At 41.2% G+C, this 57,061-nt stretch carries 50 protein-coding genes (1 of these 50 cut by a window edge); 25 read left to right on the forward strand and 25 right to left on the reverse strand.

The window, feature by feature from the left end; genetic code table 11:
* The 6 genes from adeK to sdsA all read right to left on the reverse strand — a co-directional run.
* On the reverse strand, positions 1 to 190 hold the 5' end (the start) of the coding sequence (adeK, locus tag MMO42_RS10625) for a multidrug efflux RND transporter AdeIJK outer membrane channel subunit AdeK (protein ID WP_241320543.1). 1,271 nt of this gene lie to the left of the window's left edge; the window shows 190 of its 1,461 coding nt (coding positions 1-190); it begins with the start codon at positions 188 to 190; the stop codon falls past the left edge of the window.
* 5 nt (positions 191 to 195) lie between these two features.
* Positions 196 to 3,369, reverse strand: coding sequence for an efflux RND transporter permease subunit (locus tag MMO42_RS10630; RefSeq protein ID WP_241320506.1), 3,174 nt, complete (start codon positions 3,367 to 3,369; stop codon positions 196 to 198).
* 12 nt (positions 3,370 to 3,381) lie between these two features.
* Complete coding sequence (locus tag MMO42_RS10635) at positions 3,382 to 4,635, reverse strand: efflux RND transporter periplasmic adaptor subunit (RefSeq protein WP_241320507.1); 1,254 nt, start codon at positions 4,633 to 4,635, stop codon at positions 3,382 to 3,384.
* Entirely contained in the window at positions 4,622 to 5,272 is a 651-nt protein-coding gene (locus tag MMO42_RS10640) for a phosphatase PAP2 family protein (protein WP_241320508.1), read from the reverse strand. Before MMO42_RS10640 ends, MMO42_RS10635 begins: the two co-directional genes overlap by 14 nt.
* Positions 5,273 to 5,432: 160 nt before the next feature.
* Positions 5,433 to 7,475 carry a site-specific recombinase gene (locus tag MMO42_RS10645; protein ID WP_241320509.1) on the reverse strand — a complete coding sequence of 681 codons (2,043 nt, stop codon included), beginning with the start codon at positions 7,473 to 7,475 and terminating at the stop codon, positions 5,433 to 5,435.
* Positions 7,476 to 7,489: 14 nt separating this feature from the next.
* On the reverse strand, positions 7,490 to 8,467 hold the full coding sequence (sdsA, locus tag MMO42_RS10650; protein ID WP_241320510.1) for an All-trans-nonaprenyl-diphosphate synthase: 978 nt from the start codon (positions 8,465 to 8,467) through the stop codon (positions 7,490 to 7,492).
* A gap of 450 nt (positions 8,468 to 8,917) precedes the next feature.
* Here sdsA and rplU point away from each other — a divergent pair, with 450 nt between their 5' ends.
* Positions 8,918 to 9,229 carry a 50S ribosomal protein L21 gene (gene rplU, locus MMO42_RS10655; protein WP_004674966.1) on the forward strand — a complete coding sequence of 104 codons (312 nt, stop codon included), beginning with the start codon at positions 8,918 to 8,920 and terminating at the stop codon, positions 9,227 to 9,229.
* Positions 9,230 to 9,247: 18 nt separating this feature from the next.
* The gene (gene rpmA / locus MMO42_RS10660) at positions 9,248 to 9,502 is read left to right on the forward strand and encodes a 50S ribosomal protein L27 (RefSeq protein WP_005296333.1); all 255 of its coding nucleotides are present in this window, start codon (positions 9,248 to 9,250) and stop codon (positions 9,500 to 9,502) included.
* A gap of 71 nt (positions 9,503 to 9,573) precedes the next feature.
* On the opposite strand, the gene MMO42_RS10665 is transcribed toward rpmA, so the two are convergent.
* Complete coding sequence (locus tag MMO42_RS10665; RefSeq protein WP_241320511.1) at positions 9,574 to 10,437, reverse strand: pirin family protein; 864 nt, start codon at positions 10,435 to 10,437, stop codon at positions 9,574 to 9,576.
* A gap of 289 nt (positions 10,438 to 10,726) precedes the next feature.
* Here MMO42_RS10665 and lolA point away from each other — a divergent pair, with 289 nt between their 5' ends.
* The 5 genes from lolA (at position 10,727) to MMO42_RS10690 (ending at position 15,692) form a co-directional block, all read left to right on the forward strand.
* Entirely contained in the window at positions 10,727 to 11,431 is a 705-nt protein-coding gene (lolA, locus tag MMO42_RS10670; protein ID WP_241320512.1) for an outer membrane lipoprotein chaperone LolA, read from the forward strand.
* A gap of 123 nt (positions 11,432 to 11,554) precedes the next feature.
* A complete protein-coding gene (locus MMO42_RS10675; protein WP_241320513.1) occupies positions 11,555 to 12,319 on the forward strand; it encodes an RsiV family protein in 765 nt (254 codons plus the stop codon).
* Positions 12,320 to 12,426: 107 nt separating this feature from the next.
* Positions 12,427 to 13,698: a serine--tRNA ligase gene (serS, locus tag MMO42_RS10680; RefSeq protein WP_005205904.1), complete on the forward strand. Its 1,272-nt coding sequence runs from the start codon at positions 12,427 to 12,429 to the stop codon at positions 13,696 to 13,698.
* A gap of 67 nt (positions 13,699 to 13,765) precedes the next feature.
* Positions 13,766 to 15,157, forward strand: a complete 1,392-nt coding sequence (cysG, locus tag MMO42_RS10685) for a siroheme synthase CysG (RefSeq protein ID WP_241320514.1) — start codon at positions 13,766 to 13,768, stop codon at positions 15,155 to 15,157.
* 64 nt (positions 15,158 to 15,221) lie between these two features.
* A complete protein-coding gene (locus MMO42_RS10690) occupies positions 15,222 to 15,692 on the forward strand; it encodes a tRNA (cytidine(34)-2'-O)-methyltransferase (protein ID WP_004652223.1) in 471 nt (156 codons plus the stop codon).
* Between the two features lie 9 nt (positions 15,693 to 15,701).
* Here the strand turns inward: MMO42_RS10690 and MMO42_RS10695 are convergent, their stop codons facing one another.
* Together MMO42_RS10695 and MMO42_RS10700 are read right to left on the reverse strand one after the other, a co-directional pair.
* On the reverse strand, positions 15,702 to 16,082 hold the full coding sequence (locus tag MMO42_RS10695; RefSeq protein ID WP_241320515.1) for a VOC family protein: 381 nt from the start codon (positions 16,080 to 16,082) through the stop codon (positions 15,702 to 15,704).
* A 24-nt stretch (positions 16,083 to 16,106) separates the two neighbouring features.
* A complete protein-coding gene (locus tag MMO42_RS10700) occupies positions 16,107 to 16,481 on the reverse strand; it encodes a helix-turn-helix domain-containing protein (protein ID WP_241320516.1) in 375 nt (124 codons plus the stop codon).
* Positions 16,482 to 16,598: 117 nt separating this feature from the next.
* Between MMO42_RS10700 and MMO42_RS10705 the strand changes: the two genes are divergently transcribed.
* Positions 16,599 to 17,153 carry a flavodoxin family protein gene (locus MMO42_RS10705; protein ID WP_241320517.1) on the forward strand — a complete coding sequence of 185 codons (555 nt, stop codon included), beginning with the start codon at positions 16,599 to 16,601 and terminating at the stop codon, positions 17,151 to 17,153.
* Positions 17,154 to 17,207: 54 nt separating this feature from the next.
* Here the strand turns inward: MMO42_RS10705 and MMO42_RS10710 are convergent, their stop codons facing one another.
* The 7 genes from MMO42_RS10710 to rpoD all read right to left on the reverse strand — a co-directional run bounded on the left by MMO42_RS10710 (position 17,208) and on the right by rpoD (position 24,049).
* Positions 17,208 to 18,617 (reverse strand): APC family permease, encoded by a 1,410-nt coding sequence (locus MMO42_RS10710; RefSeq protein WP_171069638.1) that lies wholly within the window; start codon positions 18,615 to 18,617, stop codon positions 17,208 to 17,210.
* A 270-nt stretch (positions 18,618 to 18,887) separates the two neighbouring features.
* Positions 18,888 to 19,076, reverse strand: coding sequence for a hypothetical protein (locus tag MMO42_RS10715; RefSeq protein ID WP_241320518.1), 189 nt, complete (start codon positions 19,074 to 19,076; stop codon positions 18,888 to 18,890).
* Positions 19,077 to 19,141: 65 nt separating this feature from the next.
* Positions 19,142 to 20,326 (reverse strand): iron-containing alcohol dehydrogenase, encoded by a 1,185-nt coding sequence (locus tag MMO42_RS10720; protein WP_005296306.1) that lies wholly within the window; start codon positions 20,324 to 20,326, stop codon positions 19,142 to 19,144.
* A 1-nt stretch (position 20,327) separates the two neighbouring features.
* Positions 20,328 to 20,861 carry a hypothetical protein gene (locus MMO42_RS10725; RefSeq protein WP_241320519.1) on the reverse strand — a complete coding sequence of 178 codons (534 nt, stop codon included), beginning with the start codon at positions 20,859 to 20,861 and terminating at the stop codon, positions 20,328 to 20,330.
* A gap of 81 nt (positions 20,862 to 20,942) precedes the next feature.
* Positions 20,943 to 21,596 (reverse strand): lipoyl(octanoyl) transferase LipB, encoded by a 654-nt coding sequence (gene lipB, locus MMO42_RS10730; protein WP_241320520.1) that lies wholly within the window; start codon positions 21,594 to 21,596, stop codon positions 20,943 to 20,945.
* Positions 21,597 to 21,745: 149 nt separating this feature from the next.
* The gene (locus MMO42_RS10735) at positions 21,746 to 22,033 is read right to left on the reverse strand and encodes a DUF493 domain-containing protein (RefSeq protein ID WP_004669225.1); all 288 of its coding nucleotides are present in this window, start codon (positions 22,031 to 22,033) and stop codon (positions 21,746 to 21,748) included.
* A gap of 129 nt (positions 22,034 to 22,162) precedes the next feature.
* Positions 22,163 to 24,049: an RNA polymerase sigma factor RpoD gene (gene rpoD, locus MMO42_RS10740; RefSeq protein WP_241320521.1), complete on the reverse strand. Its 1,887-nt coding sequence runs from the start codon at positions 24,047 to 24,049 to the stop codon at positions 22,163 to 22,165.
* A gap of 348 nt (positions 24,050 to 24,397) precedes the next feature.
* On the opposite strand from rpoD, the gene MMO42_RS10745 reads away from it, so the two are divergent.
* Together MMO42_RS10745 and MMO42_RS10750 are read left to right on the forward strand one after the other, a co-directional pair.
* Positions 24,398 to 24,604, forward strand: coding sequence for a hypothetical protein (locus tag MMO42_RS10745; RefSeq protein WP_005150329.1), 207 nt, complete (start codon positions 24,398 to 24,400; stop codon positions 24,602 to 24,604).
* Between the two features lie 71 nt (positions 24,605 to 24,675).
* Entirely contained in the window at positions 24,676 to 25,200 is a 525-nt protein-coding gene (locus MMO42_RS10750) for a YecA family protein (protein WP_005150330.1), read from the forward strand.
* Positions 25,201 to 25,325: 125 nt separating this feature from the next.
* Here the strand turns inward: MMO42_RS10750 and MMO42_RS10755 are convergent, their stop codons facing one another.
* Entirely contained in the window at positions 25,326 to 25,931 is a 606-nt protein-coding gene (locus MMO42_RS10755; protein WP_241320522.1) for a LysE family translocator, read from the reverse strand.
* A gap of 102 nt (positions 25,932 to 26,033) precedes the next feature.
* Between MMO42_RS10755 and MMO42_RS10760 the strand changes: the two genes are divergently transcribed.
* On the forward strand, positions 26,034 to 26,903 hold the full coding sequence (locus MMO42_RS10760) for a LysR family transcriptional regulator (protein ID WP_241320523.1): 870 nt from the start codon (positions 26,034 to 26,036) through the stop codon (positions 26,901 to 26,903).
* A 51-nt stretch (positions 26,904 to 26,954) separates the two neighbouring features.
* On the opposite strand, the gene MMO42_RS10765 is transcribed toward MMO42_RS10760, so the two are convergent.
* Both MMO42_RS10765 and MMO42_RS10770 read right to left on the reverse strand, forming a co-directional pair.
* Positions 26,955 to 27,575, reverse strand: a complete 621-nt coding sequence (locus tag MMO42_RS10765) for a DedA family protein (protein WP_241320524.1) — start codon at positions 27,573 to 27,575, stop codon at positions 26,955 to 26,957.
* Between the two features lie 147 nt (positions 27,576 to 27,722).
* Positions 27,723 to 28,655: a rhodanese-related sulfurtransferase gene (locus MMO42_RS10770; protein ID WP_005296294.1), complete on the reverse strand. Its 933-nt coding sequence runs from the start codon at positions 28,653 to 28,655 to the stop codon at positions 27,723 to 27,725.
* A 109-nt stretch (positions 28,656 to 28,764) separates the two neighbouring features.
* Between MMO42_RS10770 and MMO42_RS10775 the strand changes: the two genes are divergently transcribed.
* On the forward strand, positions 28,765 to 29,262 hold the full coding sequence (locus MMO42_RS10775) for a DUF1289 domain-containing protein (protein WP_241320525.1): 498 nt from the start codon (positions 28,765 to 28,767) through the stop codon (positions 29,260 to 29,262).
* Positions 29,263 to 29,329: 67 nt separating this feature from the next.
* Here MMO42_RS10775 and MMO42_RS10780 read toward each other — a convergent pair whose 3' ends face one another.
* Positions 29,330 to 31,111 carry a DKNYY domain-containing protein gene (locus MMO42_RS10780; RefSeq protein ID WP_241320526.1) on the reverse strand — a complete coding sequence of 594 codons (1,782 nt, stop codon included), beginning with the start codon at positions 31,109 to 31,111 and terminating at the stop codon, positions 29,330 to 29,332.
* Between the two features lie 116 nt (positions 31,112 to 31,227).
* Positions 31,228 to 32,502, reverse strand: coding sequence for a citrate synthase (gene gltA, locus MMO42_RS10785; protein ID WP_005208483.1), 1,275 nt, complete (start codon positions 32,500 to 32,502; stop codon positions 31,228 to 31,230).
* Positions 32,503 to 33,401: 899 nt separating this feature from the next.
* Between gltA and sdhC the strand changes: the two genes are divergently transcribed.
* From sdhC to sucD, 9 genes are all read left to right on the forward strand, one after another.
* Entirely contained in the window at positions 33,402 to 33,803 is a 402-nt protein-coding gene (sdhC, locus tag MMO42_RS10790; protein ID WP_050560056.1) for a succinate dehydrogenase, cytochrome b556 subunit, read from the forward strand.
* Positions 33,803 to 34,168, forward strand: coding sequence for a succinate dehydrogenase, hydrophobic membrane anchor protein (gene sdhD, locus MMO42_RS10795; protein ID WP_005296285.1), 366 nt, complete (start codon positions 33,803 to 33,805; stop codon positions 34,166 to 34,168). The genes sdhC and sdhD overlap by 1 nt, the downstream gene beginning before the upstream one ends.
* 12 nt (positions 34,169 to 34,180) lie before the next feature.
* Positions 34,181 to 36,076 carry a succinate dehydrogenase flavoprotein subunit gene (gene sdhA, locus MMO42_RS10800; protein WP_005296283.1) on the forward strand — a complete coding sequence of 632 codons (1,896 nt, stop codon included), beginning with the start codon at positions 34,181 to 34,183 and terminating at the stop codon, positions 36,074 to 36,076.
* 14 nt (positions 36,077 to 36,090) lie between these two features.
* The gene (locus MMO42_RS10805) at positions 36,091 to 36,801 is read left to right on the forward strand and encodes a succinate dehydrogenase iron-sulfur subunit (protein WP_005296281.1); all 711 of its coding nucleotides are present in this window, start codon (positions 36,091 to 36,093) and stop codon (positions 36,799 to 36,801) included.
* A 740-nt stretch (positions 36,802 to 37,541) separates the two neighbouring features.
* Entirely contained in the window at positions 37,542 to 40,382 is a 2,841-nt protein-coding gene (locus MMO42_RS10815) for a 2-oxoglutarate dehydrogenase E1 component (protein ID WP_241320527.1), read from the forward strand.
* Entirely contained in the window at positions 40,382 to 41,575 is a 1,194-nt protein-coding gene (odhB, locus tag MMO42_RS10820) for a 2-oxoglutarate dehydrogenase complex dihydrolipoyllysine-residue succinyltransferase (RefSeq protein WP_005296275.1), read from the forward strand. The genes MMO42_RS10815 and odhB overlap by 1 nt, the downstream gene beginning before the upstream one ends.
* A gap of 134 nt (positions 41,576 to 41,709) precedes the next feature.
* Positions 41,710 to 43,143 carry a dihydrolipoyl dehydrogenase gene (lpdA, locus tag MMO42_RS10825; RefSeq protein WP_241320528.1) on the forward strand — a complete coding sequence of 478 codons (1,434 nt, stop codon included), beginning with the start codon at positions 41,710 to 41,712 and terminating at the stop codon, positions 43,141 to 43,143.
* 137 nt (positions 43,144 to 43,280) lie between these two features.
* Positions 43,281 to 44,447 carry an ADP-forming succinate--CoA ligase subunit beta gene (gene sucC, locus MMO42_RS10830; RefSeq protein ID WP_003655470.1) on the forward strand — a complete coding sequence of 389 codons (1,167 nt, stop codon included), beginning with the start codon at positions 43,281 to 43,283 and terminating at the stop codon, positions 44,445 to 44,447.
* A 12-nt stretch (positions 44,448 to 44,459) separates the two neighbouring features.
* Positions 44,460 to 45,350, forward strand: a complete 891-nt coding sequence (gene sucD, locus MMO42_RS10835; protein ID WP_003655479.1) for a succinate--CoA ligase subunit alpha — start codon at positions 44,460 to 44,462, stop codon at positions 45,348 to 45,350.
* 94 nt (positions 45,351 to 45,444) lie between these two features.
* On the opposite strand, the gene MMO42_RS10840 is transcribed toward sucD, so the two are convergent.
* From MMO42_RS10840 to trpS, 4 genes are all read right to left on the reverse strand, one after another.
* Complete coding sequence (locus MMO42_RS10840) at positions 45,445 to 47,085, reverse strand: alkaline phosphatase D family protein (RefSeq protein WP_241320529.1); 1,641 nt, start codon at positions 47,083 to 47,085, stop codon at positions 45,445 to 45,447.
* Positions 47,086 to 47,287: 202 nt separating this feature from the next.
* Complete coding sequence (locus tag MMO42_RS10845) at positions 47,288 to 49,000, reverse strand: flotillin family protein (protein WP_241320530.1); 1,713 nt, start codon at positions 48,998 to 49,000, stop codon at positions 47,288 to 47,290.
* A 30-nt stretch (positions 49,001 to 49,030) separates the two neighbouring features.
* Positions 49,031 to 49,675 carry a YqiJ family protein gene (locus tag MMO42_RS10850; RefSeq protein WP_241320531.1) on the reverse strand — a complete coding sequence of 215 codons (645 nt, stop codon included), beginning with the start codon at positions 49,673 to 49,675 and terminating at the stop codon, positions 49,031 to 49,033.
* Positions 49,676 to 50,090: 415 nt separating this feature from the next.
* A complete protein-coding gene (trpS, locus tag MMO42_RS10855; protein ID WP_005150350.1) occupies positions 50,091 to 51,104 on the reverse strand; it encodes a tryptophan--tRNA ligase in 1,014 nt (337 codons plus the stop codon).
* A 164-nt stretch (positions 51,105 to 51,268) separates the two neighbouring features.
* Between trpS and MMO42_RS10860 the strand changes: the two genes are divergently transcribed.
* From MMO42_RS10860 to MMO42_RS10875, 4 genes are all read left to right on the forward strand, one after another.
* Positions 51,269 to 52,195, forward strand: a complete 927-nt coding sequence (locus tag MMO42_RS10860; protein ID WP_241320532.1) for a DUF808 domain-containing protein — start codon at positions 51,269 to 51,271, stop codon at positions 52,193 to 52,195.
* 37 nt (positions 52,196 to 52,232) lie between these two features.
* Positions 52,233 to 53,123 carry a neutral zinc metallopeptidase gene (locus tag MMO42_RS10865; protein ID WP_241320533.1) on the forward strand — a complete coding sequence of 297 codons (891 nt, stop codon included), beginning with the start codon at positions 52,233 to 52,235 and terminating at the stop codon, positions 53,121 to 53,123.
* A gap of 280 nt (positions 53,124 to 53,403) precedes the next feature.
* Positions 53,404 to 54,903, forward strand: a complete 1,500-nt coding sequence (locus tag MMO42_RS10870) for a cation:proton antiporter (protein WP_005296257.1) — start codon at positions 53,404 to 53,406, stop codon at positions 54,901 to 54,903.
* Between the two features lie 458 nt (positions 54,904 to 55,361).
* The coding region (locus MMO42_RS10875) for an Ig-like domain-containing protein (RefSeq protein ID WP_241320534.1) at positions 55,362 to 57,061 on the forward strand (1,700 nt) is incomplete at its 3' end.

The raw sequence follows: 57,061 nt of genomic DNA on the forward strand, positions 1-57,061 counted from the left end.
CAGCAAAGAAGTCTTTGTAACCTTGTTCCGCGATTGATTTTCCAGAAGCATTGCCATAAGACGCGAAGCTTTCAGGAACATCTGAGCTTACAACAGGCTCTGGCCCGCGCATGCTTTGGCAGGCAGCCAAAGACAGCGCGAGTGCAGAGATTGCAATGCCACGACTGGAAATAGACCATACAGTTTGCATCACGATCAATGCTCCTGAGTATTTAAAGTTTTAGGTTTGTACTTAAAGATACTACGAATCCACACGAAGAATACAGGGATAAAGAAGATACCTAAAAGAGTTGAAGAAATTACACCACCCAGTACACCATAACCGACCGAGTGTTGGCTACCAGCACCCGCACCGCTTGCCAAGGCTAATGGTAATACACCAAAACCAAATGCAAGTGTGGTCATGATAATTGGACGTAAACGCATTTTCGCAGCATGTAAGGTTGCTTCGAATAACTCTTCACCTTGTTCTTGCAATTCTTTCGCAAATTCAACAATCAAAATCGCATTCTTCGCTGAAAGACCAATCACGGCAACAATCGCAACCTGGAAGTAAATGTTAAAGGATAAGTTTGGATCACCTTTAATCAGCATACCTAACCATGTCAATGCAAATGCACCAACGATACCTAAAGGTACAACCAGTAATACCGAAACCGGCACTGACCAGCTTTCATATAAAGCAGCAAGACATAGGAAGACGATCAATAAAGAAAGAACCAAGAGAGGGGCAGTCTGGCTACCAGAATCACGTTCTTCTAAAGATAGACCTGTCCATTCATAGTCGAAACCTGTTAAGCCCATAGATGGTAACTTACCAATGATTTCTTCCATAGCCAACATTGCATCACCAGAGCTCACGCCAGGTGCAGGTGTACCTTGAATGTTGACAGATGATACGCCGTTATAACGCTCTAGACGAGGTGAACCATAGGTCCATTCACCTTTGGCAAAGCCAGAGAAAGGAACCATTTCGCCTTTGCTGTTACGAACATACCACTTGTTCAAGTCTTCAGGCATCATGCGTGTATCTGCTTCACCTTGGACATAAACTTTCTTCACACGACCACGGTCAACGAAGTCATTGATATAAGAACCACCCCAAGCCATGCTCATGGTGCTATTAATATCGGCAATACTGACACCCATTGCACCTGCTTGCGCTTGATCAATAGTGATCTGGTACTGAGGTGTATCTTCTTGACCATTTGGACGCACACCTGCAAGACGTTTGTCTTGTGATGCCATACCTAAAATCGCATTACGGGCAGCAATCAGTTTTTCATGACCTTGACCGCTTGCATCTTTCAACTGAATATCAAAACCAGAAGCGACACCCAGTTCAGGCATTGCTGGTAACTGTAATGGCATGATGTAAGATGCATCTTTCACGATCATGTTCAATGCCATACCACGTTGAATGATGGCACCAATCTGTGATTCAGGTGAAGTACGTTCGCTCCAGTCTTTTAACTTAATAAAGGCAAGACCTGCGTTTTGACCAACCCCTGTGAATGAGAAACCAGCAACCGTAAAGATTGAATCTACGTTTTCTTTTTCCTTATTCAAGAAATAGCCTGTCATGGTGTCAATGACTTTATCAGTTCGTTCCAAACTTGCGCTCGGTGGTAACTGAACTAAGGTCATGACCACACCTTGGTCTTCTTCTGGTAAGAATGAAGATGGCAACATCTTATAGATACCAACCAAGCCCGCAATCACAATCACATAAAGAGCGAGAGAGAAAAACTTGTGGTGGGTCATACGATTGACACCGCCTTGGTATTTCTCTGAAAGCTTTTCGAAGCTGCGGTTAAACCAACGGAAGAAACGCGCAAAAATATTGTTGCTTTCTTGCTTGTTTGGATCGTGTTGTTTTAACAAGGTCGCACACAGGGCAGGGGTAAAGGTTAACGCCACGATCAAAGACAAGATCATCGCTGTAACCAACGTGATTGAGAACTGACGGTAAATAACACCAGTGGTTCCACTAAAGAACGCCATTGGTACGAATACCGCTGTTAACACACTGGTAATACCGACTAAGGCACCCGAAATCTGACGCATCGACTTTTCAGTCGCAGGAACAGGTTCGAGATGCTCTTCTTGCATCACCCGTTCAACGTTCTCGACCACAACGATGGCATCATCCACCAACAGACCAATGGCAAGTACCATTGCGAACATGGTGAGGGTGTTGATCGAGAAGCCGAAGATATTAATCACGGCAAATGTACCCAGTACCACCACAGGTACAGCCAATGTTGGAATAATCGTTGCGCGCCAGTTCTGTAAGAACAAGAACATCACGATAAATACCAGTACAACTGCTTCAATCAGGGTATGTACAACACTTTCAATCGAAAGACGAATAAATGGTGTAGTGTCATATGCTAGCTTGTCTTTTAGACCGCTTGGATAGTTATGACGTAACTCAGATAAACGCTTTTCAACCGCAGCAGCGGTATCGAGTGCATTGGCACCTGTTGCAAGTTTGATTGCAACACCACCTGCAGGTTTACCATTAAATTTCGAGTCGAATTGGTAGTTATCTGAACCCAGTTCCACACGAGCCACATCACCTAAACGAACTTGAGCACCACCTGAAGTATTTTTCAGGAAGATGTTTTTAAATTGTTCAGGTGTTTGCAACATGGTTTGTGCATTTACTGTCGCGTTGAGTACTTGACCCGCAGTAGATGGCGCACCACCGAGCTGACCGACTGCAACTTGAGAGTTTTGCGCACGAATCGCAGTCGCTACATCATTTGGCGTTAGATTAAAACTAGTAAGCTTTGCAGGATCTAACCAGATACGCATTGCATATGAACCACCAAACACTTGAAGCTCACCTACACCCGCAACACGACTGAGTGGCTCAGAAATATTTGAGTTCACATAGTCTTTAATGTCAGAGGCAGAAAGGCTGTTATCTGGCGAATAAAATGCAATAACTTGCAGGAAGCTTGCACCAGATTTGGTGACCTTTACACCTTGACGTTGTACGTCAGCAGGTAAAAGCGCTGTTGCAGATTGCAGTTTGTTTTGAACCTGAACTTGTGCGATATCTGGATCAATACCTTGTGCGAAATTCAAGTTAATGGATGCTTGACCATTACCCGCACTGTTCGATGAAATGTAACGTAGACCATCCAAACCATTCATTTGTTGTTCAATGATTTGGGTGACAGTATTTTCAACAGTTTGAGCAGATGCCCCAGGGTAAGTTGCAGAAATGGTTACCGTGGGGGGAGCAATTGTCGGATATTGTGCAACTGGCATTTTTGTCAGCGTGATGATACCCGCCAACATAATGACCAGTGCAATCACCCAAGCAAAGATTGGGCGATGGATAAAGAATTGAGCCATGCAATCTACCCCTTAAGCTTCTGAAGTTGCTTTTTGTTCAGCTTTTGGCGAATTGGCTTGCTTTTGTTGTTCAGCGGCTTTTGGAGCTGCATTTTGACCTTCAGCTGCTTTTGGTTGATAAGGTTTAGCAGACACTTCTTGTCCTTCTTTTACCTTGGCAACACCATCAACAACAACCTTATCACCAGTCTGTAAGCCTTCAGTTACAATCCAGTCCTGACCTTTAACACCCACTGTTTTAATTGGGCGTGTTTCAATCGCACCTTTAGCATTCACAACTAAAGCAATTGCTTGTCCAGTCGGTAAACGCGACACCGCAGCTTGTGGAATCAGATAAGCATTTGGCAAAATTCCTTGAGAAATTTTAGCAGTTGCATACATACCTGGTAATAACAAGTGATTTGGATTTGAGAAGACTGCACGTAAAGTAACTGTACCTGTTTCAGGATTTACACTTGCATCAGAGAAAGCAAGCTGTCCTTCAACTGGATATTCTGAACCATCTTCAAGTGTGATTTTGACATGGGTATTGTTACTGTTATTTAAACTGCCTTTGCTCAATTGTTGGCGCAGACGCAATAATTCAGCACTTGATTGATTGATATCAACATAGATTGGATCGAGTTGTTGAATCGTCACCAATGGATCAGCTTGGTTTGCAGTTACCAATGCACCAGGTGTTACCGAAGAACGGCTAGACTGACCTGAAATTGGCGCGCGTACAGTTGAGTAACCCAAAGTAATCTCAGCATTTTTCAGTGCAGCTTCAGATGCAGCAACATCAGCTTCAGCCAATTTTACTTGCGCATTGATATCATCATATTCTTGTTTTGAAACAGCATTTGTTCCAACAAGTTGACGATAACGACCTTCTTTCACACGTAATGAATTTAAGTTCGCTTGTTGACGCAATAACGCTGCACGTGCACTGTCTGCCGTTGCTCGGTTGGTATTGGCATCAATCTGGTAAAGGGCTTGACCCGCCTGAACGTAGCTTCCTTCAGCAAATAATCGTTTTAAGATGACGCCACCTGTTTGTGGGCGTACTTCCGAAATTTGATAGGCAGAGGTTCGTCCTGACAGTTCGACGTTTTGTTCAACGCTTTGTGGTTGAGCAACAATGACACCAACTTCTGGAGGTGGCATTTTTTGAGCAGCAGCAGCTTGCTGTGCATCTTTAGGTTCTTTGCTACAACCAACAAGCGCAATGCTTGTTGCTAATGCGCAAGCAGTTAGGGCAGGAGCCCAAAGCTTAGCCGACATCATTATTCCACCTCAATTTAGATTTCTTATCTAAAAACAAATTGTTGCTGAAATTGCTTTGAAACAGCCAAAACCAAAGCAACGAAGTCCAAATCAACCCAATTCCCCAACCGGCAAGAACGTCAGTTGGGTAGTGAACCCCTGCATAAACTCTAGATATCCCCATGGTAATAAACCATAAAGTAGACACTAAAATGACACTATTGCGATGCTTATGTTGTCGACATAATAACATCGCTAAACTTGCAAGGATTGCAGCATAAAGGCTATGAGCACTTGGGAAGGATGCGCCATAACTTTGAACCAAGTGATAAAACTCTAAAGGTCTTGGCCGATCAATGCTCCATTTCAGAAGCCAACCAATCACAATACTTCCACCCACACTAATTAAGATAAAAGTCACATTCTTATAGTTCTTCATCCATATTTGGTAAATACACAAAAATGTAGTCAAAAATAATAAAAATGGCATCCCACCTAAGCGAGAGAGCAAAATTGTCACATGGTTAAGCGTAAATGAACGGTGCTCAAATAAAGCTTGAACACTAAAAAGGTCTAAAGTTGATGCGTTGGAATTCATTAACCCAATCACACCGGATCCTAAAAAAAAGCAACCAATACAAAGTAGTAGGTATGGCATGCGGAACTCATTATGTGCTTAACCATTGTTCAGGGTTGTCGAGTGTTTGAAAGTGTACTCGCGAGTACACTTTAGGTCAAGTCTTGAAATTTTATGATAATTTCATTTTTATGTTTTTTTAAGCTTTAGTAAAAAAACATAACAAAATTTGATTCGTGTCTCACTTTTTACTCGGCTGTGTTTGTTCGTCCAGCTCCACCGGTTGCTTGGGTGGCCAGAAAAAATCACTTGGTCGAGTTAAGAAGTGTGTGGTGACTAATTTTGCTAAAGGCTTCCATTGTGCAAAACGAACACGGCGTGCGCGTAGTGCAACAATAATCGTCAAGGTAAAGCTCACAAATAAGTTGGTTAAGCCGATCAGCATAACGCCTAAGAATGACACTAAAATTAAACCAATGTCAGGACCACCAATCGTCATTAAACCTTGGATAAAGTTGGCTGAAGCAAAGGCGATATGACGGATATCTAAAGGCAAGCCTAAAATAAATCCAATCGTACCCATACTGCCGAGCATGATTCCGAATAAGAAGTTACCCGCCAAGGCACCAAGATTGGTCTCGATATAAGCTGCAAATTTATCTAGGCGTTGCTGTCCCATCCAACGTTTTAAACGTCGATGTTGCTTGAGACGCGGTCCGACTTTACGGTAAACCGCCAAGTTATCGAAATAACCTGCAATCAATCCAGAAAAGAATAAACAGACACCTGCAATTGCTGCATGCGGAATAGCCAAAGAGGTAAACGGATTGAGACTATGTAACAGTGCTGCTGATTTGGTGTGATTAAGTAGGGGCTCACCTAGGTTGTATTGCCACAGAAAGGTAATTAGGGCAGCTGTAGGAATCGCAATCGAGATGTTTCCCAAGATCGCAATAAATTGGGTGCGGATAATATTAATAATCAGTGCGGCGAGTTCTGCAATTTGCGCAGTCTTGCTGCCTTTTTGCTGTTGTACAGTTGAGGCAAGTGCTGCTGCGGTCATCGCAGGCTGTTTGGTTGCAACAGTAAAATGTAGAACATGAATCAACATGAAACCCAACGCATAGTTCATGCTATATAAAAAGGCATGTCCAAATGGGGCCAACACTAAACGTGCCGTTAAGATTTTCAGCGTTGCCATGGTGGCAATGATCGCACCTGCACCCGCAGCAGCTTTGTACATACCAAAGAAGCCAGATTTGTCGGTACTTACATAGTGTTCGCCTGTTTTACTGGCATTTTCAGTCACCTGTAAGGCAATCAACTCACTGGTCGAGGTCAACAAATGGCGGACACTTTTTTCATTGTAGTGCGCTTTGGTCAGATCTGTAATCAGTTCACCCAATGCGGTATAACGGGCATCACTTTTACTGGCCAAAATAGTGAGTAATAATTCAATGCGGTCAATTGCTTGCTCAAGTAACGAGAGTAAATAGGTCAAACTAATACTGACACCAATCCGTTTGGTGGCGCGACGAATTTTCAAAACTACTTCACGACACTGATCCAACATCACAAATGCTTGTGAGGCATCGGGAGGAGGCAAGACAGCTACAGCATCCTGATCATCAATTTGTTTTTTATATTTTTCAATGAACTCTACAATTTCTCGGTTTTGCACCAGAAAAGGGGATTCATATTCAGTAATGTCGGGTTGAGCATTAATAAATTCAGGATATAGGCCAATACCACTAATCCGATAAGAGAGAACGGTAATGGCTTTAATCAGCTCGTTCTTGGAAATTTGTTTTTCGATGGTATTACTTTGGCTTTCACCGAGTAGATTAAATAACGTAATCCAATCTGAATTCTCAATTAGGTCGAGCCATTCACTATCATTTTCTTGATGAAAGACTTTGCCTACCAATGTTTTGAGCTGTTGTCCATCTTCGACCAAGGGTAAAAAATGCGCACCAAGACGTTGCCCCAATTGGTTCCAAAAACCGTCAAGCGAAAGAATTCCGCTATCCGCATATAAACTAATCTGCTTATATTGGCTGATCAGCTTGAGCAAGAAATTTTGAAGCAATATTGCTGAAGTCGGTGTGAGCAATAATATTTTGATCAGCGCGTGGATGCGCTGTTTGACTTCATCTGCATCATTTGGGTTTTTTGGTCGGATGCGATTGATCAGCTCGATCAGGAGATTTTCATCAAGAACAGCTTGGGGTTGATCCAGCTGTTCCTGCATATTTAAAAAAAGATCAGATAATGTTAAATGCATAAGCAGTCAGAAAATTATTGTAGTCGATGTAAGGCCATTAAAGTCAAATTAACAAGTGCTTGGCGATATTCATTATCTGGTAGCGCTTTTAACGCCTCTAAAGCAGCATCCGTTTCTTGTTGGGCACGTTTTTGACAATAATCTAAGCCACCAGAGTGATGAACAATTTCGATCACTTTATCTAAATGTTCAACACCGCCTGTTGCAATACTGTGACGAATGGTCGCGTGATCTTCACCTGTTGAATGTGCCAATGCTGAAATTAACGGTAAAGTTGGTTTACCTTCCATTAAGTCATCACCGATATTTTTACCTAATGTTTCTGCATCAGAGGTGTAATCTAAAATATCATCGATAATTTGAAAGGCGTTGCCAAAATGACCTGCAAAACGACGTAACGGTTCACGATACTCTTCCGTTCCCGCTAAAATTGCAGCGCCTTCAGTGGCAAGTTCAAATAAACGCGAGGTTTTCCCGTGAATAATTCGAAGATAAGTTTCTTCAGTGGTGTCTGGCTGATGCTGCGATTGAAGCTGTAATACTTCACCTTCAGCAATTTCACAGGTTCCTGTTGAGAAGTCCTTCAACAAGGTCATATTATTTAAATCGACCAATAAATCAAAAGCTCTTGAAATCAGAAAATCGCCAACCAAAACCGCAGTTTGATTGTTCCATGTTGCATTTGCGGTTGGGCGCCCACGGCGCAGGCTTGACTCATCCACCACATCATCATGAACCAGTGTTGCGGTATGCAACATTTCAATGACCGCGGCTAAATGCTGTGCTTGTTGCATATTGGTCAAACCACAGGCACGAGCTGCAAGTAAGCACATAATTGGGCGCATGCGTTTGCCGCCTGCTTCAACAACATGTTTACTCACCGACATAACTAAACCAACTTTAGAGCTAATTCCTTCATTGATCAGGTGATCCATCGCAGCAAAATCTGTCGCAACAGGAGAAAGAATGTCTTGCTTAAAATCGATAACCATATGAAGGAAAACCTCGTACAGGTGAGTAATGTTGCCAAGTGTATCAATTAATCTGTGACTAAACAGTTATACAGCCAATGTAATCTGCCATTTAAAACATTTTGATGAGTTCTTTGGTCTTAAATTAGACGGAAGAAAGGAAAGCCCTCATCAAGCGCCATTACTTTACGTATGGTGCTGTAAAATCATAGTTTGTTATTGTCACAATTTGTTTTCAAAAAACTATTTCAAATTTTGATGCAAATCTATCAAAACAGTTCGCCATCAATCTAATTGATTTTACTTGAAAATCCAAGCAAGTTATCATTATGTGTGCATTTGTGCAAAATAACTTGTCGTTTGATCAATTTTCACTTAAAATTTGTCCCCTTGAATAACCCCAGTGGCGTTCGTCTTAAGATCGATATGTCCCTTTATCGGCACGACGACACGGGCAAGTTGGAGTACATTATGTACGCAGTAATCCAAAGCGGTGGTAAACAGCACCGTGTTGTTGAGGGTGAAACCCTTAAAGTAGAATTATTGAAAGCTGAAACTGGCGCGACTATTACGTTTGATGACGTATTAATGGTTGTTAACGGTGACAGCATTCAAATCGGTGCTCCAGTTGTAGCTGGCGCAAAAGTAACTGCAGAAGTAGTTGGCCATGGTCGTCACGACAAAATCCGCATCATCAAAATGCGTCGTCGTAAACATTACCGTAAGCAACAAGGTCACCGTCAATGGTTTACCGAGTTGAAAATTACTGGTATCGCAGGCTAACACGAGGAGTAAATAGACATGGCAACTAAAAAAGCCGGTGGATCGACGAAGAACGGTCGTGATTCGAATCCTAAGATGTTAGGTGTTAAAATTTACGGTGGTCAAACTGTGACTGCTGGTAACATCATCGTTCGTCAACGTGGTACTGAGTTCCACGCTGGTGCAAATGTTGGTATGGGCCGTGACCATACTTTATTTGCTACTGCTGACGGCGTAGTAAAATTTGAAGTGAAGGGTCAATTTGGCCGTCGCTATGTAACTGTTGAAGCTTAAGCTTTAATTGTTCGAAAAACCCGCTTTGAGCGGGTTTTTTTATGCCTAGAGAATTTTATGGTGGGCGAGTACTAAGGTTTTCCAAATTGTCCTGTTTTTAAATCTTCATAGGCTTGTAAAATTTCTTCATAACTGTTCATGACAAAAAAGCCATGCCCGTTGATCGGTTCTTGTAAGGGTGGGGCGGATAAAAATAACAAATCACAATTCTCTAAAGCGGTAATTGCAACATCATTGTCGAAACTAGACATGACAGCCAAGGCTTGTTCTTCCAAAACATCTTCATGCGCTGTGAATTGAAGCTTGCCTTTACGTAAATAAATGAGGGTGCTGTCCCCGTGATTGGCTGGCAGGGTAAGATGCTGTCCTTGATTGAGGTGAACATCAAATACATTCATTGGGCTATAGGTGTGGGCAACGCCCTGTATATTTTGGAACTGACCTGCCACGATACGAACATAACCTGCATTATTTTCTAGTAAGACTTTTGGGATCTTATGATTCAGTAAGCTTTGATAATGTGGAGCGGACATTTTATCTTTTGCTGGCAGGTTGACCCACAATTGCACCATTTCAAAGAATCCACCTTGCTCGCGAAATGCAGGACTAAAATGTTCAATATGTTGTATACCCGATGCTGCTGTCATCCACTGTACATCACCTTGCTGAATGACGCCTCCGCTTCCAGTAGAGTCTTGATGCATTAGTTCACCTGCAAAGACAAAGGTCACGGTTTCAAAGCCGCGATGTGGGTGTTCATTTACACCTTTTTTCGTGCTTTTGGGGGGCAAACGTCCAGGTCCAATATGGTCTAAAAGTAAAAATGGGGAGGTGGTATTGCCAAGTTCCTGATAAGAAAAGACTGAAAGGGCAGGATAAAAATCACCAATCGCAAATCGAGTGTCATTGCGGTGGATAAAGGCAAGGCTTTTCATGGCGGATGCTTTTTAAAATTATTGGTTTTAGGTTATCAAACTCTCATTTTTCGTCTAGATCATTGTTGATGAATAATTTCTCTGATCAGACATTGAAATCCGCAGGAGGTGAATGGTCGAAAAATTGATTTTCATTCTTACAATCTCTACATAAAGGCTGCAACTTCATACATAATGCAGAACTTTGCGACACGAATTACACAAAACCGTTGCTTTTCTTCATTTTTTTAATGATCAAAAACAGTAAGATGTCGTCATACCAGTAGAAATCTGATAGAAGGTTGTTTTTATGAATTTCGTAAAAAAAATGGCTTATGCTGCAACGTTAAGTGCAATGACACTTGCTCCAGTTGTGAGTAGTCAGGTATTCGCTGCACCTGTAGCTGCATCGGCTCAGCAGGCGACCACAAGTTTGGTTCAACAGTTATCTGGCTTGCAACGATTCACCGCAGATTTTGAACAAACGACAAAAGTTGCACCTAGTAATAGTAATAAAGTCGCACAGAAAAAGGGCTTAACTGCTCAACATATGAATCAGACGTTCAAAGGGACTATGAAAGTTGAACGTCCTGGGAAATTCTATTGGGAAACTACCAGTCCTGCTAAACAAACCATTGTGACCACAGGTAAAGTAGTGTGGATTTATGATCCAGACTTACAGCAAGCTGTTCGTCAAAGTTTAGATGATCAAATTGCTAACACGCCTGCATTATTGTTATCAGGCAATACCAATCAGATCATGCAGTCCTATCGTGTGACTCAGCCTGACCGTAGCAAACTGTATTACACTTTATATCCAAAACAGGAAGATGGTGCATTCCAAAGCTTAACCATTAGTTTTGGTGGCAATAAAGCACCAAACTTGATGGTGTTACAAGACTCTTTGGGTCAAACCACTTATGTCCGTTTCAGTAATATTAAAGTGAATCCAGCGATTCCAGCATCGGTGTTTAATTTCACGCCGCCTAAGGGTACGGATATTATTGATCAGTAATTCTTGGTTGAACTTTAAAAAAGCCGCACCTGTTGCGGCTTTTTTATGTGAAGCTTGGATACATTTTTTAATTTCATCTCAAGGCAAGGCTTTGTATAGTGAAGAAAAACATCAGAGACTTGCATGACGATGAAGACTTCACAATTATCAAAAATTATTCCATTTGTTCCTATCCTAACCGCCGTTGCGCTCGTAGGCTGCCAGCCGAAAAAAGATACCGCTGCGACAACTGAAAAAGTGGATATTCCTCTGATTCAAGCCAAAGTCGTAGCCGTCAAAATTCCAAAACAAAAAGTCTGTTTGGAGGATGGCTGTACCAATTATGATTTACAAACGGTTGAAACCAATCAGAAGTGGATTGATGAGTATTTTGTAAATCGGATGAAGAAAGCAGAACCGAATGCGTTTTCGAATGTTGCAGATCAAAAAGTAAAAGTTCCTGCGGATGAACCATCACAGAGTGAAAGCAGTACTTATGTACGCTTTATTGGGCAAAACTATAATCTAGCCACGTTTGCGATCCAGACCTATTCTTATTCTGCTGGTGCGGCACATGGTATGTCACATCAAGAATTTGTGAATTTTGACTTAACCAATAAAAAACACATCACGGTCAGTGAATTGCTTAAACCTGATATGAATACCAAACTGCGTGATGAGCTTTACGCATCTAATCAAAACTGGTTAGAAGATCATAGTATTAAAAAGGAGCAATTACAGGTCAGCGATAACTATTATTATGGTGTAAATGGCATCGTATTTGTCTATCCATTGTATGAGTTAGCTTCTTATGCAGAAGGTATGAGTGAATTGACCCTGCCATATTATGCAGCTAAGCAGTTTGTAAAAGCAGAATATTTACCAAGCTTACCTAAAGATCCGATCTAGTTTGAGGGCAGCATCTATATATCGTCTGTAGATGCTGCGCAAGCGCTGTATTTTTTTGGGTTAAAGCCTTACACTATAGCCAGTTTTTTCTCTATTCATGATTGATTATGATCGACCCAAAATTACTCAGAAATAATATTGAAGCAGTCAATGCTGCTTTGGCAAAACGTGGTATTCAGTTAAATGTACAAGAGTGGGCTGATTTAGAAGCTCGCCGTAAAGATTTGCAATCCAAAGCTGAAAACTTACAAGCAGAGCGTAATGCTGGTGCTAAACAAGTCGGTCAAATCAAAAAGTCGGGTGGAGATGCTTCTGAGATCATGGCGCGTATGGCTGCCATTGGTGATGAGATCAAAGCGGCTGAAGTGGCTTTGGCGGAATTACAAGCTGAGCTTGAACAAAAGTCTCTGGCTATTCCAAACTTGCCTGATGAGTCTGTTCCATTTGGCAAAGATGAAAGCGATAACCTTGAAATCTTAAAATGGGGTACACCACGCCAATTTGATTTCGAGATCAAAGATCATACCGATCTTGGTGAAATGATGGGTGGTCTGGAGTTTGAAACAGCAACCAAATTAACAGGTTCACGTTTCAGCGTATTGAAAGGGCCTTTGGCGCGTTTACAGCGTGCTTTGGCTCAGTTCATGTTGGATACACACACGCTTAAAAATGGTTATACCGAAGCCTACGTGCCGTACTTAGTCAATGCCGACAGTTTACGTGGCACAGGTCAATTGCCTAAGTTTGAGGAAGATCTTTTTAAGCTACAAGGTGAAAAAGAATATTACCTGATTCCAACCGCTGAAGTGCCAGTGACCAACTTCGTACGTGACGAAATTATTGACGCTGATCGTTTACCGTTGAAATATTCTGCACATACGCCATGTTTCCGTAGTGAAGCAGGTTCTTATGGTCGTGATACCCGTGGTTTGATTCGACAACATCAATTCGACAAGGTCGAAATGGTGCAAATCGTGAAGCCAGAGCACTCTATGCAGGCACTTGAAGAATTGACTGCACATGCAGAGGGCATTTTGCAGGCATTGGGCTTACCATACCGTAAAATTTTGCTCTGTGGTGGGGACATGGGCTTTGGCGCTGTCAAAACCTATGATCTAGAAGTCTGGGTGCCAAGCCAAGATACTTATCGTGAAATCTCAAGTTGCTCAAATGTGGGTGATTTCCAAGCACGTCGTATGAAAGCACGCTACCGTGTTGATCAGAAGAAGATCGAATTGGTGCATACCTTGAATGGTTCAGGCTTGGCTGTTGGTCGTACCTTGCTTGCCGTGATGGAAAACTATCAACGCGCTGATGGTTCAATCGAGATTCCTGAAGTTTTACGTCCATATATGGGCGGTGTTAGCTACATCGATTAAACTTTGCATCGATTTTGTGCATAGTTTTTGCTTTAGCTCAATCAGATTGAAAATATAGAGGCGTCACGTGGAAATTTTCCCAATCTCTTTAAAGTTGCAACAGCAACGTTGTCTGATTGTGGGTGGTGGGCATATTGCCTACCGCAAAGCAAACTTGTTGGTCAAAGCAGGTGCAATTGTTGATGTCATTGCGCCTGATATCATTCCTGAATTACGCCAGCTTGTTGAGCAATCGACAGGGCAATATATTCAATCGCCTTTCTCTGAAACCGTTCTGGCAACAGCTTATCGCTTAGTGATTGCTGCAACAGATCAGCCTGCCGTCAATAAAACGGTATTTGAACAGTGTGAACAGCGTAATCTGTTGGTGAACAGTGTGGATGATATTCCACATTGTCGATTCATGGTGCCAGCGATTATTGATCGTTCACCATTGGTGATTTCAGTGGCTTCCAATGGCGCATCACCTGTTTTATCCAGACAATTGCGTACTCAAATCGAAACCATTGTGCCGCATGGTATGGGTAAACTGGCTGAGTTTTCAGGTCAATGGCGCAAGCAAGTCAAAGTTAAAATTGCCAATCCTGATGAACGCCGTATCTTTTGGGAAAATCTGTATGCTAGCCCACTGAAAGAGCAGGTCTTTAATGACAATCTTGATGTGGCTAACGAGCTAATTCAGCAAGCTTTAACTGAATGGACTGCGCCAAAAGGTGAGGTGTATTTGGTCGGTGCAGGGCCAGGTGATCCTGAGCTTTTGACTTTGAAAGCATTGCGTTTGATGCAACAAGCAGATGTGGTGATTTATGATCGCTTGGTGTCTGCGCCAATTTTGGATTTGTGCCGTCGTGATGCTGAAAAGATCTACGTCGGTAAAGCACGTTCCAATCATTCGGTTCCACAAGATGGCATCAATGCCTTATTGGTGGAATATGCGCAACAAGGTAAACGCGTATGTCGCTTAAAAGGTGGTGATCCTTTTATCTTTGGGCGTGGTGGGGAAGAAATTCAGGAATTGGTTGAAGCCAATGTGACTTTTCAGGTTGTACCGGGAATTACCGCAGCTTCAGGCTGTTCAGCGTATGCAGGTATTCCACTAACCCATCGTGATTATGCACAAAGCGTGCGATTCTTGACGGGACATTTAAAAGAAGGCTCACCTGAGCTGCCTTGGAATGAACTGGTTTATGAAAACCAGACCTTGGTGTTGTACATGGGCTTGGTCGGTTTGGAGCGTATTTGTGAGCAATTGATTGCGCATGGTCAACGTGCAAGCATGCCTGTGGCTTTAATTTCTAAAGGTACCACCCCTGATCAAAAAGTGGTGGTGGGTACATTGGCGGATATCGCAACTAAAGTATCTGAACATCAGATCGTAGCACCGACTTTAACCATTATTGGTGAAGTGGTCAGTCTACGTGAACAGTTAAAATGGCAATCCCTCCCAACCTCCCTTTAAAAAGGGAGGAGTCCCCCTCTTTTGGAAAGAGGGGCTAGGGGAGATTTTAAAGTAGAGAAAATTTGTGATTCATGTCGTCCTATACGAGCCTGAGATTCCAGCGAATACAGGTAATATCATTCGTCTATGTGCCAATACAGGTGCACAACTACATTTGGTCAAACCTTTGGGTTTTGAGCTGGATGACAAAAAGTTGAAACGTGCAGGATTGGATTATCACGAGTGGGCAAGAATGCAAATTTGGGACACGATCGAACTTTGCCTTGCTGATTTAAAAGCGAAGGGTGTGGAGCATGTTTTTCCACTGACCACTAAAGGTACAGCAACACCGCATACCGTTGATCTGAATCGTCCTGTGGCCTTGTTAATGGGGCCTGAAACGCGTGGTTTGCCTGAGCAAGTACGCCTGATGTTCCCGCAAGAACAGTGGATCCGTTTGCCGATGGCTGAAAATTCAAGAAGTTTGAATCTTTCTAATGCAACCGCCGTGATTGTCTATGAAGCATGGCGACAACAAGGTTTTAAACAACTCTAGTTTCACCACCTAGAGATCACCATACGGGCTTGCAACCACCAACGTATAGCCATTTAGATCTCTAAACCAGATCTCTCGATGAAGTGCATTGGGATTGTATTTGGGGCCTTCTAAAATTTCGACTTGATGGGTTTGTAAATTCTGTACAATCTCATCAAATCGATTGCTTTCAAACCACAATAAAACCCCATTCCCAATCAGCCGTTTGGGGTCGCCAATATGTGGATGTTCATGTGCTTGCCATTGATGCAACTGCAACACCATGCGCTGTTCAAACTGCAACTGTTCATATTCTTTGCCGCCATGACCACTGTCTAGACCAAGTATTGTCTGGTACCACTGACTGGTTTTCTCAACATCTGCAACTGCAATTAAAGGTTGTGGATACATACGAACCTCACCATATTGTCTAGTTTATTCTTCTTGAATTGAATCAAACCGTTGTTGGGCATAGATCACTTGTTCGATATTACTTTCAGCCCAATCTTTCAGTTGATACGCCATTTCCGCAACTTCTAAGCCGAGTGTTGTGAGTGAATAATCAACTCGAATCGGCGCAGTATCTTGTACTTGTCGTTCAATAAAACCATCACGTTCCAGCATTTTAAGTTTTTGCGAAAGCACTTTAGGGGAAATGCCTTGGATGCTTTTTTTGAGTAAATTGAAGTGTTGGGTCTCTCGGGCAAGGACATTAATAATCAACAAAACCCATTTATCAGCAATTTTTTCAAAAAATAAACGAGCGGGACAATGTTGTTGATAAATATCGTATTTTAATGCCTGATTCATAGCGACAGCCCTTATTTTCTCAATGGGATGTCAGTAGTTACCAGTTGGTAACTAATTGACACCTAGTTTCTAAAATATATCATTAAATCGAACTTTTTAAAAATTTTGGATCATCCCATGACAAAAATTGCGGTTGTATATTTCTCTGGCTACGGCCATACCAAAGTGGTTGCTGAAACTTTTGCGGGTGCAATTGATGCCTATCTGATTGAAATTGATCAGAATGGTGATATTACAGCGCAAGATTGGCAAATTTTAAATGATGCACAAGGTATTGTTTTTGGTGCACCTACCTATATGGCGGCAACACCTTGGCAGTTTAAGAAATTTGCTGATGCATCTTCAAAAGTTTGGTTTACCCGTGGCTGGCAGGATAAAGTCTTTGCAGGTTTTACCAACAGTGCGAGTTTGAATGGTGATAAACAAGTTACCTTGATTCAATTACAAACGTTGGCGTCTCAGCACGGTGGGATTTGGGTGAGTTTAGGTTTATTACCTGCCAATACCAAAGCAGCGAAACGCGAAGATATTAATAACTTAGGTGGTTCAGTAGGGTTGTTGGTGCAATCGCCATCTGATGCAAGTACAGATGAAATTCCAACAGGGGATTTAGAAACAGCGAAACTCTATGCACAACGGGTAAAATCTGTTGTTGAAAAATTGCATGGTTAAGATTTCTAGCAAATAAAAAAGGCGCATTCAGCGCCTTTTTTATTTTTAATCGGTTTAACGATCATCAAATTCATTATGCTGTGGCGCATTGTATTTGAAGCCTTTGGTTTTATACCCAAGGTATAAAATACCAAACATTGCCCACCACAAACCGTATTTCAAGGCGGTATCTTCAATTTCTAGCCACATGGCAAAGACACTAAGGAAACCGAGTAAGGGGATGATGACAAAGTTAAGAATATCTTTGAAATTTTTCGTCCTTCCGTCACGTAAAGCGTAACGTGAAATGACCGAAAGATTTACAAAGGTAAAGGCAATTAACGCACCAAAGCTGATCATTGAGATCACGATATCCAGACTCATTTTTCCAGCAGCGAGAGCGACGATACCGACAATGATAATATTGTAGGAAGGCGTGAAATTTTTAGGACTAATATGACCAAAAATTTTCTTGTTAATGACACCATCACGTCCCATAACATACATCAAGCGAGATACACCAGCGTGAGCTGAGATACCAGATGCCATCACAGTCACAATTGCAAATGCAAGTACATAAGACTGGAATAATGAACCACCGACTAATAACAAAATATCGGGTTGGGTCGCTGCAACATCTTGGAAGTAGCTTTTCGGATCATTCGGAAAGTAAATTTGCATAAAGTAGGTGCTAATAATAAAGATCACACCAGCAAATAAAGCAGTCAGGAAAATCGCTTTTGGCAAGGTTTTTTCTGTGTCTTTGGTTTCTTCTGCAAGTGAACTCAGTGAGTCAAAACCTGTAAATGAGAAGCACAGTAAGGTTGCACCCGTAATTAATGCACCAACAGAGGTGAGTTCATTCCAGAACGGTTGCAAGCTCCAAAGCTGATAACGCGTTTCAGCTGTAATCGGACCTTCAGCGTTGTAACCCATTTGCAATTTGCTATAAACAAGATAAGTAAATACAGCAATTACAATAAGTTGAACTAGAACAATCAAGCTATTGAAGTTCGCGACAAAGCGAGCCCCACGTAAATTAACACCCGTCATAAAGGCCGTCAGTACCACCACCCAAATCCAATGATTTACATTTGGGAATAATGCTTCTAAATAGATGACTGCTAATATGATATTTACCATCGGAGAGAGTAAATAATCGAGCCAAGATGACCAGCCCACCATAAACCCAACATTCGGGTGGATGGATTTCTGAGCGTAGGTGTATGCGGAACCCGAAGAAGGGTAACGACGGATCATGTGTCCATAGCTTAACGACGTGAACAAAATCGCAATAAGTGCCACAATGTAAGACGTTGGAACATGATGATGACTTTCTTCTGATACGAGACCGAAAGTGTCAAATAAGGTCATTGGTTGGATGTATGCCAAACCAATAATAATAATGTGCCAGAGACCAAGTGTTTTTTGCAGTTTAGCTGCCGATTGAGTCCCAGAGATATTTGTCAACGGCGTTATCCTCATTATCGTTGATCAAGGATCAGCTACAGTGTTAAGGATCGTTTGAGACAAAACGATCCCCCCTACAGAACAAAATAAGTGCGCCAATCTATCCTAAAACGCTATAAATTGTCAGTACTTTTATGCTTTTTTTAGCAAGTTTTTTGCCAAAAAGCGAAACAAATCGATGAATAAAGATTCATTTAAAAGAAAAAGACCTTGATAAGCCTACTTATGTGAGGGGGTTGGTGATGGTGATTTTTTGAATGGGGGAGGAGCTGAATTGCGAATGACTTATTTATTATCATGAGAATCAATATCTTGATTGCTCTTGCGACTCCGATAGATGCTAAATAGAGTGGCAGAGATGAGACCAAAAGCAACGCCAATCGCGACTTGATTGAACGCCGCTCCTAGAGCAGCGCCAAAAGCTATACCTAAGGCGATGTACTTGCCAGATCGTTGTGTATTGTTCTCTGCCATGAAAATAACAACCGCCTTAGATATGTTTAATTAAACTCTTGCATCACTTTTGTTTACTGAATGAATTACCACGCTTTTTGTAAAATAGCGCGAATATCTTGCAAACTTGCTTCTTTCGGATTGTAAATGATTGAACCATCATTTAAAGCCTTTTCTGCAACTTCATCCAACTGAGCTTCAGTGATTTTAGCTGTTTCACGTAAAGTTCGTGGTAGTTTGGTCAAACTAAACAAACGATCACGCATTGCAAGAATCGTAGCAATGGCTTTATCGGCACGTAGGTTTGCAGGTGTTTGTGCATAAATATCTGCACCAGCGAGTGGAAGCAGTAATTCACCGATTTTATCGCCATTGATCTCTTTATTATATTCAAGCACGTATGGCAGGAATAAGTTCATGCATAGACCATGGGGAAGATGGGCAACCGCACCAAGCGCATGACCAAGTGAATGCACTAAGCCGACCATTGAGTTCGAGAAGGCAATACCAGCCATGGTTGATGCTTGAGCAAGTTCTAAGCGACCTTGTGCATCACTTGGGTTGTCTAAAACTTTAAATAAGTTTTCGCTAATTTTTTTGATACCTGCACTGGCATAGGCATCGCTCAGAGGATTGGCTGCCAAGCAAGTATAGGCTTCAACACAATGCGTTAGCGCATCCATACCCGTCATTGCAGTCAAATGCGGTGGGAGTGTCTGTGTCATGCGTGGATCAAGAATTGCAGCATGCGGCATCAGGTAATACGATGCAAATGCAAGTTTCACATTCTTTTGTGTATCAGAAACCACAGCAACCATGGTTGCTTCAGATCCTGTACCCGATGTGGTTGGAATTACGAAGAATGGTTTGAGTGGTTTTGGCAGGTTATGCGCACCTGAATATTGCAGGAGGTCGTCACCACCTTCAGACACCAAAATATTGGTTGCTTTAGAGGTGTCGATGACTGAACCACCACCAATCGCAATGATCGCATCACATTTCTGTTTACGGTAAAGCTCTGCCGCTAAGCGAACCACTTCCAAGCTTGAATCTGGTGGAACGTCATCAAAAATCGCGCCAATCACAGCATCAGTGGTGCTGAATGCCGCTTCGATTGGGGCTAGTAAACCATTGGCACGCACACCTTTATCAGTAATGATCATCGGGCGTTTTGCACCAAGTGTCGCAAGTTCAAAAGGGATGTGCTCTAACGCAGCGTTACCAGCAATGACTTTTACTGGACAGAAAAACTCGTAATAAGGCTTAGCCATGTTATGCGCTCCGTTTGAAATATGATTTCGCGACTTTAAGATAGATATTTTTTGCACCCGTGAATTTTTCTTTGAATGTCAATTCGGTTGGGTAACGTTTTACGGCTAGTGAAGCGATCAATTTAGGTAAGATCAAGGCTTCCATTTTATTCAGGCAGCGCACAAGACGGATGGCGCTAGAGACATCACCATCGGCGATCATACGGTCATTGGCGAAGGCTTGTGCCGTACTTTCTTGGAATGAAAAAACCAAGAAGGCATGAGTCAGATGCTTGAAGGTAATGGTTAAATCAGGCTTACCTTTATAATTTGGCAAAAGCTCTAATTGTTTTTCTTCGGTCACTCGAGCAATAAATGCTGGCCCATTTGGAAAAACATTCATTGAAAGGATAAAACCAATAGGAAACTTTGAGACTTCCTGTTGGACTTCACTGTCTACTTGGCTTGCCATGACTAAGCCACGACCCACGACATCCATCATGAGTTTGACATAGGCAAATTGCAAAGTGGGCTTCACTGCTTTGGTCGAAATCACTTGTGTATCCCTTGTTAAAATTATGCAAAAGCTAATTTAGAGTATTTACTCTAATTTATTTTATTAGAATTGAAAAGTAAATTATTCAGATTTGACTACAAGGTCATTAAAGAAGTCGGTATTTTTTAGATAAGCAACGAAATCATGACACAGTTGTTCAAAGCTTGGGTAATCTTGTAGCAAATCTTGTAAGCGCACCATTTCTAAACCTGCGTAGCCGCATGGGTTAATGGTTTGGAAACCTGTTAGGTCACAGTCGATATTGAGCGCAAGACCATGATAACTACGGCCGCGACGGATTTTAAAACCGAGTGAACCAATCTTTCTTCCGTCTACATAAACCCCAGGTGCATCTGGCTTAGCATAAGCATCGATATCGTATTGTTTGAGCAGATCAATCATGGCTTGCTCAGCAAAAGTGACTAAAGTACGGACATGCCACTTCAAGCGATTGAGATCTAATAGGAAATAAGCCACCAACTGACCTTTGCCATGCCAAGTGACTTGACCGCCACGATCTGTATGAACAATCGGAAGATTACTGTGCAGGAGGATATGTTCAGCTTTACCCGCTTGACCTTGAGTCAAAACATCTTGGTGTTGTAATAACCAAACTTCATCAGGTGTGGTTTCATCACGGTGTGTTGTGAAGTCTTTCATTGCTTCAAAACGAGCCGTGTAATCTTGTAGATCATTGAAACAGCGAATGATTAAGGTGGGTTTCGCAGCACTCATTACAGCAGAACTTCCTTTACAGTTTTTAATGGATCAGTGGCTTAATTATGTAATGATTTTGAGAAGATAAATAGCCATTTATCAAAATGTTGGATGTTATTTTTAGTGCAAAAAAAATCCAAAACACTTGCGTATTTTGGACTTCTTTATTAAAGCGCTGTCTTGATTAAAGGACAGGCGGCAAGGTCGGCGTATAAGGCATGAACTTGTTCTAACTCTTCAAAGCGCAATTGTGCAGTTAAAGAGTGGTATTTGCCTGTACGTGACGGCTGAACTTTCACTGTTTCGCCATCAAATTCAGGGAAGTGCTTCTGCAAAATATCAACAACAGCCACTCGAAGTTCATCCCCTGCATTACCAATCAATTTGATTGGATAGTCCATCGGGAAAACCCAAAGATGTTCTTGCAATTCACGAGAAGGAGTGCGGTCTAACATGAGCAACCTCTTAATTTGAAACGCCTGCATCAGTGCAGGCGCTTTTGATCTAATACATAAATGGGGATGAAGTGTTGAACTTCAAGTCTTCACTAAGGGCTTTAACCCTCACTTAAGATTTCCCAAATATTAGTCATTTTCCAAGAATGAACGTAGGTGTTCTGAGCGAGAAGGGTGGCGAAGTTTACGCAACGCTTTCGCTTCAATCTGACGAATACGTTCACGTGTTACGTCAAACTGTTTGCCTACTTCTTCTAAAGTATGATCGGTTGGCATATCAATACCAAAACGCATTTTCAATACTTTCGCTTCACGTTCGGTTAAGTTTTCAAGTACTTCACGAGTGGCTTCTTTTAAGCCTTCTGAAGTTGCAGCATCAATTGGAGACGTGATGTTGCCATCTTCAATGAAGTCACCAAGATGCGAATCTTCATCATCACCAATCGGTGTTTCCATCGAAATTGGTTCTTTTGCGATTTTAAGTACTTTACGAACTTTAACTTCGTCCATTTCCAGACGCTCACCCAATTCCTCAGGAGTAGGTTCACGACCCATTTCTTGAAGAAGTTGACGAGAAACACGGTTGATTTTGTTGATGGTCTCAATCATGTGTACTGGAATACGAATGGTACGTGCTTGGTCTGCAATCGAACGTGTGATCGCCTGACGAATCCACCAAGTTGCATAGGTCGAGAATTTATAACCACGACGGTATTCAAACTTGTCTACGGCCTTCATCAAACCGATGTTACCTTCTTGGATCAGATCGAGGAATTGTAAGCCACGGTTGGTGTATTTCTTCGCAATCGAAATTACCAAACGTAAGTTTGCCTCAACCATCTCTTTCTTGGCACGACGTGCTTTTGCTTCACCAACCGTCATACGTTTAGAGATATCTTTGATATCTTTAACGTTTAGACCAAGATCTTTCTCGATGTCAGCAATCTTTTGTTGGAATGCCAATACATCAGGGCGAACTTTTTCTAAATGACCTTTGGTTTCAGCAGGTGCTTTTGCAATTTGCTCATCTAACCAAGCTAGATTTGATTCTTGCTCAGGGAAGGTGAGACGGAATTGATTGCGATCCATACGACCACGACGTACGGCATAACGCATAATTTCACGTTCGTTTGAACGGATTTGCTCATGTGTACCACGGATCATTTCTGAAATGATTTCAAATAAACGAGGTGTGAATTTGAACATCATGAAGACAGCAGCAAGCGACTCAAGTGCAGCATTCGCTTCAGCACTGTTACGGCCATGTTTTGCGATGATGGCTTTGGTCTCATTCCAAGCGTTTTCTAGCTCGGTGAAACGTGCTTTTGCAATTTCAGGATCTGGACCTGAATCGCCTTCAGAATCATCATCACCTTCAGACTCTTCTTCTTCGTCATCATCATCCAGTTTGACATCTTTTGCTTTAGCTGGAGATTTTTCATCTTCCTCTTCAAGCTCAGTTTCTTCTTCAAGAACTTCAGGAATTTCTTCATCAGATTCTGGATCTAAATAGCCAGATAGAATATCGGCAAGACGACGCTCACCTGTTAAAAAGTCATTATATTCTTGTAAAACAACTTCAACCGCATTTGGCCAGTAAGCAATCGAATGTAAAACGTCACGAATACCTTCTTCGATACGTTTTGCAATGCTAATTTCGCCTTCACGCGTAAGAAGTTCAACCGTACCCATTTCACGCATATACATACGCACAGGGTCAGTGGTACGACCAGGCTCACTTTCAACCGATGCTAATACGGCAGCAGCTTCTTCTTCAGCAACCTCATCGGCTGCTTCAGTTGATTCACCAAACATGGTGTCGTCAGTTTCTGGCGCACGTTCATGCACTGGAATACCAACGTCTTGAAGCATCTGAATGATGTCTTCAATCTGCTCACTTTCCGTAATTGAGTCTGGTAGATGATCGTTAACCTCAGCGTAAGTTAAATAACCTTGCTCTTTGCCTCGGCTAATCAGAGCCGCTACTTGCGAAGTAGGGGAATTCATATCGCTCATCTTTGCTTACTCTTTTGTTGAATCTGGGGCGGTGAAAAACCGTGCATGATAGCACAATTCACGATGAATGTTTTGGATTCGATCCGTTAACTTTAAAATAAAAATAGCTTTGTTTTCACCTTCGTTTCTTGAATATGGGGTTAAGTCATAATTTTTCAAGCTGTTGATCCCTCTTGTAGGACTTTTTTGATTGCTGTTGTCCTTAGATTATAAATACACAAAAAAACTGATGAAAAAAAGTACAAAACATCATTTTATAGCAAAAAAAACAAATAAAACTTGACAAGGTTGGCTAAGACCGATAAATAGCGGCTAGACCCATTTATATTTTTTCATTAGAGGTACTTAGTGTCTTCTACAGATTTTGAATTAGATGATGATAACTATGGCGAAGATGATGCAGGTTTTGATGAGTCATCTGGAAAAATTACTGCCAAAGAATCATTAGAAAAACGCCGGTTGATCGATGATCTGTTGGCTCAACGTCGTTTAGAGCGAGAATTAAAAGATTTTGATTACGATTTCGACGACGATGACCTTGGTGACGAAGACTAAGCAAAATTGCTGAGACTTTGCGCCTGAAAATGTTATGCTGTTGCCGATGTATTTTTGAAATTGGATAAAGAATGAGCACGTTAGATTTAGACTTATTAAGTAATTATCTTGACGGTGATCAAAACGAATATGGTCTAGATTTCGCAGCGACTCATGGCTTTTTGTGTGCGATTGCGGTTGGACCAAAATTTGATCGTTGGTTGGATGAGCTTTTTGAGAGCAACCAAAAGAAATTACCTGCTGAAATTATTGAACAAATCCATGCATGGTTAGATTCTATTCGCCAAGATTTAGCGAATGAAAATGGAATCGAATTTCCATTTGAAATCGAAGAAGCGAGTGTAGAGTCTAGTCTTGGTGATTGGAGTGTCGGTTTTGTCGATGCAATGTTCTTAAATGAAGATGCATGGTTTGCACCCGAGTTCGAAGAGCAATTGATTGATTTAACACTACCTGTAATGGTGTTCAGCGGCATTGATGAAGAAGATCCGCAAATGGAATCATTCCGCCGTAATGGTCAGTTGATGGATGAATTAGCGGAAGAAATTCCAAATAATTTAAATGAACTTTATCTCATGTATCACACACCAGCGTGATTGAAATGTCGAGCTACTGCAAGGGTGGCTCACGTATCGCATAGCAGCTTCAATATTAAAACGTCCCGCGAGGACGTTTTTTTATCTCTGAATCTTTTGCTTTAAGTTTCTTTGAAGTAAATGGTTTAAAACGTAGTAAACAATAAACTCAGTCCTAATCCAGCCAAGACCACACCAATACTTTGATTGATGCGGATTTGTTTGGCTAGAATTTTATTTCGAATCATAGGGGTAGAACAGAACAGGGCAATAAGGGCAAACCACAGTAGATGAGTTCCCGACATGAAAACGCTGTAGACGAATAGCTTCACGCTGTTGTTTTCTGGTGCCATGATTTGTACAAAAATACTCATTACAAAGAGTGTAGTTTTGGGGTTTAAGCTATTGGTGAAAAAGCCCTGTTTGAATGCTTGCCAGTGGGTTGTCTCTAGGCTTTTCACATCTAAATTAACTGGTGGTTGAGTAAAGGTCTTATAGCCGATATAAATTAAATAACTGGCGCCAAGATATTGGATCAGGTGAATTAAACTCGGCAGATATTGTTGTAAGAAAGTGAGTCCAATCAAACTATAGCTAATATGGACCCATACACCACAAGCAATACCATAAGCAGTATACAACCCTAGATTTCGACCATAGAGATAGCTGTTCCGGGTCACTAGAGCAAAGTCAGCACCTGGGCTGATCACGGCTAGTACAGTGACTAAGCCCACCATTATAATTTCATTCACTCATCTATTCCTAAATTGATCTCTATAATAATTGTTATATTTTTCATATATTTGTTATATTTAAAATCGAAATTAATTCTTGTCTATGCATGAGTTTTTGGAATGATAGAGCGTTTGTATTTGAATTCACTTAAGTTTTTTTATTATGTGGCACGTTATGAGAGTATGACGATAGCTGCCGAAAAACTGTATGTGACTCAAGGAGCAGTGAGCAAGCAGCTTAAAAATTTAGAAGAAAGCTTGGGTTTTGCCTTATTTATCCGAGAAACGAGAAAGTTAAGCTTAACTCCTGAGGGTGAGGCCTTATTTGATTGCTGTCAGCAGGTTTTTCAGCAGATTGATCAATGTTTATTGCAGTTAACACAACATACACAGGCGCAACGAAATCTTGTTCTTTCCTGTGAGCCGACCATTGCGATGAAATGGCTGATTCCTCGGTTGGTGCATTTTAAACAGCTATATCCAGAGTTTGAGGTCAGTTTGTTAACGGGCGGTGGTGCTGTGGATTTTAAAACACAAAACATCGATCTGGCTTTAAGGCGAGATGATTTTGCTTGGGGAGAAGCGATCTATAGCGAAAAAATAGCCGATGAACAGATGTTATGTGTGACAGCCAGCCAGCATCAATCTTCAGCAACTCAGATGTTTATTTCCAAGTCGAGAGCAAAATTATGGCGACAGTTTAGAAGTCGCCACTCAGAACAATTTAATGATTTCCAGCAATCTACGCTTGAGCATTTTTATTTGTGTATAGAGGCATGTTTGGCTGGCTTAGGTGCGACTGTAGTTTCAGCTTACATGGTTGAAAGGGAGATTCAGTATCAAATGTTAACCACATTAACACCTGTCTATGCAGATGGTTCATCTTATTATCTATTGTCAGCTCAGCCCTTTGAAAATGATGTAAGAAAATTACTGCTCAGGGATTGGCTTAGAGATGAAATGCAAAAGAGCCAGTTAGGCTTTGCTTGATCAGAGCAAGTAAATATTGAATGACAATGCAGTTTGTACAGCCGTAGTTTGTTATTTCTGCTCTGATTTCACAAGATAAAACTTTTTCAAGGCCCACCATGCAATGTAGAGAATGACAATTGCTAAAATCAGGTAGCTGATACGCTGCATGATTGCGCTCATTAAGGCCTGATTTTCGCTGAAATGAAAGCCGAGATAGGCTAAAAAGCTGGTCCAGATCACGGTGCCTGCAATGCTATAAAACATAAACTTTGCAAAAGGCATTCTACTCATACCAGCAGGAATGCTAATTAAAGAACGAACCGCTGGAATCATTCGCCCGAAGAAAACAATGCGATGCCCATGCTTGTTAAACCACGTTAAGGCTTTTTCTAGGTCGGCCACCTGAATACGTAAGTATTTTCCATAACGCTCTATGAAATTAAACAGACGTTGCTGCGGAACTTTTCGTCCTACCCAGTACAGCAGCATCGCTGCGAGAATCGAACCGACACTGCCCGCAATAATGACACCGATGAGGGTGAGCTCGCCTTTTGATGCAGTATAGCCCGCTGTAGGCATGATGATTTCAGAGGGAATAGGGGGGAAGACATTATCGAGAAACATCAATAATGCGATACCTAAATACCCAAGTTTTTCCGTGGCGGATAGAACCCACTCTTCCAGTCCCATAATGCCCTTATATGATTCATTTGATTATTGTTTTTTAGCATAGTGGTAGTTGATGCAATGCTCAATAGTCGAATCGTTACATCATTTTTATCATCTCAATAAAAAAGCCATAGTTGAACTATGGCTTTTAATATAGTTTTCTTCAGCTTACAGGCGTTTGCGTTTTGCAGCTGCAATTTGTGATTGGCGCATACGGAAGCCTGCTTTTTGCTTGTCCGTGGTTTTGTCAATACAGTAAACACAAGAAACACCGTGTTCATAACTGGTTAGTTCAGCTTCAACTTTGGTCAGTGGCCAACCGCAAGCATGACACTTGATGTTTTCACCTTCTTCAACGCCGTGTGTAACCGCAGTACGGCCATCAAAAACGAAGCATTCACCTTCCCACATACTTTCTTCCGCAGGGGTTTCTTCAAGGTATTTAAGAATGCCACCTTTGAGGTGATAGACTTCATTAAAGCCTTCTTGTAAAAGCAGTGAGGTTGATTTTTCACAACGGATACCACCCGTACAGAACATCGCAATTTTTTTATCTTTATGTTGTTCAAGATTTTGTTTTACATATTCAGGAAATTCACGGAATGACTCTGTTTTAGGATCGACTGCACCCTTGAATGTACCCGCTTTGTATTCATAATCATTACGGGTATCGATGAGGATCACATCATCACGACTAATTAGCTCATTCCATTGTTTAGGATCAAGATAGTGGCCGACTAAATCACGCGGCTTCACTTCTACACCTAAAGTTACAATTTCATTTTTAAGTTTAATTTTCATTTTACGGAATGGTTTTTCAGAGCTTTCAGACTCTTTATATTCCATTGCGTTAAAACCTTCGTTCAAAAGGAATTGATGAACTGAATCAATTGCGGCACGATCGCCTGCAACCGTACCGTTAATTCCTTCAGAGGCTACAATTAGAGTTCCACATAAATTGATGCTATTCACTAAGTCCAAAAGACGTTGTTGCAGGTCCGCTGCATCTGAAACTTCTTTAAATTGATATAGTGCCGCAACAACCCAATTATTGGTCGCTTGCTGTTCTACAGGTGCAAGCTGTTCTACAGTAGCGTTCATGGATAACTCCAAATGTATTAAGATAGAAAAATTAGGCGCACATTTTAGCGCGAAATCTGAAAATAAGCGAGAAAACCATAAAATAAATATGGTTTTATAGGAGTTGGTTTTGAGTAATGATCGTCGAATTCCATCATTGACCCCATGTGCAGGGCGCTGTTCAACGGTATTTGGTGATCTGGTCTGTCGTGGCTGTCGTCGTTTTAATCATGAAGTGATTCAGTGGAATACTTATACGGCAGAGCAAAGGTTAATGGTCTGGAAGCGCTTAGATGCACAACTCGATCAAATTCTTGTTCCTTTGCTGCCTCATGCAAATCTACAGCATATTGAGGGCTTTATTCAGAATAAGCGCACGAGGGTATTAGATAACGCCAGTAAGGGGCGTAAGCTGTACCACGCTTTAAAGATTTGTGAGAAGAATAAGCATTTGGCGCATGAGAGCGGTCTTGGAATCACTGATGCGCAAGTTAAACCCATCTGGGATGAGTTTGAGCGTCGTGTATTGGCTTTGGCGAAAGCGAGTTATGAGCTGGCATGGTTACGTGCGGATGGTATCAGCAATACTTTGTTACGCGCTTTAGAATTGGAAGAAGACGAGATTTAATAAAGTAGCTGATCTATTCACTTTTGTATCTATTCACTTTGATGAGTTGATGGTTATTAAAAAAGATCTAGTCAATCTCCTCCTGCGAAGCACTGTTATTGTGATGAAATAGCTCAGATAGTTTCAGTGAGCTTGGGTTTCGTGCGAAATATTGGGCTAGGATGCGCTGATCCGTTTCACGCATGAGGCTGATTTTGAAGCCATGCGTGGTGGTTCCAGAAGAACGTCCTTTGGTTCGATAGAGTTTTTCAGTGATGATGTAAATATTCTTTCCATCACTAAAACGGCGATCCTCCAGAACATGTAGCTGCACAGGTTGGGAGAAGCGATAGAGTACTTTGAGTTGTTGATAAAACTCATCATAAACATAAATCTGTTGCTGATCTGCAAAAAGATAGCCGAAATTTCCAGGGTAGGGTTCGTTACTTTGATGACCAATCATTTGCAAATGTGCTGTATCGACTGATGTAGTCCCCCAAAGCTTATGCACAGCAATGTTGGGGAGTGCATGTTCATTTAAATAAAAAGATTGACCGTCTGTTGCTAGGTTGATGTTCTGACTAAAACGATTACTGCCGCTAAAAATTTGAGTCTGTTGAGCGTTTAGCTTGTCTAACTTTTTATCTTGATAATAAACATACTGTTGATCATGAATATATTGGCTGTTATTTGGAAAAGCTGTGCTCTGTTGTGGATTTAAATCTGTTAAGACCTGTGTTTTGTAATAGACATGTCGATCATCTTTTGCATAAAAATAGACCAATGCATTGAAAGTGGGGTGCAATACTGCTGCAAAGTCAGCCGCATTCGCGTTGACCAAGTGTTTATCTCGAAAGTAAACCCGTTGCTGATCTTTGCTAAAGTCATTGCCTAAATAAAGCGTTTGCGCAGGGTTTAGCCGAGACAAGATATGGTCTTGCCAGTAAACATGTTGTGCTGTTTTACCAACATTGCTATACAGCTCATCGGCACGGTTTGGGAGGTTGCTCAAAGCTAAACCAGTAAATTGATCAGCGCTGACTTGAGGCAGTAAAAATGTGCCTTGGCCTTGCTTGAAAATATAGACCTGATTCTGGAAAGTTTCAAAATTTGTCCCAGAGATCGACTGTGTTTGTTGATGGGGTAAGTTGATGCTGCCATCGTTAAACTCATGCCAGAGTAGAGAGGCTATAAAAAGACTGAAACTGGTTAAAATAACAAGGATGAGTCCTGTAGTAAGCCATTTCTGTTTTCTTTGATAAGCAGCGAGCGCTTGTTGATCTGCAATCAAACTGATGATGTCAACATGGGTTTTCTTATTGATATTTGAGTTACTGACACGTTGTAACTGTTGTTGCTTTGCCAGAGCTTCCAGTTTTTTCCAGAATGATAAAAACTCACAATGTTGCTGGGTTAACGTGGCAGGCCACATCCATGAATTAAAATAAAAATACTGTCGATAGGGTTTGCTTTTACTCAAGAGATTGAAACTGTGGATTTGAGTATGCCGCTGTTGCAGTTGTATTTGAATCAGCTCTTGCCAACTGAAAAAATTAGCTTGAGTAGAGCTATCTAGTGAGATGCCTTGTTGATACAGTTTAAGCGTGATCGAGCGTTTAAAGTACTTCTGATAAAGCTGGTTATACAGATACACAATCGGTATCAATAAACCAAACATCAAAGCAATATTCAGTAATTGGGCGAAGAAGGGAAGTAATTGATAAAAGTAATAAAGACTTAAATCATAAGTCAAATAAACGAGAACAGCCCAAATCAGTATGATCATCAATAAAAATAGCGTAAAGGATGCAATTTTCATTTGAAAGACGGGCAGTGTGAGCTGCATTACAACAGCGGATCTTTTTATCATTGGCTCGGTAAGTTAGTTATGCAAAAACAATATTGTTTAAATTTTCTTTTAAGAGCATAACCGATAAAACAAAAAAAGGATGCAGAAGCATCCTTTTTTATCAACGCCAATAGAAATTAACGTTTGATGTCGCGTTGCGTCGAACCTGTATAAAGCTGACGTGGACGACCGATCTTGTAAGGACCGCTGTGCATTTCTAACCAGTGGCTGATCCAACCAACTGTACGTGCAAGCGCGAAAATTACAGTAAACATGCCAGTTGGGATACCAATCGCTTTTAAGATGATACCTGAATAGAAGTCTACGTTCGGGTAAAGCTTACGCTCAACGAAGTACGGGTCGTTCAGTGCAATACGCTCAAGTTCCATTGCAAGTTGCAATTGTGGATCGTTGATGCCTAATGCTGCAAGAACTTCGTCACATGTTTCTTTCATGACTTTCGCACGTGGGTCGAAGTTTTTGTAAACACGGTGACCGAAGCCCATGAGTTTAACTTCTTTGCGCTTCACTTTTTCCATGAATTCAGCAACGTTTTCTACGCTACCAATTTCATCTAACATTTTAAGTACAGCTTCGTTTGCACCACCGTGAGCAGGTCCCCAAAGTGCTGAGATACCAGCAGAGATACATGCATACGGGTTTGCGCCAGTAGAACCAGCAAGGCGAACTGTAGAAGTAGACGCATTTTGTTCGTGGTCAGCATGAAGCGTAAAGATACGATCCATTGCACGAGCAAGAACTGGGTTGACTTGATAATCACGGTCAGCAGGTGTAGCAAACATCATGTGTAGGAAGTTTTCTGCATAACCTAAGTCATTACGTGGGTAAATGAATGGTTGACCTACTGTATATTTGTAGCTCCACGCTGCAAGCGTAGGAATTTTCGCGATTAAGCGAATTGCAGTAATTTCACGGTGGTTTACATCTTCGATGTCTAAACCGTTGTGATAGAACGCAGATAATGCACCAACAACACCAACCATTATAGCCATAGGATGAGCATCACGACGGAAACCATTGAAGAAACGGCTTACTTGATCATGAACCATAGTATGGTTACGTACTTTAGCGTCAAATTCTGCTTTCTGTTCAGCATTTGGAAGCTCGCCATTTAACAATAAATAGCAAGTTTCTAAGTAGTCTGCTTGAGTCGCTAATTGATCAATTGGATAACCACGGTGTAATAAAACACCTTTGTCACCATCAATGAATGTGATCTTAGATTCGCAAGCAGCTGTCGCCATAAAACCAGGATCGAAAGTAAAGTGACCTGATGCCAATACATCTTTAACGTCAATTACATCTGGGCCTAATGTGCCGCTGTAAATTGGTAATTCAATTTCTTTGCCATCAAGCTGTAATACGGCTTTTTTGCCAGTTGCTGCAGACATTCAATAGATCTCCTGTCCTGGTGAATGATTATCTGACTCGAAATACTAATCTTGTCATGTGCGAATCAGACGGTGTCAAAATTTGCTATAAGATTAGTGGTTACTAAAATTTTGTCAATTATACTTAGGGATAAAAAATGACGTTGCTACAGTCAATTAGTCATTCAGTATCGAAGAAAAAACTGAGTAAAATCACAGCACCGGTCGAGTATAATATGTCAAATCAAGTTTCAGGTGCATAAAAAAAATGAAGCATCAGTCCAATTGTAAGTAAATTTTTACTTGGAGGAGAGGGTGCTGCTTATAAAATAAATACTTATCATTGCTGAAACCCTTATATTTCCCGTTGTTTGATATTAAACGATCATTCAAAAACACAGAAAAAAGGTTGTTTTGAGCAACATTATTGACCTGTTATGGTGCGATTAATTGTATAAAAAATGACTCGTTGATTTTGGGTAATTGAAGGATAAAAATAGATTATCAATTTACGATATTTAAAATATAAATGAGGACTATTATTTTTGACTATGTATCACATTGCGAAATTATGCCGATTTAAAGCCAGAAAAGCTGTTTTTGAATAAATATAAAGAAAAGAATTTATAAAATTAAATATGATCTATAAAAAATAGTATTTTATTTTTATTATTACAAAACAATTAGATAGTTATTTTTGTCGGAATTTGTTGGATTTGGCGCCGTTATTATGCGTGTGAATGATTCTTATTTAAAGTTTTTTTCGACTAAAGCGAAAGTTGATTGTTTGTATTTTGATATTTCACGTTTTATAATTCGGTGTCGTTATATAGGTTAGGCATGTGCTGTGCTTGCCTAACAATGCCAGCTTTCCTTTGAATTAAGTCAAACAAACTCCGGATGGAGTTTCTACCTACAGGATGCCCGCTGTGAAAAGCAACAGACCTGTCAATTTGTCCATGGGTCAGGTATTAGCGGTAAATTTACGCTCGCCCGTGGCTATTGCCTCAATTCTACACCGTCTATCAGGTGTAATCGTTTTCTTATTGGTTGCAGTTCTTTTATGGATCTTGGATAAGTCTTTATCTTCTCCAGAAGGATTTGACTACGTTAAAAATGTCGTTTTCGGAAATATCTGTGTACGTTTCATCGTATGGGTATTTGTAGCTGGCTTGATTTTTCACTTGATCGCAGGTGTTAAGCATTTACTTGCTGACCTCGGTTTTGCTGAAGAACTTCAAAGCGGTCGTATCGCTGCTACAGTTTCATTGATCTTGTCTGCGGTTGGTATTGTCGCAGCATTCGTATGGATTATGTTCTGATGAAAAGTGCTACAGGTTTAACAGGTTCAGGTTCTCGCGATTGGTATATCCAACGTATTAGTGCTGTAGTGTTGGCTGCTTACACTGTGGTTTTGTTTGGCTGGATCCTTTGCAATAGCGGATTTGGTTATGAACAGTGGGCTGGCTTTATGCTGACTTTGCCAATGAAGATTTTCTCTTTATTAGCAGTGTTATCGCTCGTTGCACACGCTTGGATTGGTATGTGGCAAGTCTTTACTGATTATGTAACGACTCGTCAAATGGGCCCTTCAGCTTCAGGTTTACGCCTTGTACTCACTTCTGCTGTCATTATTTCAGTGTTCGTGTACGCAATCTGGGGTATCCAGATTTTCTGGGCAAATTGATAGGAAGAGATCATGGGCGCAATTAACCCTCAAGAAGATTATTCAAATATTCAAAACCTCACTTTCGATGCAGTTATCGTTGGTGGTGGTGGTTCTGGTATGCGTGCTGCTTATCAACTTGCTCAAGCAGGTTTAAAAGTTGCAGTATTAACCAAAGTATTCCCAACACGTTCGCATACAGTTGCTGCTCAAGGTGGTATTGGTGCGTCGTTAGGTAACATGCAAGAAGATAATTGGCATTATCACTTTTATGACACGGTTAAAGGTTCTGACTGGTTAGGCGATCAGGACGCAATCGAGTTCATGACACGTGAAGCGCCAAAAGTTGTATATGAGCTTGAACACCTTGGTATGCCTTTTGACCGTAACGAAGATGGTACGATCTATCAGCGTCCATTCGGTGGTCACTCTGCAAACTACGGTGAAAAAGCTGTTCCACGTGCATGTGCTGCTGCTGACCGTACAGGTCACGCGTTATTGCATACCTTGTATCAAAGCAACGTGAAAATGGGCACCCAATTCTACGTTGAGTGGATTGCATTAGACTTGATCCGTAATGAAGCGGGTGATGTTCTTGGTGTTACAGCGATCGACCAAGAAACGGGTAACATCGCCGTATTCCAAGCGAAAGCGACTTTGTTTGCTACCGGTGGTGCTGGTCGTGTGTATCGTGCATCAACCAATGCTTATATCAACACTGGTGACGGTCTTGGTATGGCTGCTCGTGCAGGTATTCCATTACAAGATATGGAATTCTGGCAATTCCACCCAACGGGTGTTGCGGGCGCAGGCGTATTGTTAACTGAAGGTTGTCGTGGTGAAGGTGGTATCCTTCGTAACAAAGACGGCGAACCATTCATGGAACGTTATGCACCAACTTTAAAAGACTTGGCACCACGTGACTTCGTATCACGCTCAATGGACCAAGAAATTAAAGAAGGTCGTGGTTGTGGTCCTAAGGCGGATTATATCTTGTTAGATATGACTCACTTGGGTGCTGAAACGATTATGAAGCGTCTTCCGTCTGTATTTGAGATTGGTAAGAAATTCGCAAACGTTGACTGTACCAAAGAGCCAATTCCAGTTGTACCAACAATCCATTATCAAATGGGTGGTATTCCAACGAATATTCACGGTCAAGTGGTTGTACCGCATGGTGTAGAAGAAGGTGAATTCTCTGCTCACTATGACAAAGACACCAAAGAGTACACATATAAAGGTACACGTGATTATGTAAAACCTGTAAAAGGTTTCTACGCAATTGGCGAATGTTCTTGCGTATCTGTACATGGTGCAAACCGTTTGGGTACAAACTCATTGCTTGACCTTGTTGTATTTGGTAAAGCAGCGGGTGAGCATATCATCGATTATGTGACTAAACATCATGGTGATGACTATGCACCGCTTCCAACAGATGTATTGGTTAATACGTTGGAGCGTGTACGTAAATTAGATGATTCAGCGACTGGCGAAAACGCGCAAGAAGTGGCTGATGCTATCCGTGACATCGTGCAAGATCACGCTGGTGTATTCCGTACTCAAGCATTGCTTGATAAAGGCGTAAAAGAAATTCTTGCGATTGAACCACGTGTTCGTAACATTCATTTGAAAGACAAATCTAGAGTATTCAACACAGCACGTGTTGAAGCATTAGAAGTTGAAAACTTGTATGAGGTAGCGAAGGCGACTTTGATTTCTGCTGCTGCACGTAAAGAATGTCGTGGTGCGCATACAGTTGTTGACTATGAGTTAGCACCTGATCACCCAACTTATTCTTACGGTCGCCGTGATGATGAGTGGATGAAACATACATTATGGTATTCATCAGACAACCGTCTTGAATATAAGCCAGTACGTTTCACACCATTAACGGTTGAAGCAATTGAACCTAAACCACGTACATTCTAATCGGGAGAACAAAGATGAGTAGAGGCACTCGTACATTCGAAATCTACCGCTATGATCCTGATAAGGATAAAGCGCCGTACATGCAAACTTATAAACTCGAGTTAACCGATAAGCACCGTATGTTGCTTGATGCGTTACTTGCGTTGAAAGTACAAGATGAGTCATTAACATTCCGTCGCTCTTGCCGTGAAGGCATTTGTGGTTCGGATGGTGTGAACATCAATGGTAAAAATGGTTTAGCGTGCTTGTGGAACTTGAACGATTTACCAGAGAAGATTGTGATCCGTCCTTTACCTGGTTTACCAGTAGTAAAAGACTTGGTTGTAGACATGAACCAGTTCTATGATCAATATGACAAGATTCAGCCGTTCTTGATCAACAATCAGCCAGCACCAGCGAAAGAGCGTTTGCAGTCTCAAGCAGAACGTGAACACTTAGATGGTCTATATGAATGTATTCTTTGTGCATGTTGTTCAACTTCATGCCCATCATTCTGGTGGAACCCAGATAAGTTCCTTGGACCATCTGCATTGTTAAATGCATACCGCTTTATCATTGACTCTCGTGATACGGCAACACAAGAGCGTTTGGCTCGTTTAGACGATCCATTCTCTTTGTTCCGTTGTAAGGGAATCATGAACTGTGTATCTGTATGTCCTAAAGGTTTAAACCCGACAAAGGCAATTGGTCACATTCGTAATATGTTGTTAGATCAAGCTGGTTAATCTAGTTTTCTAAGCAACAAAAAAAGGAGGCTTCGAAAAGGGCCTCCTTTTTTGCTTTTAGTATTATTGGTACCGATTGGTTAAAAAATGTTTGCTTAAAAACATCAGGCTTGAATTTTAGAAATTCGACCTTAAATATTTATAGATTTTGCTGTTAAATAAAATCATATAAATCGATATGTTGGTTTGTTTTTGATCGAACTGCGTGGGATTTGTGCAAGATTTGTAGAGAATGTTTATTTTTGATCAATCAGAGTGCAACTTTTATCAAAAGGGCGGTATATTAGAATATAATTTGATGTGTGTATTTCGCTGCTTTATGGGTGGTATGTGTCAAAAAAATCAATCCAAGCTTGAGAACATGTTAGGATTTCTGCCACAACTGGAATCAAAAAATAAGCAGATTCTTGAGCTTATCTCAGAATCGTGTCTTGAAGATTTGTACAGGTTTTATTGAAAAAGTCAATTTAGAAAAGTTAAAAATCCAGTTAATTTTTCTAAAATGATTTGCAAAAAATTGCTCGATTTCATCGAGTATGAAGAATGAGTTATATGCCTTGAATTGAAGGTGTGTAGCTCATTTGTTACATCAAAGGGAATACTCCTGATGTGTAGTAATAATGTCTCAAGGTTGGATGATCTTGGGTAGTAGTGTCTTGTTACCAATTTGACACTATGAATCATGGGTGTGCTTAAAAGGCAGCCTGTATTATTTTTTGCAATAGGAAATGGGTCCAAAAATGCAAGAAGTTGCTGACGCTTCGCGTCTTGACACTGAACTTTCCGCTGATAGTGCAGCGTATATTGAAGAGCTATACGAACAGTACCTAACTTCTCCAACCTCAGTGTCAGAGGATTGGCGTGAATATTTCGATAAATACCCTAAAGGTGATCAACCACACGGCAGTGTGCGCGAGCAATTCCTCCTTTTGGGTCGTAATGCAAACCGAGTTCAACCTGTTGTACAAAGCACTGTAAGCACAGAGCATGAGCGTCGTCAAATTGGTGTTTTACAATTAATCGCTGCTTATCGTAACCGTGGTCATCAAAAAGCTAAACTCGATCCATTAGGTCTTGCGAAACGCGAAGACGTTCCTGACCTCGATTTATCTGCGCACGGTTTAACTAAATCAGATCTCGATACTGTATTTAATACAGGCAACCTCGCAATTGGAAAAGCAGAAGCAACATTGTCTGAAATGGTAGAAGCCATGGAAGCAACTTACTGCGGTTCAATTGGTGCAGAATACATGCATATCGTTGATACCAAAGAAAAGCGTTGGATTCAGCAACGTTTAGAAGGTGTCCGCGGTAAATTCAATTATACCAATGATCAGAAAAAAGGCTTTTTAGAGCGCTTAACTGCGGCAGAAGGCTTAGAAAAGTATCTTGGTAATAAATTCGTTGGTGCGAAACGTTTTGGTGTAGAGGGCGGTGAGTCTTTTATTCCAATGATGAATGAAATCATTCAACGTGCAGGTAGTGTTGGTTGTAAAGAAGTTGTGATTGGTATGCCACACCGTGGTCGTCTCAACCTTCTTGTCAACATTATGGGTAAAAACCCGGCTGACCTTTTTGGTGAGTTTGAAGGAAAAAGTATCCATAAGAAAGGTTCTGGTGACGTTAAGTATCACCAAGGCTTCTCTTCAAACGTAATGACTCCAGGTGGCGAAGTTCACTTAGCATTAGCGTTTAACCCATCACACTTGGAAATTGTTGGTCCAGTGGTCGAAGGTTCAGTTCGTGCACGTCAAGTACGTCGTAAAGACATTGGCGGTGATGACGTACTTCCTGTGATCGTACATGGTGATGCTGCATTTGCAGGTCAAGGTGTCAACCAAGAAACCTTCCAAATGTCACAAACTCGTGGTTACACAGTGGGCGGTACCGTTCATATTGTGATTAATAACCAAGTGGGTTTCACCACATCTGATCCACGCGATACACGTTCTACAGAATACTGTACTGACGTGGCAAAAATGATTCAGTCTCCGATTTTCCATGTGAATGGTGATGATCCAGAAGCTGTTATTTTTGCAACTCAAATCGCGCATGATTTCCGTCATGAATTCCGTAAAGATGTCATCTTAGATTTGTTCTGCTACCGTCGTCGCGGTCATAACGAAGCGGATGAACCATCTGCAACGCAACCAATGATGTATCAAGTGATCAACAAGAAAGCGACTACGCGTACCTTGTATGCAGATCAATTGGTTCAACAACAAATCCTTGATCGCGCTAGTGCCGATGCAATGGTTGAAGGTTATCGTTCTGACTTAGAAGCGGGTAATCACGTTGCCAATGCACTTGTTCGTGAACCGAACAAAAAAATGTTTGTCGATTGGGCGCCTTATTTGGGCCACGAATATACAGATATTTGGGACACGACAGTTGATATCGAGCGTCTGAAAGAACTTGGTAAAACGATGAATACATTACCAGAAGGTTTTGTATTGCAGCGTCAGGTTCAGAAAGTGATCGATGATCGTGTGAAAATGCAAACAGGTGAAATGCCACTTAACTGGGGTGCTGCTGAAACTTTAGCATATGCAACCTTACTTGATGATGGCTTCTTGGTTCGTATCACAGGTGAAGACGTAGGTCGTGGTACATTCTCGCACCGTCATGCCAAATTACATAACCAAGTTGATGGTTCTGTTTATATTCCACTTTGCCATATCAAAGAGAATCAGCCACGTACTGCAGTCTATGACTCTTTATTGTCAGAAGAAGCAGTGCTTGCATTTGAATATGGTTATTCAACGACATTGCCAAAAAGCTTGATCGTTTGGGAAGCGCAATTTGGTGACTTCGCAAACTGTGCGCAAGTGGTGATTGACCAGTTTATCGCTTCGGGTGAAACCAAGTGGGAGCGTGTTTGTGGTCTAACCATGTTGTTACCGCACGGTTATGAAGGTCAAGGTCCAGAGCATTCATCTGCACGTTTAGAGCGTTTCTTACAGCTATGTGCTGAAGACAACATGCAAGTGATGACACCGACAACACCAGCGCAAATTTTCCATGCGTTACGTCGTCAAGCAGTTCGTCCGATTCGTAAGCCAATGATTGTAATGTCACCAAAATCGTTATTACGTCATAAACTTGCGACTTCAACGTTAGATGAATTAGCAAACGGTTCATTCCAAACTGTGATCGATGAAATTGATCAAATCAACAAAGCTGATGTGACTCGTTTAGTGCTTTGTGGTGGTAAGGTTTATTACGATTTACTCGAAAAACGTCGTGAACTTGGTTTAAACCATATTGCGATCGTTCGTGTAGAACAATTGTACCCATACCCAGAGCAACGCCTAGCTGAAGTCATGGCTGCTTATCCAAACATTCAAGAACTTGTTTGGACACAAGAAGAGCCGAAAAACCAAGGCGCTTGGTTATTCATCGTTCCTCGTTTGTATGAAGATGTTCTTAAATCTGGTAAACAAATCCGTATTAGCTATGCTGGTCGTGAAGCATCTGCCGCACCTGCTTGTGGCTCGCCATACTTGCATGCAAAACAACAAGCTCAGCTTATCAATGACGCACTTGCGATTGAAGTTGAACAATCAGGAGATTCTAAATAATGGCAACCGAAATTAAAGCACCGGTATTTCCAGAGTCAGTTGCTGACGGTACGATCGCAACTTGGCACAAGAAAGTAGGTGAACCTGTATCACGTGATGAAGTGATCTGTGACATTGAAACCGATAAAGTTGTTTTAGAAGTGGTTGCTCCAGCTGATGGTAGCTTAGTTGCAATCATCAAAGATGAAGGCGACACCGTTCTTTCTGACGAAGTGATTGCTCAATTCGAAGCTGGTGCTGTTTCTGCAGCTGCTCCTGAAGCTGCTGCACCAGCGGCGGCGGCTCCTGCTGCTTCTGCGCCAGCGGCTGCATCAACTCAAGCGGTTGATCAAAACCAAGCGCCTGCAGTTCGCAAAGCATTATCTGAAACAGGTATCAATGCTGCTGACGTACAAGGTACAGGCCGTGGCGGTCGCATCACTAAAGAAGATGTTGCTGGTCATCAAGCTAAACCTGCTGCATCAGTTCAACCATTAAGTGTTGCTGTAGGCGAGCGTATTGAGAAACGTGTTCCGATGACACGTTTACGTAAGCGTGTTGCTGAGCGTTTATTGGCTGCTACACAACAAACTGCAATGTTAACAACGTTTAACGAAGTTAACATGAAGCCAATCATGGAAATGCGTAAGCAATATAAAGATGCTTTCGAAAAACGTCATGGTGCTCGTTTAGGCTTTATGTCTTTCTTTGTTAAAGCAGCGACTGAAGCATTAAAACGCTACCCAGCAGTGAATGGTTCTATTGATGGTGATGATATTGTTTATCACGGTTTCTATGACATCGGTGTTGCTGTATCGAGTGAGCGTGGCTTAGTTGTGCCAGTCCTTCGTGATACTGACCGCATGAACTATGCAGAAGTGGAAAACGGTATCCGTGATTACGCTTATAAAGCGCGTGACGGTAAATTAGGTATCGAAGACATGACTGGCGGTACGTTCACGATTACCAATGGCGGTACTTTCGGTTCATTGCTTTCAACACCAATTTTAAATACGCCACAAACGGCAATTTTGGGTATGCACAAAATCCAAGAGCGTCCAATGGCTGTAAATGGTCAAGTTGAAATCTTACCAATGATGTATTTAGCTCTTTCTTATGACCACCGTTTAATCGATGGTAAAGAAGCTGTAGGTTTCTTGGTAACAATCAAAGAATTGTTAGAAGAGCCTGCTAAACTTATTCTTGACCTATAACTTATTACTTAAGAATCCCCCTAAATCCCCCTTAACAAAAGGGGGACTTTCACGAGTCATATACGGTTTAAGATTTGTGGAAATTGCTCTTCTTTTTCAAAGAGAGCTTAGGGGAGATTAAAATGGAGATAAAAATGTCTCAACAGTTTGATCTTGTTGTTATTGGCGGTGGACCAGGTGGTTATGAAGCGGCAATTCGTGCAGCTCAACTTGGTTTTAAAGTTGCTTGTATCGAAAAACGTATTCACAACGGTAAGCCATCTCTAGGTGGTACGTGTTTAAATGTGGGTTGTATCCCTTCTAAAGCATTGCTTGACTCTTCTCATCGCTACGAAGCAACTATCCACGAACTTGCTGAACACGGTATTACGACGGGTGAAGTTAAATTTGATTTAGACACTTTGTTAGCACGTAAAGACAAAGTTGTAGATCAATTGACTGGTGGTGTTGCTCAATTACTGAAAGGTAATGGTATCGAGTGGTTACAAGGTACTGGTAAATTACTTGCAGGTAAAAAAGTAGAATTCACACCGTTTGAAGGTGATGTACAGGTTTTAGAACCGAAGTACGTGATTCTTGCAACGGGTTCTGTACCTGTAAATATTCCAGTAGCACCTGTTGATGAAGACTTAATTGTTGACTCTACTGGCGCGTTGAAATTCCAAGAAGTTCCTAAACGTCTTGGTGTGATCGGTGCGGGTGTGATCGGTTTAGAGCTTGGCTCGGTATGGCGTCGTCTTGGTTCAGAAGTTGTTGTATTTGAGGCATTAGATGCATTCTTACCAATGGCTGATAAAGCTTTGGCGAAGGAATATCAAAAAATCTTGAAAAAACAAGGTTTAGATATCCGTATCGGTGCGAAAGTTTCTGGCGCTGCAACCAATGGTCAAGAAGTAACGGTTAAATACAACCAAGCTGGCGAAGACAAAGAACAAGTTTTTGACAAGCTTATCGTTTGTGTAGGCCGTAAAGCATATGCAGAAGGTTTATTAGCTGAAGATTCAGGCATTAAATTGACTGAGCGTGGTTTGGTTGATGTAAATGACCAATGTCAAACATCTGTAGAAGGTGTTTACGCGATTGGTGACTTGGTACGCGGTCCAATGCTTGCACATAAAGCAATGGAAGAGGGCGTAATGGCTGTTGAACGTATTCACGGTCACGCAGCTCAAGTGAACTATGACACGATCATCAGCGTTATTTACACACACCCAGAAGCAGCTTGGGTTGGTTTAACTGAAGAACAAGCAGCTGAAAAAGGTCATGAAGTTAAAGCAGGTCAATTCCCGTTTGCGGTGAATGGTCGTGCCTTGGCTGCTGGTGACACTGCCGGTTTTGTGAAATTCGTTGCTGATGCGAAAACAGATCGTCTTTTAGGTATGCACGTTGTGGGTCCAAATGCATCTGACATCGTACATCAAGGTATGATTGCACTTGAGTTTGTATCTTCTGTTGAAGATTTACAATTGATGACTTTCGGTCACCCGACTTTCTCTGAAGTTGTACATGAAGCAGCGCTTTCTGTTGACGGTCGTGCAATCCACGCGATTCAACGTAAGCGTAAATAAATATAAAGTGTGGTTCGCCACACTTTTTTTGAATGATGATGATTGTCTTATTTAGGCAATCATTTATTCAATATGTAGCAGTCTGATTTTAAGAAGATCAAGGCTGTATCACTACAAACAACATAGTAGGTAACTAAATGAACTTACATGAGTATCAAGCTAAAGCGTTATTGAAAGAATATGGCATGCCAGTACAAGAAGGTATCTTGGCAACAAATGCAGACGAAGCAGTTGCTGCATTTGAACAGCTTGGTGGTAAATTCGCTGTAATGAAAGCGCAAGTTCATGCTGGTGGTCGTGGTAAGGCTGGTGGCGTTAAAGTTGCAAAATCTAAAGAAGATGTTATTGAATTTGCAAACAACATCATTGGTACTCGTCTTGTAACGTATCAAACAGATGCAAATGGTCAGCCAGTTAACAGCATTATCGTTGCTGAAGACGTTTACCCAGTTGAGCGTGAGCTTTATTTGGGCGCGGTTGTAGACCGTTCTAGCCGTCGTATTACTTTCATGGCTTCTACCGAAGGTGGTGTAGAAATCGAGAAAGTTGCAGAAGAAACTCCAGAAAAAATTATCAAAGTTGAAGTTGATCCACTTGTTGGCTTACAACCATTCCAAGCACGTGAAGTTGCGTTTGCTTTAGGTTTGAAAGACAAACAAATCAGCCAATTTGTAAAAATTATGGCTGCTGCTTACCAAGCATTTGTTGAAAATGACTTTGCATTATTTGAAATTAACCCACTTTCAGTTCGTGAAAATGGCGATATTTTATGTGTAGATGCGAAAGTCGGTATCGACTCTAACGCGCTTTACCGTTTACCTAAAGTTGCTGCTTTACGTGACAAATCTCAAGAGAATGAGCGTGAATTAAAAGCATCTGAATTTGACCTTAACTATGTTGCTTTAGAAGGTAACATCGGTTGTATGGTGAATGGTGCTGGTCTTGCAATGGCGACTATGGACATCATCAAACTTTATGGTGGCCAGCCTGCAAACTTCCTTGACGTTGGTGGCGGTGCAACGAAAGAGCGCGTAATCGAAGCGTTCAAAATCATCCTTGCTGATACTTCTGTTCAAGGTGTTTTAATCAACATCTTCGGTGGTATCGTACGTTGTGACATGATTGCTGAAGCGATTATTGCAGCGGTTCAAGAAGTAAATGTAACTGTACCAGTTGTTGTCCGTTTAGAAGGTAACAACGCTGAGTTAGGTGCTAAATTACTTGATGAATCAGGTTTGAAATTAATTTCTGCGAACGGTTTATCTGATGCCGCAGAAAAAGTTGTAGCTGCAGTTAAAGCGTAAGGAGTATCAATCATGAGCGTATTAATTAATAAAGACACTAAAGTATTGGTACAAGGTTTTACTGGTAAAAACGGTACTTTCCACTCTGCACAAGCTTTAGACTACGGTACAAAAGTTGTTGGTGGTGTTACTCCAGGTAAAGGTGGTACAACTCACCTTGACTTACCAGTATTCAACACAATGAAAGAAGCTGTACGTGAAACAAATGCTGATGCATCTGTAATCTATGTACCAGCTCCGTTCGTTTTAGACTCAATCGTTGAAGCGGTTGATTCCGGTGTTGGCCTGATTGTTGTGATCACTGAAGGTGTTCCAACTATCGATATGCTTAAAGCAAAACGCTACTTAGAAACTAACGGTAACGGTACTCGTTTAGTTGGTCCTAACTGCCCAGGCGTGATCACTCCAGGTGAATGTAAGATTGGTATTATGCCAGGTCACATCCACCAACCAGGTCGTATTGGTATCATCTCGCGTTCAGGTACATTGACTTATGAAGCAGTTGCTCAAACAACTAAGCTTGGTTTAGGTCAATCTACTTGTATCGGTATTGGTGGTGACCCAATCCCAGGTATGAACCAGATCGAAGCACTTCAATTGTTCCAAGACGATCCAGATACTGATGCAATCATCATGATCGGTGAGATCGGTGGTACAGCGGAAGAAGAAGCTGCTGAATTCATCAAATCTAACGTGACTAAGCCTGTAGTCGGTTACATTGCTGGTGTAACTGCACCTAAAGGTAAGCGTATGGGTCACGCTGGTGCGATCATTTCTGGTGGTCAAGGTACTGCTGAAGAGAAATTCGCTGCGTTTGAACGCGCGGGAATGGCTTACACTCGTAGCCCAGCTGAGCTTGGTTCTACAATGTTGCAAGTTTTAAAAGAGAAAGGTTTAGCGTAATTCGTTAGATTTTAATCTTTAAAAAACCCCAATGGAGACATTGGGTTTTTTTTATTGGGCTGTTCCATTATCTAAGTTTTTATGGCTTGAGTTTTTAACTCAATACGGCTGTTAACACTTGAGTATATTGGGAAATACCGTCCAGATTAAAAAATTCGACTTTTAAGGATTTAGTTTGTGGATCAATATTGACTTCACCAAAAAACTGATAGCCATCTAAAGGCGAGAGATTTGCTTTACCCGCAGGTGGTGTTTTTTTAAATATGACTTGTCCACCGAAAGTTGTATCCATTTCATTAGGACCAAAAGTTCCTGCATTTAAAGGACCTGCTACAAATTCCCAAAAAGGGGAAAAATCAGTGAATTGAGCTTGAGTATTATCATAATAATGTGCAGCACAATAGTGGACATCGGCTGTTAACCATATGATGTTTTTTACTGCTTTAATACGACCCAGTAACCCTGCGATTTCCAGTTCACGGCCAAGAGGCGCACCATTGTTTCCATTCGCAATTGCTTCCCAAGTTTTGGAAATACTGTCAGCCGCGCCAAAGTTATCTTGCACATTTAAGCCGATAGGCATATCTGCGGCAATCACTTTCCATACAGCTTTTGAATTTGACAATTCATTAACCAACCAATTCACTTGTGCTTCGCCTAGAAATGCTGAGTTTGCATTTAAACTGGTTTGTAGATTGGTGCTATTTCCTCCACGATACGAACGCATATCGAGTACAAAGACCTCTAATAATGGGCCATGGCTGATTTTACGGTAAATACGTTGATCACTGAGTGCTTCGCTTGTCCAAGACATAGGAGAGTATTCTAAAAATGCCTGTTTACCGCGTTGACTAAGCGTATTGATATTTTTTTCGGTATAAGCATTATTTTTGCTGAGGTCTTTAGTCGAGGACCAATTATTGGTAATTTCATGATCATCCCATTGCCAGATTTGTGGTACTTCAGCAGCAAATTTTCGTAAGTTTTCATCCATAAAATTATAACGATAACGACCGCGGAACTCCTTTAAGCTTTCCGCAACTTTACTGACTTCTTCAGTGACAATATTTTTCCAGACGCGTACCTCATCAGGTTTTAATGATTGCCCTGATTGTAGAGTCACAGTGCTTTGGAGCGGACCATCCGCATAAATGGTATCACCACTATGAAGAAAAAAGTCGGGTTGGCGCAGGCGCATCGTTTCCCAAATTTTCATGCCTCCTATGTCTGGATTAATGCCCCAACCTTGCCCCACGACGTCACCACCCCAAACAAAACGAATAGGGGATGTACCTGTTGTCGTGGTACGAAAGTTGCCCATATAGGCTTCGCTGATTGCATTATTTTGGGTTGCATCCTCAAAGCTAACCCGCAAAAATATATGCTGATCATTTGGTAAACCCGTCAGGTTAATTCGACCAGTAAAGTCGCTGGCTTCAGTGACGACTGGACCTGTTACAATTTTGGGTTGTTTAAAGCGATCAGTAAAGTCATATTCTACGCGTAGTTTGGCAGCCCGATCTGCTTGTGCCCAAATCGTTGCATTGCCATTACGGACATCACCAATTTGAATGCCTGAGGGAAATTGGGGTCTAAGATTATCTGGAAGAATAATAGCAGGAGCTTTATTGTCACTCAGACCACAGGCAGCTAGTGTTGAGAAGGATGCAACACCGACAGCCAATTTCCCACTATTAATCAAGAAACGGCGACGGCTTTGAATAAACTGCGACATATTGGCATCTCATTTATTTGGTGAGGTGGAGTTTTTGCAGTATGAGAAGCCTAAGTGAATGAATGATGACATGAAGATCATTTGAATTTTGGGATATGCGATAAGTTGATTCTGTTTATAAAAATGAAAAAAATCGGTTTTCATGCAACCGATTTTTGAAATGGCTTAAAGCTGTCTAGCAATAAAATTATTGATCTTATCTCTAGATTTCGTTTTTAGGTTTTAACCCTTGAGTCAAACCATTGATATCGCCACCTTGTAAGCCAAGTTCATTCATTAAGCTATCAATCAGCGGTGCTTGGGAACGATAGCGCAGGGCACTATTCACCACTTGATCGGATAAAGAGGTTTGACCATTTTCAATCGCTTCACCTGAAGTAGTAGAACCACCAGCAAAGCCATTTAAACCATTCACTTGCAAAATTTTGATGTCATCAATATTTTCCATTGGTTTAACACTTTCACGAATAATCTCTGGTAAATGCTTTAACAATGCCAAACGAACTTGCATTTCCACTTGCTCAGCAGAAAGGGTATTGGCGGCTTCATTGACTGCACGAGCACCTTCCGCATCAACCTGATATTGTTTTTCCAACGCTTGAGCAAGTAGGATTTTTGCATCCGCCTCACCTTTAGCTTTTAAGCGAATCTTTTCAGCATCTGCTTCTGCTGCAATACGTACTGCTTCTGCTTCATCGGCAGCGGCTTTTTTGCCAGCATCTGCAGCAACGGTAATCGCAATCGCTTCTTTCTCTGCCGTTTGTTTAGCCGCAACCAGCTCGACTGCTTTTTGACGCTCAGCACGCTGTGTTTCACGTACAGTCACAACTTCTTCCTCTGCTTTTACCGCTTCGGCACGGGCCTTGTCAGCTTGCGCTTTAGCTTCTGATTCAGCACGAGATTTTTCAGCAATGGCAATGGCGCGGTCTTGCTCAGCCAATTCAATAGTTTTCTTCTGTTCGACCTGTGCTTTTTGAATGAGCTGAGCTTTTTGGATATTTTCATTCTCTACATCACGAGCAGAAGCAATTCGTTTTAATTCCACTTCACGCTCAGCAGCAATTTGAGCTTCTTCAGCCTCACGTTTTTTACCTGCTTCTTGAGAGGCGATTTCTGCGGTTTGTTCAGCTTTACGAATCGAGATTTCACGCTCTTGCTGTAACTTTGCATATTCTTCTTCACGCGAAATTTCTAAACGAGCACGTTCTGCTTCCAAGTTCTTTGCGCGAATCGCAAGATCGGCATCTTGTTCAATGTCATTACGCTTCTTGCGACGGTCTTCAATGGTTTCAGTCAGCTTGGTTAAACCTTCTGCATCAAACGCATTTTGTGGATTAAAGAATTTAAAGCTAGTTTGATCTAGACCTGTTAAGGAAACAGTTTCAAGCTCCAAGCCATTCTTAGATAAATCCTCAGACACGACTTGCTGAACTTTTTGCACAAAGTCGACACGCTTTTCATGTAGCTCTTCCATGGCCATTTCAGCGGCAACGGCACGAAGTGAATCGACAAATTTACCTTCGACCAGATCTTTGAGTTCTGGTGGTGACATGGTTTTTCGCCCTAGCGTCTGAGCTGCAGTCGCAATCGATTCAGCAATCGGTTTTACACGAACATAGAATTCTGCCATCACGTCGACACGCATACGATCGCGTGTAATCAATGCTTGGTCCGCAGCACGTTTGACTTCTAAACGTAAAGTGTTCATGTTGACAGGAATAATTTCATGTAAAACAGGAAGAACAATGGCACCGCCATTTAAAATGACTTTTTCGCCACCAAAACCTGTGCGAACAAAAGAAACTTCCTTACTTGAACGTGTATATAAACGCGCAATGATAATGCCAATAAAAATAAGTGCCGCAAAAATAACACCTGTAATAATTAAAATTTCAGTCAATGCTGAATTCAACATCTAAACACCCTCATGTAATAAATATAAAAATTAAGAAGCAACCGCTTGGAATCCAATTTTGGTTCTTTGCGTTAAAATCACTTGTTGCCCTTGATGAAAAACAATATCAAGCTCGGGTTCAACCAAGACGTAATGGGTTTGGCCAAATTGATCTTTGACTTTGGCTTGTGCAGGGGAGTTGGGTTTGGCATCGCCTAGAATAATGTGTGCTGTTCTACCGATTAAATCGTCTGTTTGAATTGCAGTGGTTTCGTCTTTAGGAATAATTTTGGCAATCAGCGCTGCGCTATAACGTACCAGTGGCATACACAGAAATAAGCAAGCAGGTGCAATAATCCAAGCAGACAGATAATGTTCAGTCAATTGATAGAACACATCTTGAAGGATCAGACCTGTAAGCGCATAAACTGTTAAGAAGATGATTAGCCAAATCAGCAACGGCACTTTGCCAAGATAAAGCCATTCTAAAAGCTGAGTTAAAAGATGATCAGACTGTTCCAAAGAAACATCGGCATGATCAACATGACTGAGACTATCAGGTAAAAACTGCTCTAAAAAGCTCGAACTACCACCCAATAACAGTAAAATAAGTTCAAGAATGCCGATAAACAGGCACAGCATTAAAGCAATGCTAAAAACAATATTGGAAGGATGTGTTAATAGATCCCAGATCATCTGTATTACTCTTTTATCTTTAGAGTTAATTAATAAATTTTTTATAAAAATAAAACAGTTATAAGAGTAAAGAGAACTCGTCTAAATTTCAACCTAAATCGTTCATATTATTGCAGATGAAAAAAAACGCAATGATTGGGGTGATCACTGCGTTGAACAACGAATCTGTTTAAAACAGTTCCGGTTGAAAGGAGAAATGTCATGAGATTAGTGTGAACTAATCTACAACGCAATCATATTAAGAAACTTGACCAAGTTCATCGGTATTCATGTTAACTACTGTTAATAGATGTTAATAAGTGACGAAAATTGTTAGCTTTGTATTTTTCGATAAAGTTCTAAAATTAAACTTAAATCAAATGCTTAATGTAAAAAAAGCCCAAAGATGGGCTTTTTAGTGGAAAAATAACGTAAATTAGAATCTAAATAGTCCCAATCCCGCTTTTACTTCATCCAGTGTTTGTTGCGTGATATCACGGCATTTGTCTGTACCATGTTTTAAAATATCCATGATGTAATCAGGATCTTTTTCTAATTCAGCACGACGTTCACGAATTGGAGTAATCAATTCTTTCAGTACGCCTTCCAAACGTTTTTTCACAGTTCCATCGCCTAGACCACCACGACGGTAATGCGCTTTTAATTCTTCCACTTCTTCTTTGTTTGGATCAAAAGCATCAAGATAGGTAAATACGATATTGCCTTCAACTTGGCCTGGATCTTCAATACGTAAATGGTTTGGATCGGTATACATCGCATTGACTGCTTTTTTAATGTCTTTGTCAGAAGCATTCAGCACAATGGTATTGCCCAATGACTTCGACATTTTCGCTTTACCATCAAAACCAGGTAAACGTGCCATGTTTGACAAGAGGGCTTTACACTCTGGTAATAGGTCATGACCAATTTGACGGTTTACACGACGTACCACTTCGTTGGTTTGTTCGATCATTGGGATTTGATCTTCACCCACAGGAACAACTGTTGCTTTAAATGCAGTGATATCTGCGGCTTGTGCAATTGGGTAGCATAAGAAACCCGCTGGAATATCACGCTCAAAACCACGCATCTGGATCTCAGATTTAATGGTTGGGTTACGCTCTAAACGTGCGACGGTCACGTAGTTGAGGTAAAGCATGGTCAATTCATTTAGTGCAGGTAAACATGACTGTACACAAATTGTCGTTTTGCTCGGGTCAATCCCAACAGCAAGATAATCTAAAGCAACTTGAAGAATATTATTGCGGACTTTATCTGGGTTATCGGCATTGTCTGTCATCGCCTGTGCATCAGCCAATAACAGATGTTGATGATGACTGTCTTGTAGACCTACACGAGAACGTAATGAACCGACAAAGTGTCCAAGATGAAGTTGTCCAGTTGGACGGTCGCCTGTCAAAATGATTGGACGTTGATCAATATTACTCATGATATGTTCCAAGATTCAGTTATTTCATAGATATAAGATTGATATTATTGTACGAGAAATAAATTTTTTTCGTCAGCGATAATTTTAACTTTTTCTTAAAATCATATTGTGATTTCAACAGGTGATTCTACAATAGCGATATAAATACAAACTAGGAAATAAAAATGGCGAGTGGTTTATTACTATTACTAGATGATATTGCAACAATTTTAGATGATGTTGCTGTGATGAGTAAAATGGCAGCAAAGAAAACAGCAGGCGTCTTGGGAGATGATTTAGCCCTCAATGCACAGCAAGTCAGTGGTGTTCGTTCTGATCGTGAGCTACCTGTAGTTTGGAGTGTTGCCAAAGGATCATTTGTTAATAAGTTAATTCTCGTACCATTGGCACTATTAATTAGTGTTGTTGCGCCTTGGCTGATTAATCCATTACTGATGATTGGTGGTTTGTTCCTCTGCTATGAAGGTGTAGAAAAAGTTGTACATATGTTGCAGCATAAAAAAGCCAAAACAGCAGAAGAAGCCAGTGAAAACTTACAGGAAGTCGAAGTTGATCTGGCTAAATTTGAAAAAGAGAAAGTTAAAGGTGCGATTCGAACCGACTTTATTCTCTCTGCTGAAATTGTGGTGATTTCGTTAGGTACAGTTGCAACAGCAGCATTTATGACTAAAGTGACAGTATTAAGTATCATTGCAATTGTCATGACAGTCGGGGTGTATGGTCTGGTTGCAATGATTGTAAAAATTGACGATTTAGGTTTATATCTAACACAACAAGCTTCTGAATTTAAAAATAAAATAGGACGTGGTCTACTTGGTTTTGCTCCAATTTTAATGAAAACACTTTCTATTGTTGGAACGGTTGCAATGTTTTTAGTTGGCGGTGGGATAATTACCCATACCATTCCTTTATTGCATCATTTTACTGAAGAAACTGTTGATCATTTAGAGCTCATCCCAAGTTTTGGTTCAATCATTGGTGCTTTAACGCCAACTTTGATTAACCTTGGTATTGGTTTGCTTGCTGGTGCCGTGGTATTGATCATTGTGAGTCTGATCCAAAAACTATGGCCAAAAAAAGCATCGGCTTAAACTGAGATCGTCATCATCAGAGTTATGTGAGGTAATTATGCGTTGGAAAGGTCGTCGAGTCAGTACCAATGTTGAAGACCGTCGCGGTGGTGGCGGTGCTAAAGCGGGTGGGATTAGTATTATTGGATTAGTGGTCGCTTTCATCGCTTGGAAGTTCTTTGGCGTTGACCCTCAACAAGCCTATCAGGCAACACAAGCGGTCACTGCACAATCATCTCAACAAGGCGGTGCACCCCAAAACTTAACGGCTGAGCAAAAAGAAGCCAGTGATTTTGTGGGAACGGTATTGGCAGATACCGAAGATACTTGGACGCCGATTTTTCAGCAGCTCGGAATGACTTATAAGCCACCACGGCTTGTATTATTTAGTGGGGTAGATCGTTCAGGTTGTGGTACAGCGCAAGCTGCAATGGGACCTTTCTATTGTCCTGCGGACCAAAAAGTCTATATTGATACTTCTTTCTTTAAAGATATGCGTCAGCAAATGGGTATTTCAGGAGAGCAGAATCAAACTGAGCTTTCTCGTCAAGATCAGGCGGGTGATTTCGCACAGGCTTATGTAATTGCGCATGAGGTTGGGCACCATATTCAGAACTTACTCGGGATCTCCGGTCAGGTACAGCAGGCACGTGCACAAGCAAGCCAAGCACAAGGCAATCAACTTTCTGTGCGTTTAGAATTACAGGCAGATTGTTTTGCAGGAATCTGGTCACACCAAAACCAACAGCGTACACAGTTCTTAGAACAAGGTGATATTGAAGAGGCGATGGATGCGGCCGAGAAAATTGGTGATGACTATTTACAGCGCCGTGCGACAGGACAGGTTGTACCTGATAGCTTTACCCATGGTACAAGTGAACAACGCATGCAATGGTTCCAAATTGGATTAAAATCAGGTGATATCAATCAGTGTAATACTTTTAAATAGGATAAAAAAGGAGCGTTGCTCCTTGATTTTTATACGGAAGATATACGAATTAAAAGAAGAATTAACGTAAAATAACGCTGTCTATGCTGAGTTGAGGATGATTGGTTTATTGTTGTGTTTAAACCATTTATTGATAAAAATTAAATAATAAGATGAATGAATCACAGCGTAGACCGCCATTCTTTCTTCAGTTGAAAATGCTTTAAATTTTATGATTCGCAGCAGTTTTAAAGTTTAAATAGAATCTATGTATTTAAAATTGAATAAATAAAGAGGTCGTATGGGTAATTTTTTTCTTTTACAAGCATTGACGGTTGTTTTTGCCTTATCCATTGCGACGACTATTTTTAATAAACGAATATTAGGCTTTCCTCAGGCGATTGGTGTTCCGATTGTTTCTGCAATTTTTGTCTTTATTTTACAGTGGGGAGCAAGTTTATTAAATGGTAATCAGTTTATTACCATTAATATTCATAATATTGAAGCAGCTGTAAGAAATATTGATTTTTATGATTTTTTAATTAATGGTGTCATTTGCTTTATTTTAACGTCATCAGCACTTAAATTTAAAATCTCAGATTTGAGAAAACATTGGAAGCCGATTAGTATTTTAGCCACGATCGCACTGGTGTTATGTGCAGGATTTTATGCAGGTTTATTATACTTGTTTCAATGGTTGGTTGGCTATCCTGTCCCAATTGGTGTTTTACTATTATTAGGTGCGGCACTGGGGGCGACAGATCCAATTGGGGTTAAAGGGGTGTTAAGTTCAATTCGTGCGCCCCATCACTTAATTGTAAAACTAGAAGGTGAGTCATTGTTTAATGATGCTATGTGTATTGCATTATTTATGACTTTATTAAAAGTTCTACAGGGTGAACATTTCTCATTGCTGGCGACAATTGAAACTTTATTATATGAAATCTTTGTTGCCGTTATTATTGGTTTTGCTTTTGGATTTGCAATCTTACGTTTACTGCGCGGTAAACATGAAATGGAATCATTGATTTTAACCACGGCATTGCTTGCAAGTGGTTCTTATCTTGTTGCCTTATTCGCGCATGCATCGGCTCCGATTGCGTGTGTGATTGGTGGTTTGATTGTGGGGAATAAGTGGCAAGAAATTCGTGAGCAGCGTGAGATCCGCGAAGTGAACCATTTTTGGCATACGGTTGAAGGGATTATCAATTCTTTTCTTTTTACGCTGATCGGTTTAGAGCTCTTCATTCTTGATCTAAGTGCTAACCTTATTATTGGCGGGATCATTGCTTTCATTATCCTGCATCTCTCACGTTTTGCCGCGAACTTCGCTGCCTTTGCACTTTTTCCATCCTTTCGCAATAAAAGCTATAACGGGAGTTTGGCGATTTTGTCTTGGGGAGGAGTACGTGGTGGTATTTCACTCGCTTTGATTCTCGCCGTGGCGAATATTCCGGAGCTAAGTCAATATAGTAGTATTTTGATTGGCTATACTTTTATTAGTGTATTACTCTCTGGCGTAGTCTGTGGCTTAGGCCTACCTGCGGTGATGAATGCCTTCTATTACAACCCAAGTGAGGAGACCCAGGGCTTTAAAGGCTTTTATCAGCGTATGTGCAATAAGATGAATCGTCGTGGTTTTAAATATATTGTCGGTGAGGATAGTCTGGGACGAGAGACGATCACAATTTATAATCCTGAAATTCTACTGGATCAGAAAACTGAAGATGGTGTGGCAACGATGCATCATCCGAACAAGAGAGAAGAAGTTAAACGTTTAGAGAATCCAGATAATTTCTAGTCACATAACTTTCCTATTTGTTCAAAAAGCCTTTTATAAAAAAGGCTTTTTTATTTTGGTTATAAAATATTATTTAATTATTTTTAAACTTAATTTTAATAATTGGTTTAATAGTTTTTTATTCATTTGTTTTTTTGAAAAGATTGTTAAATTAAATTTAAATACCTTTTGGGAATCTATTAAATAATAATGGTGTATTTGTTTAAAAGTGTAAAAATTATAATTGCTTGAAAAAGTTTTGTTTTTTTAAATTCTTTTAAATCATTGTGTTATTTGATTATTAAAAAATATTCTAATGTAAGTTTATTTTTTTGTTTTGTGAGCTATTTAACATTTATTGGGTTTGATTTAAAGTGGTGCTGTGAACTCTATCACTTAGAAACAATAATTTAAACTTAAGTTAATAATGTAATTAAGAATTGATTAAATATTAAAAATTTATAATGAGGAATATAACCATGTCTCAAATACAAATTATTTCCAAGGAAAGTCATCAAACCCTTGTAAATACGACGGGAAAAACGGCAACATTACCCTCTGAACCTTCAGTTGTATTAATTAAGGTCTCTGCAAGTGATATTTCAGTTGTTAAGAGAGATGGTGTAAATGCAGTTGTAGTATTAAAAAATGGTGAAACGATTGTTATTCATAATTTCTTTAATAATGGTGAAGTAGCGGATAATAGTCTGGTTCTTCAGGGTGAAGACAATCAACTTGTATGGGCACATTTTAAAGATGCTGAAAGTGATGCTGATGCCGACGCGGATGCTGACGCTGATGCGGACTCTGATGATGATGATCATGAAGGGGCAGTCTTTTTAGAGGAAACTCCAGCACTTGTACCTGAAGCAGCAGCAGCACCTGTTGAAGCAGCAGCGTTACAACCAATTGAAGCAGTAGAACCTTTACTTTATGCGGGTGAAACGTCTAATGGTTTTAGTCCATGGCTATGGGCTTTACCAATTCTTGCGATTGGGGGTATTGCCGCTGGTAGCAGCGGTGGAGGCGGCGGCGGGGGCAATAACGATAATAATGCAGATACCACACCACCAAATACCGATGCTGTAAAATTTAATATCAATCCAGTGACAGCAGACAATGTTCTGAATGCCGCAGAATCAGCAGCTAATGTAACCTTGACTGGAACACTTACTGGTGTCCCAGCGGATGCAGCAACGACTGTAGTGACTGTTGTTGTCAATGGTGTGACCTATACTGCGCCAGTGGATGCCGCAGCAGGTACATGGAGTGTGAATGTCCCTGGTAGCGGATTATTGGCAGATGGTGATAAGACAATTGATGCCAATGTGAAGTTCACAGATGCGGCAGGTAACAGCAGTAATGTTACTGATACACAAGTGTATACCGTAGATGTAACTGCCCCGAATGCACCAAATATTGATCCAATCAATGCGACGGATCCAATTACGGGTACAGCAGAACCAGGCTCAACGGTGACAGTGACCTTCCCGAATGGAAGCACAGTTCAAGTACCAACGGACCCAACTACTGGGGTATGGACAACACCGAATCCAGGTAACTTACCAAATGGCGGTACAGTGACCGCGGTTGCAACAGATCCAGCGGGTAATCCATCTGCACCAGGTACAGAAACAGTTGATACAGTTGGCCCAGATGTTTCAGGTACGACTTTAACGGTTGGCACTGTGACTGCAGACAACGTCCTGAATGCGGCAGAGTCAGGCGGCAATGTGACCGTGACAGGCACCTTGACGGGTATTCCAGCGGATGCAGCAACCACGGCAGTGACTTTACTGATCAATGGCGTGAGCTATACCGCAACGGTTGATCCTGTGACAGGCAACTGGACAGCAAGTGTGGCGGGCAGTGACCTGTTGGCGGATGGTGATAAAACCATTGATGCGACAGCGACCTTCACTGATACCGCAGGCAACAGCAGCAACATCGCAGATACACAAGTGTACAGCGTCGATGTAACTGCACCGAATGCGCCAGACATTGATCCAATCAATGCCACAGATCCGATTACCGGTACCGCAGAACCAGGTTCAACGGTGACGGTGACCTTCCCGAATGGCACAACCGTTCAAGTACCAACAGATCCAACCACAGGGGTATGGACCACACCGAATCCAGGTAACTTACCAAATGGCGGTACAGTGACCGCGGTTGCAAC

It is taken from the genome of Acinetobacter sp. ANC 3882, assembly GCF_022549545.1.
In the GTDB taxonomy this organism is placed as follows: domain Bacteria; phylum Pseudomonadota; class Gammaproteobacteria; order Pseudomonadales; family Moraxellaceae; genus Acinetobacter.

Coding starts and splice junctions, on each gene's coding strand:
- serS (WP_005205904.1), top strand. CDS start 12,427: ATGATCGACCCAAAATTACTCAGAAATAATATTGAAGCAGTCAATGCT.
- MMO42_RS10870 (WP_005296257.1), top strand. CDS start 53,404: ATGGGTAATTTTTTTCTTTTACAAGCATTGACGGTTGTTTTTGCCTTA.
- MMO42_RS10780 (WP_241320526.1), bottom strand. CDS start 31,111: ATGATAAAAAGATCCGCTGTTGTAATGCAGCTCACACTGCCCGTCTTT.
- MMO42_RS10845 (WP_241320530.1), bottom strand. CDS start 49,000: ATGTTGAATTCAGCATTGACTGAAATTTTAATTATTACAGGTGTTATT.
- MMO42_RS10710 (WP_171069638.1), bottom strand. CDS start 18,617: ATGAGGATAACGCCGTTGACAAATATCTCTGGGACTCAATCGGCAGCT.
- rpoD (WP_241320521.1), bottom strand. CDS start 24,049: ATGAGCGATATGAATTCCCCTACTTCGCAAGTAGCGGCTCTGATTAGC.
- MMO42_RS10715 (WP_241320518.1), bottom strand. CDS start 19,076: ATGGCAGAGAACAATACACAACGATCTGGCAAGTACATCGCCTTAGGT.
- MMO42_RS10765 (WP_241320524.1), bottom strand. CDS start 27,575: ATGGGACTGGAAGAGTGGGTTCTATCCGCCACGGAAAAACTTGGGTAT.
- MMO42_RS10720 (WP_005296306.1), bottom strand. CDS start 20,326: ATGGCTAAGCCTTATTACGAGTTTTTCTGTCCAGTAAAAGTCATTGCT.
- MMO42_RS10860 (WP_241320532.1), top strand. CDS start 51,269: ATGGCGAGTGGTTTATTACTATTACTAGATGATATTGCAACAATTTTA.
- MMO42_RS10665 (WP_241320511.1), bottom strand. CDS start 10,437: ATGAAAAGCCTTGCCTTTATCCACCGCAATGACACTCGATTTGCGATT.
- MMO42_RS10675 (WP_241320513.1), top strand. CDS start 11,555: ATGACGATGAAGACTTCACAATTATCAAAAATTATTCCATTTGTTCCT.
- MMO42_RS10760 (WP_241320523.1), top strand. CDS start 26,034: ATGATAGAGCGTTTGTATTTGAATTCACTTAAGTTTTTTTATTATGTG.
- rpmA (WP_005296333.1), top strand. CDS start 9,248: ATGGCAACTAAAAAAGCCGGTGGATCGACGAAGAACGGTCGTGATTCG.
- MMO42_RS10865 (WP_241320533.1), top strand. CDS start 52,233: ATGCGTTGGAAAGGTCGTCGAGTCAGTACCAATGTTGAAGACCGTCGC.
- MMO42_RS10750 (WP_005150330.1), top strand. CDS start 24,676: ATGAGCACGTTAGATTTAGACTTATTAAGTAATTATCTTGACGGTGAT.
- rplU (WP_004674966.1), top strand. CDS start 8,918: ATGTACGCAGTAATCCAAAGCGGTGGTAAACAGCACCGTGTTGTTGAG.
- MMO42_RS10700 (WP_241320516.1), bottom strand. CDS start 16,481: ATGAATCAGGCATTAAAATACGATATTTATCAACAACATTGTCCCGCT.
- lolA (WP_241320512.1), top strand. CDS start 10,727: ATGAATTTCGTAAAAAAAATGGCTTATGCTGCAACGTTAAGTGCAATG.
- MMO42_RS10840 (WP_241320529.1), bottom strand. CDS start 47,085: ATGTCGCAGTTTATTCAAAGCCGTCGCCGTTTCTTGATTAATAGTGGG.
- MMO42_RS10630 (WP_241320506.1), bottom strand. CDS start 3,369: ATGGCTCAATTCTTTATCCATCGCCCAATCTTTGCTTGGGTGATTGCA.
- sucC (WP_003655470.1), top strand. CDS start 43,281: ATGAACTTACATGAGTATCAAGCTAAAGCGTTATTGAAAGAATATGGC.
- MMO42_RS10695 (WP_241320515.1), bottom strand. CDS start 16,082: ATGTATCCACAACCTTTAATTGCAGTTGCAGATGTTGAGAAAACCAGT.
- MMO42_RS10815 (WP_241320527.1), top strand. CDS start 37,542: ATGCAAGAAGTTGCTGACGCTTCGCGTCTTGACACTGAACTTTCCGCT.
- gltA (WP_005208483.1), bottom strand. CDS start 32,502: ATGTCTGCAGCAACTGGCAAAAAAGCCGTATTACAGCTTGATGGCAAA.
- trpS (WP_005150350.1), bottom strand. CDS start 51,104: ATGAGTAATATTGATCAACGTCCAATCATTTTGACAGGCGACCGTCCA.
- MMO42_RS10805 (WP_005296281.1), top strand. CDS start 36,091: ATGAGTAGAGGCACTCGTACATTCGAAATCTACCGCTATGATCCTGAT.
- MMO42_RS10850 (WP_241320531.1), bottom strand. CDS start 49,675: ATGATCTGGGATCTATTAACACATCCTTCCAATATTGTTTTTAGCATT.
- MMO42_RS10645 (WP_241320509.1), bottom strand. CDS start 7,475: ATGCATTTAACATTATCTGATCTTTTTTTAAATATGCAGGAACAGCTG.
- MMO42_RS10640 (WP_241320508.1), bottom strand. CDS start 5,272: ATGCCATACCTACTACTTTGTATTGGTTGCTTTTTTTTAGGATCCGGT.
- sucD (WP_003655479.1), top strand. CDS start 44,460: ATGAGCGTATTAATTAATAAAGACACTAAAGTATTGGTACAAGGTTTT.
- lipB (WP_241320520.1), bottom strand. CDS start 21,596: ATGAGTGCTGCGAAACCCACCTTAATCATTCGCTGTTTCAATGATCTA.
- sdhC (WP_050560056.1), top strand. CDS start 33,402: ATGCCCGCTGTGAAAAGCAACAGACCTGTCAATTTGTCCATGGGTCAG.
- MMO42_RS10770 (WP_005296294.1), bottom strand. CDS start 28,655: ATGAACGCTACTGTAGAACAGCTTGCACCTGTAGAACAGCAAGCGACC.
- MMO42_RS10635 (WP_241320507.1), bottom strand. CDS start 4,635: ATGATGTCGGCTAAGCTTTGGGCTCCTGCCCTAACTGCTTGCGCATTA.
- lpdA (WP_241320528.1), top strand. CDS start 41,710: ATGTCTCAACAGTTTGATCTTGTTGTTATTGGCGGTGGACCAGGTGGT.
- odhB (WP_005296275.1), top strand. CDS start 40,382: ATGGCAACCGAAATTAAAGCACCGGTATTTCCAGAGTCAGTTGCTGAC.
- sdhD (WP_005296285.1), top strand. CDS start 33,803: ATGAAAAGTGCTACAGGTTTAACAGGTTCAGGTTCTCGCGATTGGTAT.
- sdhA (WP_005296283.1), top strand. CDS start 34,181: ATGGGCGCAATTAACCCTCAAGAAGATTATTCAAATATTCAAAACCTC.
- MMO42_RS10705 (WP_241320517.1), top strand. CDS start 16,599: ATGACAAAAATTGCGGTTGTATATTTCTCTGGCTACGGCCATACCAAA.
- MMO42_RS10735 (WP_004669225.1), bottom strand. CDS start 22,033: ATGTTAGACCGCACTCCTTCTCGTGAATTGCAAGAACATCTTTGGGTT.
- sdsA (WP_241320510.1), bottom strand. CDS start 8,467: ATGGTTATCGATTTTAAGCAAGACATTCTTTCTCCTGTTGCGACAGAT.